This is a genomic window from Bradyrhizobium sp. USDA 3256 (assembly GCF_054058275.1).
On record NZ_JBSSAE010000002.1, the window covers coordinates 6,606,312 to 6,663,982 of the forward strand.

General features: G+C 61.3%; 41 protein-coding genes, 1 tRNA gene and 4 pseudogenes (2 of these 46 cut by a window edge). 17 read left to right on the top strand and 29 right to left on the bottom strand.

What is annotated here, in order from left to right; all coding sequences use genetic code 11:
• The 3 genes from ACVWY5_RS33245 to ACVWY5_RS33255 all read left to right on the top strand — a co-directional run.
• A protein-coding gene (locus tag ACVWY5_RS33245) for a LuxR family transcriptional regulator (RefSeq protein ID WP_028352204.1) crosses the window boundary here: on the top strand, positions 1–477 show its 3' portion. It extends 252 nt beyond the left edge of the window; only the last 477 of its 729 coding nucleotides appear in the window; the start codon falls outside the window, past its left edge; its stop codon occupies positions 475–477.
• 85 nt (positions 478–562) lie between these two features.
• Positions 563–1,195, top strand: a complete 633-nt coding sequence (locus ACVWY5_RS33250) for an acyl-homoserine-lactone synthase (RefSeq protein WP_028352205.1) — start codon at positions 563–565, stop codon at positions 1,193–1,195.
• A 78-nt stretch (positions 1,196–1,273) separates the two neighbouring features.
• Positions 1,274–2,221, top strand: coding sequence for a LysR family transcriptional regulator (locus ACVWY5_RS33255; RefSeq protein WP_051383892.1), 948 nt, complete (start codon positions 1,274–1,276; stop codon positions 2,219–2,221).
• Between the two features lie 72 nt (positions 2,222–2,293).
• Here the strand turns inward: ACVWY5_RS33255 and ACVWY5_RS33260 are convergent, their stop codons facing one another.
• The 12 genes and pseudogenes from ACVWY5_RS33260 to ACVWY5_RS33315 form a co-directional block, all read right to left on the bottom strand.
• On the bottom strand, positions 2,294–2,536 hold the full coding sequence (locus ACVWY5_RS33260) for a DUF2274 domain-containing protein (protein ID WP_080673050.1): 243 nt from the start codon (positions 2,534–2,536) through the stop codon (positions 2,294–2,296).
• A gap of 1 nt (position 2,537) precedes the next feature.
• Positions 2,538–3,749: a TrbI/VirB10 family protein gene (locus tag ACVWY5_RS33265; RefSeq protein ID WP_028352207.1), complete on the bottom strand. Its 1,212-nt coding sequence runs from the start codon at positions 3,747–3,749 to the stop codon at positions 2,538–2,540.
• Complete coding sequence (gene trbG, locus ACVWY5_RS33270) at positions 3,746–4,780, bottom strand: P-type conjugative transfer protein TrbG (RefSeq protein WP_028352208.1); 1,035 nt, start codon at positions 4,778–4,780, stop codon at positions 3,746–3,748. Before trbG ends, ACVWY5_RS33265 begins: the two co-directional genes overlap by 4 nt.
• Positions 4,777–5,460 (bottom strand): conjugal transfer protein TrbF, encoded by a 684-nt coding sequence (gene trbF / locus ACVWY5_RS33275; protein WP_028352209.1) that lies wholly within the window; start codon positions 5,458–5,460, stop codon positions 4,777–4,779. The genes trbG and trbF overlap by 4 nt, the downstream gene beginning before the upstream one ends.
• Positions 5,461–5,557: 97 nt before the next feature.
• Positions 5,558–6,580, bottom strand: a pseudogene (trbL, locus tag ACVWY5_RS33280) (P-type conjugative transfer protein TrbL); the annotation flags it as partial.
• Positions 6,571–7,851, bottom strand: a pseudogene (locus tag ACVWY5_RS33285) (methylase); the annotation flags it as partial. The pseudogenes trbL and ACVWY5_RS33285, both read right to left, overlap by 10 nt.
• Positions 7,852–8,034: 183 nt before the next feature.
• Entirely contained in the window at positions 8,035–10,155 is a 2,121-nt protein-coding gene (locus ACVWY5_RS33290; RefSeq protein ID WP_028352211.1) for a ParB/RepB/Spo0J family partition protein, read from the bottom strand.
• 108 nt (positions 10,156–10,263) lie between these two features.
• The gene (locus ACVWY5_RS33295; RefSeq protein WP_028352212.1) at positions 10,264–11,217 is read right to left on the bottom strand and encodes a zincin-like metallopeptidase domain-containing protein; all 954 of its coding nucleotides are present in this window, start codon (positions 11,215–11,217) and stop codon (positions 10,264–10,266) included.
• A 1,309-nt stretch (positions 11,218–12,526) separates the two neighbouring features.
• On the bottom strand, positions 12,527–12,718 hold the full coding sequence (locus tag ACVWY5_RS33300; protein ID WP_080673056.1) for a hypothetical protein: 192 nt from the start codon (positions 12,716–12,718) through the stop codon (positions 12,527–12,529).
• A gap of 105 nt (positions 12,719–12,823) precedes the next feature.
• Entirely contained in the window at positions 12,824–13,345 is a 522-nt protein-coding gene (locus ACVWY5_RS33305) for a thermonuclease family protein (protein WP_028352213.1), read from the bottom strand.
• A gap of 16 nt (positions 13,346–13,361) precedes the next feature.
• The gene (locus ACVWY5_RS33310; protein ID WP_321176921.1) at positions 13,362–13,502 is read right to left on the bottom strand and encodes a hypothetical protein; all 141 of its coding nucleotides are present in this window, start codon (positions 13,500–13,502) and stop codon (positions 13,362–13,364) included.
• A gap of 396 nt (positions 13,503–13,898) precedes the next feature.
• On the bottom strand, positions 13,899–14,087 hold the full coding sequence (locus ACVWY5_RS33315) for a hypothetical protein (protein ID WP_051383893.1): 189 nt from the start codon (positions 14,085–14,087) through the stop codon (positions 13,899–13,901).
• Positions 14,088–14,240: 153 nt separating this feature from the next.
• Between ACVWY5_RS33315 and ACVWY5_RS33320 the strand changes: the two genes are divergently transcribed.
• Positions 14,241–14,441 (top strand): hypothetical protein, encoded by a 201-nt coding sequence (locus ACVWY5_RS33320; RefSeq protein ID WP_321176922.1) that lies wholly within the window; start codon positions 14,241–14,243, stop codon positions 14,439–14,441.
• Here ACVWY5_RS33320 and ACVWY5_RS33325 read toward each other — a convergent pair.
• Together ACVWY5_RS33325 and ku are read right to left on the bottom strand one after the other, a co-directional pair.
• Entirely contained in the window at positions 14,438–14,647 is a 210-nt protein-coding gene (locus ACVWY5_RS33325; protein WP_283088521.1) for a hypothetical protein, read from the bottom strand. The two genes, ACVWY5_RS33320 and ACVWY5_RS33325, sit on opposite strands and share 4 nt — an antisense overlap.
• Positions 14,648–15,306: 659 nt before the next feature.
• Positions 15,307–16,239, bottom strand: coding sequence for a non-homologous end joining protein Ku (gene ku, locus ACVWY5_RS33330; RefSeq protein WP_028352217.1), 933 nt, complete (start codon positions 16,237–16,239; stop codon positions 15,307–15,309).
• A 143-nt stretch (positions 16,240–16,382) separates the two neighbouring features.
• Here ku and ACVWY5_RS33335 point away from each other — a divergent pair, with 143 nt between their 5' ends.
• From ACVWY5_RS33335 to ACVWY5_RS33345, 3 genes are read left to right on the top strand one after another with little or no spacing between them, the layout of a single operon-like run.
• Positions 16,383–16,778 (top strand): hypothetical protein, encoded by a 396-nt coding sequence (locus tag ACVWY5_RS33335; protein ID WP_028352218.1) that lies wholly within the window; start codon positions 16,383–16,385, stop codon positions 16,776–16,778.
• Positions 16,779–16,823: 45 nt separating this feature from the next.
• Positions 16,824–17,273 carry a hypothetical protein gene (locus ACVWY5_RS33340; RefSeq protein WP_028352219.1) on the top strand — a complete coding sequence of 150 codons (450 nt, stop codon included), beginning with the start codon at positions 16,824–16,826 and terminating at the stop codon, positions 17,271–17,273.
• A 3-nt stretch (positions 17,274–17,276) separates the two neighbouring features.
• Positions 17,277–18,014 carry an SOS response-associated peptidase family protein gene (locus tag ACVWY5_RS33345; protein WP_028352220.1) on the top strand — a complete coding sequence of 246 codons (738 nt, stop codon included), beginning with the start codon at positions 17,277–17,279 and terminating at the stop codon, positions 18,012–18,014.
• Between the two features lie 286 nt (positions 18,015–18,300).
• Here ACVWY5_RS33345 and ACVWY5_RS33350 read toward each other — a convergent pair whose 3' ends face one another.
• The 8 genes and pseudogenes from ACVWY5_RS33350 to ACVWY5_RS33385 all read right to left on the bottom strand — a co-directional run bounded on the left by ACVWY5_RS33350 (position 18,301) and on the right by ACVWY5_RS33385 (position 29,894).
• Positions 18,301–18,600 carry a hypothetical protein gene (locus tag ACVWY5_RS33350; RefSeq protein ID WP_321176923.1) on the bottom strand — a complete coding sequence of 100 codons (300 nt, stop codon included), beginning with the start codon at positions 18,598–18,600 and terminating at the stop codon, positions 18,301–18,303.
• A 153-nt stretch (positions 18,601–18,753) separates the two neighbouring features.
• Complete coding sequence (locus ACVWY5_RS33355) at positions 18,754–19,050, bottom strand: hypothetical protein (RefSeq protein ID WP_028352221.1); 297 nt, start codon at positions 19,048–19,050, stop codon at positions 18,754–18,756.
• A gap of 179 nt (positions 19,051–19,229) precedes the next feature.
• A pseudogene (locus tag ACVWY5_RS33360) lies at positions 19,230–19,598 on the bottom strand (ParB/Srx family N-terminal domain-containing protein); the annotation flags it as partial.
• Between the two features lie 213 nt (positions 19,599–19,811).
• Positions 19,812–20,295: pseudogene (locus ACVWY5_RS33365) on the bottom strand (zincin-like metallopeptidase domain-containing protein); the annotation flags it as partial.
• Positions 20,296–20,327: 32 nt separating this feature from the next.
• Positions 20,328–23,669 (bottom strand): DEAD/DEAH box helicase family protein, encoded by a 3,342-nt coding sequence (locus ACVWY5_RS33370; protein ID WP_028352223.1) that lies wholly within the window; start codon positions 23,667–23,669, stop codon positions 20,328–20,330.
• A 14-nt stretch (positions 23,670–23,683) separates the two neighbouring features.
• Complete coding sequence (locus tag ACVWY5_RS33375; protein WP_028352224.1) at positions 23,684–27,079, bottom strand: UvrD-helicase domain-containing protein; 3,396 nt, start codon at positions 27,077–27,079, stop codon at positions 23,684–23,686.
• Complete coding sequence (locus ACVWY5_RS33380; protein ID WP_028352225.1) at positions 27,079–29,733, bottom strand: PD-(D/E)XK nuclease family protein; 2,655 nt, start codon at positions 29,731–29,733, stop codon at positions 27,079–27,081. Before ACVWY5_RS33380 ends, ACVWY5_RS33375 begins: the two co-directional genes overlap by 1 nt.
• Before the next feature lie 17 nt (positions 29,734–29,750).
• On the bottom strand, positions 29,751–29,894 hold the full coding sequence (locus ACVWY5_RS33385) for a hypothetical protein (protein WP_321176924.1): 144 nt from the start codon (positions 29,892–29,894) through the stop codon (positions 29,751–29,753).
• Between the two features lie 147 nt (positions 29,895–30,041).
• On the opposite strand from ACVWY5_RS33385, the gene ACVWY5_RS33390 reads away from it, so the two are divergent.
• The 10 genes from ACVWY5_RS33390 to ACVWY5_RS33435 all read left to right on the top strand — a co-directional run bounded on the left by ACVWY5_RS33390 (position 30,042) and on the right by ACVWY5_RS33435 (position 51,700).
• Entirely contained in the window at positions 30,042–30,905 is an 864-nt protein-coding gene (locus ACVWY5_RS33390; RefSeq protein ID WP_028352226.1) for a WYL domain-containing protein, read from the top strand.
• Between the two features lie 25 nt (positions 30,906–30,930).
• The gene (locus ACVWY5_RS33395) at positions 30,931–34,434 is read left to right on the top strand and encodes a protein NO VEIN domain-containing protein (protein ID WP_028352227.1); all 3,504 of its coding nucleotides are present in this window, start codon (positions 30,931–30,933) and stop codon (positions 34,432–34,434) included.
• Positions 34,431–35,408: a hypothetical protein gene (locus ACVWY5_RS33400; protein ID WP_321176925.1), complete on the top strand. Its 978-nt coding sequence runs from the start codon at positions 34,431–34,433 to the stop codon at positions 35,406–35,408. Before ACVWY5_RS33395 ends, ACVWY5_RS33400 begins: the two co-directional genes overlap by 4 nt.
• Positions 35,405–35,896, top strand: a complete 492-nt coding sequence (locus ACVWY5_RS33405; RefSeq protein ID WP_028352228.1) for a hypothetical protein — start codon at positions 35,405–35,407, stop codon at positions 35,894–35,896. The genes ACVWY5_RS33400 and ACVWY5_RS33405 overlap by 4 nt, the downstream gene beginning before the upstream one ends.
• The gene (locus ACVWY5_RS33410; protein ID WP_028352229.1) at positions 35,893–40,134 is read left to right on the top strand and encodes a sacsin N-terminal ATP-binding-like domain-containing protein; all 4,242 of its coding nucleotides are present in this window, start codon (positions 35,893–35,895) and stop codon (positions 40,132–40,134) included. The genes ACVWY5_RS33405 and ACVWY5_RS33410 overlap by 4 nt, the downstream gene beginning before the upstream one ends.
• A complete protein-coding gene (locus ACVWY5_RS33415; RefSeq protein ID WP_028352230.1) occupies positions 40,118–42,928 on the top strand; it encodes a DUF1156 domain-containing protein in 2,811 nt (936 codons plus the stop codon). Before ACVWY5_RS33410 ends, ACVWY5_RS33415 begins: the two co-directional genes overlap by 17 nt.
• An 11-nt stretch (positions 42,929–42,939) precedes the next feature.
• Entirely contained in the window at positions 42,940–46,236 is a 3,297-nt protein-coding gene (locus tag ACVWY5_RS33420; protein WP_028352231.1) for a DUF499 domain-containing protein, read from the top strand.
• 81 nt (positions 46,237–46,317) lie between these two features.
• Positions 46,318–47,694: a hypothetical protein gene (locus ACVWY5_RS33425; protein ID WP_028352232.1), complete on the top strand. Its 1,377-nt coding sequence runs from the start codon at positions 46,318–46,320 to the stop codon at positions 47,692–47,694.
• On the top strand, positions 47,691–49,481 hold the full coding sequence (locus tag ACVWY5_RS33430; RefSeq protein WP_080673052.1) for a phospholipase D-like domain-containing protein: 1,791 nt from the start codon (positions 47,691–47,693) through the stop codon (positions 49,479–49,481). The genes ACVWY5_RS33425 and ACVWY5_RS33430 overlap by 4 nt, the downstream gene beginning before the upstream one ends.
• The gene (locus ACVWY5_RS33435) at positions 49,481–51,700 is read left to right on the top strand and encodes an SNF2-related protein (protein ID WP_028352234.1); all 2,220 of its coding nucleotides are present in this window, start codon (positions 49,481–49,483) and stop codon (positions 51,698–51,700) included. Before ACVWY5_RS33430 ends, ACVWY5_RS33435 begins: the two co-directional genes overlap by 1 nt.
• 322 nt (positions 51,701–52,022) lie before the next feature.
• On the opposite strand, the gene ACVWY5_RS33440 is transcribed toward ACVWY5_RS33435, so the two are convergent.
• The 7 genes from ACVWY5_RS33440 to ACVWY5_RS33470 form a co-directional block, all read right to left on the bottom strand.
• A complete protein-coding gene (locus ACVWY5_RS33440) occupies positions 52,023–52,499 on the bottom strand; it encodes a hypothetical protein (protein WP_028352235.1) in 477 nt (158 codons plus the stop codon).
• Between the two features lie 144 nt (positions 52,500–52,643).
• Entirely contained in the window at positions 52,644–54,407 is a 1,764-nt protein-coding gene (locus ACVWY5_RS33445) for a DUF2326 domain-containing protein (RefSeq protein ID WP_028352236.1), read from the bottom strand.
• On the bottom strand, positions 54,404–54,649 hold the full coding sequence (locus ACVWY5_RS33450) for an ABC-three component system middle component 6 (protein ID WP_028352237.1): 246 nt from the start codon (positions 54,647–54,649) through the stop codon (positions 54,404–54,406). Before ACVWY5_RS33450 ends, ACVWY5_RS33445 begins: the two co-directional genes overlap by 4 nt.
• 4 nt (positions 54,650–54,653) lie before the next feature.
• Positions 54,654–55,454: a hypothetical protein gene (locus ACVWY5_RS33455; RefSeq protein WP_051383895.1), complete on the bottom strand. Its 801-nt coding sequence runs from the start codon at positions 55,452–55,454 to the stop codon at positions 54,654–54,656.
• Between the two features lie 662 nt (positions 55,455–56,116).
• On the bottom strand, positions 56,117–56,791 hold the full coding sequence (tenA, locus tag ACVWY5_RS33460; protein WP_028352239.1) for a thiaminase II: 675 nt from the start codon (positions 56,789–56,791) through the stop codon (positions 56,117–56,119).
• A gap of 366 nt (positions 56,792–57,157) precedes the next feature.
• A tRNA-His gene (locus ACVWY5_RS33465) sits at positions 57,158–57,234 on the bottom strand.
• A gap of 189 nt (positions 57,235–57,423) precedes the next feature.
• Positions 57,424–57,671, bottom strand: partial view of a phasin gene (locus ACVWY5_RS33470; RefSeq protein WP_028336028.1) — the 3' portion only. The gene runs 187 nt beyond the window's last position; only the last 248 of its 435 coding nucleotides appear in the window; its start codon lies off the right edge, out of view — the gene reads right to left on this strand; the stop codon is at positions 57,424–57,426.

The window sequence follows — 57,671 nt, forward strand, 5'->3', positions numbered from 1 at the left end:
CCCTTCCGTTGGGGAGTTGATCTACAATCGAGGTTCTCCTCGATGGCTCAGCAGCAGCTTCTTGACGAAGCTGCGCAATGCGGACTCCGCTTTGGATTTACTGTTCCCATCCACGATAGTCACGGTCCCCCCGCCGCGTTGACCTTCGCGACCGACCGCCGACGCGCTTCCTTCGAGGGATGCGTCAATTCTCATGCTCGCGTACTTCAGCTGATGGGAATTCTATTCCATGCACATGCACGACGGACGTTGACACGACCTCGCCGGGTCAATGGGATTGAGTTATCCACCCGCGAGCGGGAATGCCTTGAATGGGCCACCCAAGGGAAGTCCGCGTGGGAAATCGGCCAAATTCTCGGTATCTCTCAGTACACGGCCGCCACTCACCTCAGCAATGCGAAGAAGAAGCTCGGTGTACGCACCGTGGTGCAGGCGGCTATACATTTTGCTGCTGGTAGAAGAGAAAAGCAAAACTAAGGCATTCACCTACTGCAATTGCAGGAGATGCGTTTGATCCTGGACTCCGCTTCAAGGTTAGCGATAGCGCTTCCTGGAGGGATCCGTGATTCAGCTTATAACTCTGGCTTCGTATAGGGAGTTTTCGAGTACGCTCGCAAGCATGTATCAGTTGCGTTATCGCACGTTCAAGATCCGAATGGACTGGGATGTCCGGACGAAAAACGACATGGAAATCGATGAATTCGACGCACTTGAACCAGTGTACCTCGTCCAGCTCTCCGATACGGGACGGGTACGCGGTTCGGTTCGCTTCTTGCCTACCCTCGGTCCAACGATGCTTCGCAACACGTTTCCGATGCTTCTCGGAGATCAACCAGCGCCTTCGAGTCCTCTCGTCTGGGAAAGCAGCAGATTTGCGATCGATCTTTCGATTGGTGATCCAAAGGGCGAGCACGGAATAGCTCGCGCGACTTACGAGCTGTTTGCAGGCATGATCGAATTTGGGCTCTCGAGAGGTCTGTCAGACATCGTTACAGTCACGGATCTGCGGATGGAGCGGATCTTGCGTCGAGCAGGCTGGACCTTGCGACGAATTGGCACTCCCTGCAATATCGGCGATACTACAGCAGTTGCAGGCTATCTCGGCATATCAATCGAAACCCTGTCGGACATCCGTGCGGCAGGCGGCCTGTCTGGACCAGTCCTTTGGACACCGGTCATGCCTGCCGAGACCTGAAGCCCGACATCGGCGCGATTCGCTTGAAACCAGCCGCAGCGGAGCCTTGCGGACTTCCTATTCGCGAAAACATTGCACATGACGGACATCAAACCGCATTTGGTGACGACGCTTGGGATCGACTTGCAACATCTGCGGTTTGCCGTTGCTGCAGATGACTGCCGAAGTTTTCGGAAGGCAGCAGATTTCCTGTTGGTGAAGCATTCGGTCCTAAGCCGCTCAATTGGTCAGTTCGAACATCTAATTGGAGCGCCCCTGTTCGAACGAACTAGCGGCGGCGTACGGCCGACCGTGACCGGTCGCGGCGTCCTAAAGATCGCACGGCTAGCGCTCGATCAGATCGATACGCTTGTTGAGACGGGAAGATCCGCTGGGCGCGGCGAGGTCGGGCGCCTATCGATAGGCTTCTCTACGTCAATGTCGACAGGAAATTTGCGAGCGACCCTTTTGGAATTCAAGCGACGCTTTCCGCAAATCGACTTGATGACCGTCGAACGCCCGCAGGCAGCCCTAGCGAATGCGTTGCAAGTTGGAACGGTTGACATCGTCGTCAGCCCAGGCCGCCTGTTACTGACAGGCGACAAAGCCTCGCCCCTCTGGAGCGAGCGGCTGCTGGTTTCATTGCCGACAGACCATGCCCTAGTGACGCGCGATTCTGTCTTTTGGAGCGATCTCAGGAACGAAACAATCCTCTTGAGCAAGCATGATCTCGGACATGAACTAGAAGATATTCTCGTCTCCAAGTTCTTATCTCCTGACCAGCGACCCAAAGTTTCCCAACACGATGTAGGCCGCGACATTGTGAAAAGTCTCGCCAGCATGGGACTTGGAGTGTGTCTGGTCCTGGAGTCAGAAATTGGCGCGACCTTCACTGGCTTGACTTATCGTGAACTACAAGACGGAACTGGACCAACCCGTGTCGGATTCTATGCGCATTGGGGCGATAGCGAAAATCGAGCGCTGGAGCAGTTCATCAAGCTCCTCGCCGAACGTTACCCGAAGCCCAGTCAGGCACCTGGAAGGTGACCGACGCGTCGAAAGCATCGGTCCGACTATCTCGCTGGCATTGGAAGGCTTTTGCTAATCCTTTGCCGAAAGCTATCGTTCGCTGACGTCTTGTGAAGGAGCGATACGACGCCGTTTTGCAAATCCACGATCGCTGGCCATGAACCGCGCCAACATGGGCGCGATCAATTTACTAGGATCGTTGACCGGTTGGCCTGTTTCTCGCGCCAAGGCTTCCGCGTAGGCGACCAGATCTCGATGTACCGAAGCCGACAATTCAACGTTGATCTTGACCGGTCTTTCGTCTGGCAGAGACCGAATCTTGAGCTTGGTCATGTCACCCCTGGTAAGGCTCGAGAATGAGATCGCGATTCACAATGACGCGGACCGGAAATCCTGGCCGGACAGTCAGCGTTGGCTGAATATTGAGGCTTCGGCGAACCACCTGCTGGCCGGTTTGGTTAAGCGAGTCAGAGGCGCCGTGTCGCAATGCCTGGATGATTGCGCTATCGTTGCTACTGGTATCAGAACCGGCACCCAGCTCGGTCCCGACAGCCAGAAGTGTCGATAGTGCCGCAGCCTTAAACAACTCGTCCCAGTGATTGTCGGCCTGGTCTTCGAGGCCCGCATAACCGGCGCCGTCGGCTCCAGGCTGCCGCTCAAGAATGATGGAACGGCCATTTGGCATAATCAGCCGTGTCCAGACGAGCAGGGCGCGAGACTGGCCGAAGGCGACCTGGCTATCGTAGACGCCGATCAGGCGCGCTCCCTGAGGCACAAGCAAGAAGCGCCCGGTCGGCGTATCAAAAACATTCTCTATTACCTGCGCGGTAATTTGACCTGGCAGGTCCGATCGAATTCCGGTGATCAGGGCTCCTGGAATCACCGCCCCAGCCTGCACAACATATGGCGAAGCCGGTCGAGCGACGCGGTCAGGGCTGACCGTGCGACGATCCACAGACGCGTTGACGAAAGCAAGCTTTCGGTCCTGACCGTTTTGCGCAGATCCATCATCGCCGCTGCTGGTTGCGCTCGGTGGCACGGGGCGCTCGTCTCGAACAGCCGTAGCAACCAACGGACGTACTTCTCGTCCATTGGTCGAAGCGAACAAATGGCTGATGCGGGCTGCCTCGGTCTCTTGCTCCCGGCGCTGCTGGTCCAGATCAGCGCCGATCGCCGGCGGCTGGCCTTGGGCAGCAAGGATCGGTCGACCGAGGTCGCCGGGGAGCGGTGGGCCGAGTTGCGGGACTGGTTGGCGCGGAATGCCCGAATAGTCCTTCGGTAGAGCCGTAATGCCATCGGCGACGTTGTGATGGTCGGTGCTGTAAAGCTCATCGGCAGCCTGGCCGCGAGGACGATTGCTCTGCAGTGACCACAGTACCGCCCCGCCAATGACGAGCAGAGCGACCACGCTCCCCCCAGCCAGGACTTTTCGTGACAACCGTGTCACGGGCGGATGCTCTGCTCTCAAACGGAAACTTCTGGACTGTTCTTTTTGGGTTTCCGGCGGAACTGCTTGTTCGTGATCGCTTGAGCTCCGCGTGTTCATGACGACGGCCTCCCGTCGGTCCTCACAATCCTGACCTTCTGGTGATGCTCACCACCGAGTCGGAGTTCGGCGGCCGCAAAGAGCCGATCGACGATCAACAGGTTGCCGTAGGCACGATAGTTCACGAGTTCGGTCTTGCCGTCTGGACCTATGACAAAGAGGGGTGGCATCTCGCCTTGCACAATGCCTCGCGGGAATTCGATATAGACCTTGCGGCCATCGTCGTAGGCAGCAAGCGGCCGCCAGGGCGGGCTATCCCCTTCGATCGCATAGCGAGAGATCCGCTGGGCCGGGTCCGGAAGAACGGGTCGGAGAGCGATTGAACGCGATCGTTCGCGCACGGTTTCCGGATAGTACCAAGCCACCGATGGCATGTATGGCCGCTCGCGGGAGCGGAGCTCAATCAGGTAAGTACGTCGATCGGTATTGACGACAAGATTGGTCTCAATCGATGCCCGGGTCGGCTTGACCAGGATATGGACCCGTCGCGTGTCGCCGCTCCCGCTCTCGGTATCGCCCACGACCCAGCGTACGGTATCTCCGGCAGCGATGGGGCCTGATCCCGTCAACTGCTCTCCCTCCTCGAGCGCAACATCTGTGATCTGCCCTGGTGCGGCGTAAACCTGATAGAGCGCGCCGGGACTGTAGGCGTAAATCTGCGCTGCATTGAAATACCCCCGCTTGCGCGGTTCGACGCGGGCCGCACTGTTTGCCGTCTCAACCCGGCTCACGGGTTCAGCGTCTTCCTTTCCTCCCGACTTGCCGCCAAGAGCCGGCTTCCAGAGCGGCGGAACGTGAAGCGGCCGCGATCTATCGTCCAAAGGCACTGGAGCCGCCGGCTGCGGAGGGACCTCCGCGTCATATCTGATCTCCGGCGGAACGTAGGTCGCGCACCCACCGAGCGCCGACGAACAAAGTAGAAGGGCGGACAGAAATGCTCGCTTCGCGGTCACGAACTCGGACCAGGTCGAATTGAGCACGCTGTACGGGATAAAGTCCTTCAAATGAACGACAGATGGCGTTTTGGTCACTGACCCAACTCCTTTGACCAGTTGATGGCGCGGACATAGACGCCAAGTGGATTCTTGCGCAGGCGCTCGGCATCGCGCGGCGTCTCGATTACGATCGTGAGAATCGCAGTCCAACGCTCGGTCGAGTTCAACGATCCGTTGTCGTAGGTGCGCTGGGTCCACGCGACCCGAAAGCTTTCTGAAGACGCGCGAATAACGCTCGAGACGTCGACTGAGATTTGGCCCTTTCCCAACTTGGCAAAGGGGTCATTGTTGCGCGCATAATCGTTGAGCGCGGCCGCGCCACGATCAGTCGTAAAATCATAGGCCCGGAGCCAGTTCTGGCGCAGAACGATGCCGTCCGCCGGCAGGCCTCTGACGTCCTCGATAAAGCGCGCCAAATGGTAGGCGATCTGCGCGTCAGTGGGTTGATAGTCGATGTTGGCCGGCGCAACCCTCTGGGCCTGACCGAGATGATCGACTTCGACCACCCAGGGCGTGATCGAGCCCTGGCTCGATTGCCAAACAAGCCCACACGCGAGGCCAGCCGACAACATCAAGCAGCCGAACGCCATCAGGCGCCAGTTCCTGGCTTGCACACGCGCCGATCCGATGCGCTCGTCCCAGACCTGCGCTGCTTTTTGATAAGGCGTAGTCGGCTCGGGCATACGCCCGTAGTGAACTGATGGTCGTTTGAACATCGATGATTGGCCCCTGAGATCAAGTGATCGGATTTCGTGCGGCGTTTGGTTTGACGCGCTGCCCCACGGAGAATGGCGAAAGCGCTATTGGCGACTCTCAGCGCTCTCCTTCGGACAAATCGACGGAGGAGCCGCTGCCACCCTGATCGCCGGAGCGGACCGCATGACCCGCTGCCGACGCTCCATGCCGAATGGTCTGGGCTCGTTTCATGCGGCGCGCCCAGTCGGGCTGCCCTTCAGCGGAAGTGCTCGCGGCCTGCTCGCTTGCTTGTCCGCCGCCGCCAAGCGCAGCCGCTGCGCGACGCAGTGGGCTCATGGCAGCCGAAGCGCCCGCCTCCGCGACGCCAGCCAGGCCGCCGCTTCGATAGGCGGCCGATGCTCCGCTCAAAACGGCACCGCCGCCACGCGCGGCGCCTGCCATCGCTCCGCCAGCGAGACCCGCGCCACCGGCGGCAAGGCCTGCACCTGCTGCAACAATGCCGCCTGCCGCAAGCCCCGTTCCAATCGCTGCACCGGCGCCGAGCTGTGGCCCGCCGGACACCAGGCCGTTTGCAATACCCGGACCGAAGATACCGAGGCCCAACAATGAGAGCGCAGCAAGGACCAGTGTCATCGCGTCTTCGATGGTCGGCTGACCGCGAGCAAAGCCAGAGGTGAACTGCGAGAACAGGGTCGAGCCGATGCCGACGATGACGGCCAGGACCAGGACCTTGATCCCGGAAGATATGACGTTGCCCAAGACCCGCTCAGCCGCGAAGGCCGTCTTGCCGAACAGCCCAAAGGGAATGAGTACGAAGCCAGCCAGCGTCGTGAGCTTGAACTCGATCAGGGTGACGAAGAGCTGGATCGCCAGAATGAAGAAGGCGAGCAGCACCACGACCCACGCAAACAGGAGAACGACGATCTGGACGAAATTCTCGAAGAAGCTGATGTAGCCCATCAGGCTGGAGATCGAGTCGAGCATCGGTCGGCCGGCGTCGAGGCCGACTTGAGCGATCTTTCCCGGCCGCAGGAAATCCGATGCGGATAGGCTTGCGCCGGATGCTTTTAGCCCAAGACCAGCAAAGCTCTCGAAGACGACGCGCGCCAAGGCGTTCCAGTTGCCGATGAGGTGGCCATCGCAGCCGACTGCACGAGCTTCGTCGGATGCGCGTGCGCGCCCGGAATGAGGATTGATTGCAGTCCGTATGCTTCATAAAGCGCATCGGTGAGCCTGGCGCCTCCTGGCGGCAACCAATCGACCGTCTCGTATGAAAGTTCGACGCCTTCTGGCGCTGCGCCTCCCGAAGTGGACGATGGGCGTGGTGCCGAGGCGCCGGTCGATCGTGACGTCGCGTAGCGCCTAGTGAGGCCAATTGCGATCGGGGCGGCAACGGGCAACCTCGGAGGTACATGCTGAGTCACCCAGTCAAGCAAGGTGGCGACATCGCCCGCCACGCCCGGCGAGGCGGCAAAAAGCTTCGGATCTGCGGCAGGCAGTTTGTCGATGACAAGCAGCCTTGTGTCGATCTGAGTTCCGTGTTTCGCGTAAACGGCGCCTTCGATGGCGGCAGAAAAAACAACACGCCCACGCTCCTGAAGGCGAACGAACGCGTCGGTCCACGCCGGATTGTCCGCCGCAAAACTCGCGCCTGTAATGGCGACTAGACGACCGCCGTCGCAAAGACGCGCCAAGGCCGACGCAATGTGCCGGAGCGCCGCGTCCGCCATTCGTCGATCGACATTCGCCAGCGCCGAGAACGGCGGGTTCATCAAGACGACGCTAGGTACGAAATCGGCTTCAAGATGATCATTGATCTCGGCGGCGTCGAACCGGGTGACCTCAACGCAGGCGAACAGGTGATCGAGCAACTCAGCACGGGGTTCGGCCAACTCGTTCAATATCAGGCCGCCGCCGGCGAGCTCGGCGAAAATGGCGAGCAAGCCTGTCCCCGCGGACGGCTCCAGAACGCGGTCGGCGGGTGTAATCGCGGCTGCGGTACATGCGGCCAGCCCCAGCGGGATCGGCGTCGAGAATTGCTGAAGCGCCTGGCTGTCCTCGGAGCGCCGCGTATGGGTCGGCAGACAGCTCGCGATTTTCGTGAGCATCGGCAGCATCGCGGCCGTTGAGCCAGCCTTGGTCCGGATGGCCGGACCGAACTTGCGAAGGAATAGAACGGTGGCCGCCTCGCAGGTGTCATAGGCGGTCTTCCAATTCCAGGCACCGGCCGCGTCCGAGGCGCCAAAGGCAGCCTCCATGGCGCCACGCAGGACCGCGGCATCGATGCGCCGGCCGCGTTCGAGATCGCTCAAGAGCTGTCGCGCAGCCCTGACCGCAGCGGAGGTGATAGTTGCAGCGGCACGCATCGAGAGCGGCGCAGCGGCAGCGCCGCCGGCGAGAGATTCGGTCATGGGATTTCTTTCGGAGAGCAGGAACGGGTCGAACCGCCCGGCGCTCTCCTCAAGACCGCGGCGATTCAAACCCTTCCCGGCCCCACTCTCCCTCTCAACCGTCTCCCAATAAAAATGGGGACCGGCGCTGCACACCGGTCCCCAAGCAAGTGCCGGACGGCTGGAGCCAGCCAGTCGGCGATGCTACTCAGCCGCATCTAGCTGTTGCGGATCCTCGTCGCCGGCGTTCTCCGGATCCTCCTCGTCAGCGAGGAATTCTGGCAGTGGACCCGCTTCACCCGACTGCTCCAATGGCGACACAACGGGGTCGACGAGACGGAGGGGCTCCGGCAACCAGCCCGAGCCATCCAGGAGACGCTCGGCCTCCTTGGCCATGTCGGCCTTCTTCAGATGGTCGATCAGTTGCGCCGACGACTCGCCCTTGGCTTCCCGCACCGCCTCCAGAATGCGAGGTTTGGTGACGCGCCCGAAATAGTTGTCGACCGTCGGTCTCCAGCCAGCCTGCACCATCTCGAGTCTGGCAGCGCGCGCAAGCACGTCGGCCTGGTCAAGACGCGTGCGGACGCCGTGAGCGGAGACACGGCCCTGATTGTAACGATTAGCCGGCTCATAGACGGCGTTGACTGCAAAGGACGCGCAGTGGGCGAACAGCGATGCCTGCGCTTCACCATCGAGAGCCGTCAGCGCATCCCAGAGATCGTTCTCGCTCTTCGGCAACCGTGCCTTCCAGGACTCATGACGCGCCTCGACGGCCTTCGCGGACGCGCTTTCCCTCAGCCCCGGAGCTTGAGCGGGAAAGGTTGGTGTGCGCAGCCCGATCTCAAGGCAGCTCCCGGACGAAGCAAACCGGTAAAAATCCGTCAGCACGAAGCTGTGCAGCACCGCCTGGAACGCGATCGCAGGATTTTCCGCCAATGCATCCCGCAATGCGAGCGTGCGATGCGCCGTTAGTTCGATAATGAGCCGATCCGGCAATGGCCTTGCCAGGTCTTCATCATCGTCCTCCGGTTCGGTCGAAGTGCTGGCGACTGAGATCGCTGTGCGCGTTGCGGAAGCGCCAGCCTCCTGCCCTTCGGTCGACGCCGCATCGGTGCCCTGCTCGACGTCGAAATCAGCCGCAGGCGCCTCATCCTCGGGTCGGACATAGCCCCGATCGACGGAAAGTCGCCCCTCAGAATCGATGCTGACGAAGACGCCGGCTCGGGCGATCTCGGCCGGATCGTAAACCATCGACCGGTCTTCGAACGCAGTCAGCGCGGCCTCGATCTCGCCGAGACGCTGATCGACCTCCTCGGGCAGTTCATCCGCATCCTGATGCTCGGATTCAAGCTTTGCCTGCTCAGCGTTGAGAGCATCGATGGTGGCCTGCTCGTCGGGGGAGAGATCGACAGGCTTACCTTCGATTTCTCGCAGACCATCAATATGACCGTAGGGAAAATCGACGGCGGCCACCGAAATCCATTTCCATCCCTCCGCACCAATTGCTTCCGCCTCGGCCTTGAGCTTTTCCGTGACAAGACGGTCGAGCAGAGCGACGTCTTGAAGCCAGCCGCCATCATCGTGCTCGAACAGGTCGCGGAGAACGCCGCCACCTGCCTGCTGGTAAACATCGAGCCCAATGAACTGCACGCGACGATCTGACGCCCGCACGGTATTTTCGGTCAGCATCCGGCGGATTTGATAGGGTTCATCGTAGCCCGAGCGGCTGACATTCTCCCAGACCTGTTCCTGCCGCGTATGATCCGCCGTGACCGAGAAGGCCATGAGTTGCTCGAGCGTCATGCCGTCTTCGGCATAGACGTCGTGCAGCTTTGGCGACACAGACGCCAGCCGGAGGCGTTGCTTCACCACGGCCGGTGCCACGAAGTGCCGGGCCGCGATCTCCTCCTCGGACATGCCGGAGCCACTAAGAGTTTGGAAGGCTCGGAACTGATCAAGCGGATGAAGACCTACTCGCTCATCGTTCTCGGCAAGCGAATCGTCTTCAGCAATGCCGCCCTCGCGCACGACACATGGAACGGCCTGCGTCTTCGCCATGCGCTTTTGCTTGACGAGAAGTTCCAGCGCGCGATAACGCCGGCCGCCCGCCGGCACCTCGAACATGCCGGTCTCATTGCCTTCCGCGTCCACGACCGCCCGCACGTTGAGACTTTGCAGGAGCGTCCGCTGTGCGATGCTTTCGGCGAGTTGCTCGATCGAGACGCCCGCTTTCACACGCCGGACGTTGGATTGGCTGAGCACCAGCTTGTTGAACGGAATGTCCCGCGAGGGCGATAGGGTTATCTTTTGGACAGCCTTCGTCATGTCGATTCTCCACGACGGGCGGCCGGGAGCCTCTCTCTCGGCCTCCAACCCGTCGCGAAAACCGCATCTCCCCTCTCACTCTCGTTTCCGACGCGACTGGCTAGATCTTCACGCGGCCTCCTGCTCCGCTCTGTCGGTCGTCACGTCAACAACGGACTCCGGCAGAAAGCCAAGCAGATAATCCGCAACCTTGCTGGCTTGTGAGGCAGCTCGCACGATCGCGCGATTGTCCTCGCGCAGCACCTCGAGCCAGGAGCCGATATAGTCGGCATGTCGCACCGTCGGTACGATACCGAGCGACGCGCAACTAAACGCAGCCGATATCTCCGCGATCAACTCTTCAAAAGCATACTTCTTGGTACCGTACCCGCCCGACAAGTCGCGATTGAGACGTGACTGATGGCCGCTGGCATGCGCCAGCTCATGCAAGGCGGTTCGATGCCAGTTGATCGGCTCAAAATAGGCTTGTGGTGGAGGCACCTGCACATAGTCTTCCGCCGGCGCATAGAATGCGCGGTTGCCGCCGATGCGGAAGTTGATGCCGGTCGCCTCGATGAGCTTTGCGACCTGCGGCTCGATCAGGCCTGGTGGCGGAGGCGGCGCCGTCGCTACGATCTCCGAAGGCAGGTCGTGGCATTGATCAGTATTAAAGACCGTGAAGCGCTTGAGGAACGGGATGGCGTGCGCTTCGTCGCCCGTTTCGCGCGCGCGGCGCTTTTCGTCGACCGGTACAAAGCGATCGGCATAGACCACGGTCGTCCCGCGCTCGCCCTTGCGGACATGACCACCGAGCGACAGCGCCTGGCGGAAGGTAAGCCAGCTCTGACCGGTGAATGCATGTTCGGTGGCAGCCCCCCAGAGGATCAGAATATTGATGCCGCTGTATTGACGGCCGGTCGCGGCGCTTTTCGGCATGGCCAAAGACGCCTTCGCGGCGGCGCCCCAAGGCTGCACCCATGGCAGTCGGCCGGCCTCAAGTTCGCCGATGATCTTGTTGGTGATTTCGTCATAGAGGTTTGCCCGGTCCTCACCGGTACGCGCTCGAGGAGAATGTCTGGACATCGCGGGTCTCCGCGACGGGCGCCGCGAGCCTCTCTCGCAGCCTGTGACCCGTCACGGCAAACCCATTCAGCTCTCTTACTCTCAGCCTCTCGCGCGGAAACGACGACGCGTGACCCCCCGCCGCTCGCTCGCAAGTGAGAGAATGTGACAATCTGCGGAGCGGCCCACCTCACGTCCCATTTCTTCATGGGATGTCGCCTTGACCGCTTAGGGCCGCAGGCCCTGATCAGGCGTGCGCCAATGGCGCATCGCCCCGCTGAAATGGCACCCGGAGAGCGTGAGCATAGCGACCCGAAGGGGCACGCGGGTCCGAGTGCAGCGACGAGACCGGTTAAGAGGGCACCCGGGAACGGGGCAGTGATAGCGACGCCGGCATACTTGATGACGGCGAGCCCCTTTCCCGAGTGCCCCCGGCGAGGAGCTCCGCAGTCTCTGCGCGAGGGATCAAAGCCGGAAGGCGTGCGCCGTTGTGGCGTGAAGAAGAAGGGAGTCTTCGAAAGAACGGAGCCTACTGGTTTGGCTCTTACTTGCCCGACTTACCGGTGTCGGAAACGACTGAGACCTCGAAAGAGGAACGGGACCAGAGCATGTCGGGAAACATCTCGAAATCGGGTGCCGCAACCCGGTGGAGAGCACAGAGTAAGGTGTGCATGGTGAAAGCTGTATTGCCTGAATCCCAGTTTCCAGTCGCCAAAGGGCTGGCAGTAGCGAACGCGGCTGACACGCTACGCCACGCGGGGCAGATCGCACCGGCCAGTGTGATTTGCCACCAGTCCGCGTGGGACGACCTCCGTCGGAGGGTCAAGGAAGCGAAAGGGACACCTAAACACGCCGTAACTCCCCACACACGTAACTACGGGATCGCCTGCAGCAGGTTCGTTCGCGAACCTGTATGGCGACGGAGCCGTCGTAGTACCCAAATGCCCGGCGTAATGGCCGGGACAGCCGTCGCGAGGCGGACGATCATGCGTATAAGACTGGGTGACCGGACCGAAAGCGCCTCCGATCGGGGGAAGGACGATGCCGCTAAAAATGGCATTTGCAGTATGCGTAGAAGAGATTCTTCGACGGAGAGGTTCTGCTGATGCAGGCCGTCACCATCCAGAGGAGAATTGAATCGCGAGAACACGCGCATACGGAAAGCCGTGTGCATTGAAAAGTGCCCGCACGGTTTGGGGGGAGGCGTAGGGATATCCTCCACGAGGTATCCCGCGCCTACCCTACCGAGCCGCTACGCGGCTCGGTTCACGCGAGCCCGGTGCGGCGCTAGCCGCGCGCGCCCAATCAAAAAATCAGCGAAGACAGAAACTCAGCGAAGCTGAATCTCCTCCCGCACTTTTGTTTCTGCGTCATAGATCTTGATCTGAAGCCTTGGGAAACGCTTTTTCAGCTCTTCTCCACCTGCCCTGGCGCCGTCCCGGGTGGCAAATTCGGTCTTCAGTCGGCCATCCACTTCGAGTGCGTAACCAGATGATGGAAGTTCACGGGTGGCTGCAATCATGTCGTCCCTATCATGCAGTGAGGCAATCAATGACGATTGATTAGCGTGAGTCGCCCAAACCAGGCCAGCGTAACCTGCAAGCTTCGACTTGCCGTCCTCAACTGATCACGGATGGGAGCTTGCATCATCCGAGCAGGTGGCCGGCTTGCCGTTCGCACGGACACAGGAGCGGTAGAGCCACGGTTCGACATAACTGCCCTTCCAGATCCCTCGACCAGCGCGCTCGGCATTGTGCTGAGCCACGCCATATCTGCCTTTTGAGTATTGGGGCCAATCCAGCGCAAGTCCGTGAAGCACAAGCCATTCACCGAGGTCAGCGCCACCGACCGAGCAGGTCGCGACCGTGCGGCCATATTGATCGAGGCCGACCGGAACACAATTGACAGTCCGGCGAGCAATGAAGGCGTCGAGCTCGTTCGCAGCCTGCGCACCACAACGATATTGTAAACTGTCGTCGCCGCGGCACAGCTGGCTGCTCTCCGGTGCATCGACGCCCCAAAGCCGGATGCGCGTTCCATGGATTTCCAGGGTGTCGCCGTCAATAACGCTGGCCTGCCCCACAAACTGATCGGCCAAAGCCATGCTCGACAGAGGGGCGAGCATCAGTCCCAGGAGGATTCGACGCATGCTAATGACCTTGCAGCTACCGCAAGTCTCGCGGTTTGGATTTCGGCCGGTTCTCGAGCGGCTTTAGGGGCGGGTTCTCGGGCCGGTCGGGATAGTGAAACTCCGTGCCGTGCAGCCAGCGTCCCTGGAAGCGCACCCAGAACAGAATCGCATCCATCTGCCACGTGGACTCATAAACCCTATTGTCAAATCGCGCGAGTATTGGCCCAAAGCCCGCGCATCTCGCCCACGACCCGACGCGCCACTTGAAGGAGTTACCTTCCCGAGCGAGATTTTTGGGAGCCGGTTAGCCTTTTATTCGCGATCTTGCCGGGAGCTGCTCAAGGATGTGCGTTCGCGTCATCTGAGCTGTCAGTTGGGCTATCGCTGGTGCCGAGGGTCTTTTTTGGAGAGAACCAAATTGAGACTGCAACTTCTTCACTACATTGCGAAGCGGCTTCGCATTCAGTTCAACGTGGACTGCATGCCATACGGTTCCGCTTCCAAGAACGTGCGGCATCATTGAGCCATTCTGCACAGTAGCGATTCCAAAACGCCCGTTCGCGTGGGTACATTAGGTTGAAGGTCGCGTTGCTTGGCCCTTCCGTGTTTTCTTCTTTTTGGATTTGATGACATCAGCTTGCGCCCGGTAGGCCCGTGCCAGCGCCTGCAATCCCTCCGCTAAGTCACGGTCGAGAGCGGAGAGTGCTGCGCGGTCTGCCTTGTCAGCCTGCTTGCGGAGCGACTTAATCATTTTGGCCATGGCCGGTCCTAATGAGGCACGTACTCGTAGACGACAAGCGCCCCGAGTCCGATCATGGCAACCAAGACCGCTATTGCGAGAACGGATTGCGGGCGCATGCTGCTTCCCCTCAGTTCCCAATGAGTCGGATATTAGTCCATCGCGGGCACAAACGTGAAGGAAATGTTCTTCTGGGTGCTGATTGGCACTCTCATCATCTTCGCGATCGCGACGATTTTGGCTGACACGGGGTTGGGTGTCCGCTTCGGTCAAGATGAAGATATGCTGTTCGCTATAGAGGTCGGTTCACTTCTCGCGTCAATTGCATCGGCCGCCGGGTTGCTGGTGATGCAAAACCCGCGAGACGCGGACTAGGGCGGCGCCAGCATTTTTTCGATGTAGGCGTTGACGGTTTCGGCGAAGTCGCGCCGATCTCCAATCACGGCATCGCGCTGTTTCAGAACGTCGTCCTGAAGCAGGCGAAGCCCGCTCCTACGGGCGGCTACCGGCGTTGCTTCCAGATATTCGGTAATAGCGCGCTCAGCCAGTGGAATGCCGTTTGCGTCACCCTTGGCGATCAACCGACGAAGAATTCCTAAGCAAGCGTCTAAGTGGGGCATGCCACAAGTATACGCCTCGATTCTTTTCAAATTTCAAACCGAGACCCGATTAGAGCATCCGTTACCTTGGCGGCTCTAGCTCCCGTGAGGCCATCCATTGCGTTATCCGGCAGGCTGCCTCAGCCTGCCGCGCGCGGCGAATAAGTCGGTCGCGCTCAACTCCTGGTGGGGTGCCGCGGGCCTCTTTGCGCAAGCGTTCCGCTTCCACACAGACGGTCTTATCGAGAAGGTCAATTTGCTTGGAAAGATGGAGCCCGGTCATGCGCTCCCCTCGCTGATATGTAGGCGGGAGCGCTATCGGTCTCTCAGCCACCGACGCCTACAGGCAACCTTGGCCGGTGATATTGGAACAATGATCCGACACAGAGAGGGTTGCAAGGAACTTGCGACCCGCAAAACCACGGGTGAGAACGCTTAGGGACCGATCTCGCCATACGCGCCCCCTGCCCACCGACGCGACCGTACGATGCCTCGATTCGCCTACGTCGCAAGCGAGGATTTCCTAAAGGGGGCGAGCAGCGCGGCCGGTCCGTCGTCGGGACCGAGATTCGCCATCCGTCAAGGCCTGCCGCAGACGGCGAAGTAGCGACCGCCGGGCGTCACTCGATGCTTCACAACACCTAAGCCGACCTCCGCTGCGGTTTAGCCGCCGGCTTCTTCGCCGCGACCTCTTTCGCCGGCTTCTTACCTGCGATCGGCATCAGCATTTCCTTCTGCCCGGCCGCCACCTTGCGCGGCTTCTTGCCTGATTTCTTCGGAGCCTCTGTCGAAGCGGCCACGTCTCTTCCAATGCTCTTGCGCAGCGCGTCCATCAGGTCGACGACGTTCTCGCCTCGAGGGCGCGCCTTCGCTGTAATGGGCTTGCCCGCGCGCTTCTGATTGATGAGATCGATGAGGGCGGTTTCGTACTGGTCTTCGAACTTGTCCGGCTCGAAGTGGCCTGACTTCTGATTGACGATGTGCCTGGCCAGATCGAGCATGTCCTTCGTGACCTTGACGTCCTGAATATCGTCGAAATATTCCTCCGCGGAACGGACCTCGTAGGGATAGCGCAGCAGCGTTCCCATCAGCCCCTTGTCGAACGGCTCGAGCGCGATGATGTGCTCGCGATTGGTGAGCACGACACGACCGATCGCGACCATGTTCATCTCGCGGATGGTCTCGCGGATAACGGCGAAAGCATCGTGGCCGACTTTGCCATCGGGACTCAGGTAATAAGGACGGATCAGATAACGTGGATCGATCTCGCGGCGATCGACGAACTCGTCGATCTCGATCGTTCGCGTCGATTCCAGCGCGACGTTGTCGAGCTCGTCCTTGGTCACCTCGATGAAGGTGTCGGTGTCGACCTTGTAGCCCTTGACGATGTCCTCGTTGGCAACCTCCTCCCCGGTATCGGCGTCGACCTTGGCGTACTTGATGCGGTGGCCGGTCTTCCGGTTGAGCTGGTTGAACGAGACTTTTTCGGATTCCGACGTGGCCGGATAGAGCGCTACCGGACAGGTGACGAGGGAAAGACGCAGGAAGCCTTTCCAGTTAGCGCGGGGGGCCATCGCGGGGGAACTCCATACTGGTGCCGGATTCAAGACGAACGGCCCGGCTTGGTTCCGACACCGCGCCGCTCCCAAAAGGATGATTTTTTCAAGATGTGGGTCCGCGCGGACTCGACATTTGTTCTTGTTATGTTCTAATCGGAATGACCGATCGACCCGCGAGCTGGCGCATGCCGACCCCGAAGCAGATGGAAAAACTGGCCGCTGAAGCTGTCCGTAGACCGGGCCCTTCCACGGCGGCTCCAGATGCGCCGCTCCCGGCGGAATATTGGGAATCGGTCCTGAAAGACCCTCGCGCCGAAGAAACCGGAGCCCAGAAGCGGCAGCGACGTCTTTCCGAGATTCAACGCCACGTGCTGCGCATCTCGTGCCGCCGGTGCGAGCGGACGGTGGAAATCCAGACCGCCGATGCAGTCCGATTATATGGCCGCAACGCAGTCTGGAAGGACGTGGCGCAGCGGTTGCTCGACAACACCTGCCAGCAGCGAACCGGCAGGCATGAAGAAGACGGGTGCTGGCCGGCGTTCGAGGCGCCGTAACCGCTCCGGATTGCCGTTCCGATCTCTTAGCGCCTGGATGTCCGGATGGCCCCGAAGTATCACCCCACGCCCCTGTCGGGCGGCGATCGCAAAGCTCTGGCGAAAGAGCTCGGCAAGGCACGCGCGATGGCCAACATGCTGGCTGCTCAATCGGCGGAGATGCGGGCCAAGGGAGAGGCGATGCTCCAACAAGCTGACAAACTGCTTTGCGAAAGCTGGAACGAGCGCATGTGGAGCGACGGCGAACCGATCGATCCTTCGCCCACCATCGACCAAGCCGTGAACGGAGGCTTCCCTTGGCTCGAGATCAGGTGCACGCGCTGCAAAACGCCGAGCGACGTCGACCTTGCGGCGATGAAGCACCCGCCAACCACCTTCGTGCATGATCTCGCCAGCCGGCTGCGCTGCCGCAAATGCGCCAAGGCGGGCCGGCGTCCGTCTGCGACTCTGCTACAATTGGCTTGGCAGCCTCGCCACCCTCGAACCGAAGCCTGATTGATGTGCAATCTCTATTCGATCACGACAAACCAGGCCGCGATCAGCGCACTGTTTCGCGTCGTGAACCGATACGTGGGCAATCTGGCGCCGATGCCCGGCGTGTTTCCGGACTACCAGGCACCGATCGTGCGCAACGGAGCCGATGGCCGCGAGCTCGCCACGGCGCGGTGGGGGATGCCGTCGTCGTCAAAGGCGCTGATGGACGCCACGAAGAAGCGAGCCGAGAAGCTGCAGGCCAAGGGCAAGGCAGTGGATTTCAAGGAATTGCTCAGAATGGAGCCGGACGGCGGCACGACCAATATCCGCAACGTAAACAGCAAGCACTGGACTCGATGGCTGGGGACCGAAAATCGCTGCGTGGTGCCGTTCAACTCCTTCAGCGAGGTCAACAAGGCCGAAGGCGGCGACATCTGGTTCGCGCTCGACGAGACCCGGCCCCTCGCCTGCTTCGCCGGCATCTGGACCAACTGGACGTCCGTCCGGAAGGTCAAAGAGGGCGAGACCACCAATGACCTCTTCGCATTTCTCACGACGGAGCCGAACGCAGAGGTCGGCGCCATCCACCCGAAGGCGATGCCGGCAATCCTGACGACGCCTGACGAGGTCGATACCTGGATGACAGCCTCTCCAGACGAAGCCCTGAAACTGCAGCGGCCGCTTCCGGATGGAACGCTCCGGATCGTCGCCCGCGGTGTGAAGGAAGATCGTGCCGCGTCGGTTGATAGCTTTACGTCATGAACATCGAAGATCTGACGTTCGACTTTGTCGACCGCCCCGCGAGTCTGGAAAGGTCGGCGGCTTCTCGCGCTCGATTGGCGCCGGCCGGCTCCGGGAGGCGCTGACGCGGCGGCTCCACGCCGCGCTCGCGACCGAGATCGCGGGTCGATTCCTAAATTTACAAGTTGAGGAGTCCCTCGCTCGGGCGCAACACGCTGATCAGATCGCCAGCAACACTCCGCGAGCCGGGAATCCGGTCGACGCGCTCACAGCTCTCGAATACAGTTGCACCTGCCGAACGTAACGATCACGGGCCTCCGCAAGCTCTCGATCCGTCTTGAAGTCCACCACGGTCCATCCGGCGAAATCGGGCAGATCCTCTCGAAAAGAACAGGACGGTCGCGGAAGCATCACAGGCCGTTTTCCAGTCCCACGCGCCATCGGCATCGGAGGCACCAAAGGCCGCCTCCACGGCGGCGCGCAGGGTCGTGGCGTCGATCCGCTCACCGCGTTCGAGATAACCGAGGACATCATGGGCAGCCGCGAGGATGGCGGGCGCGCGAGAGATGGACGCGGGCGGAGCGGCCACGGGCGACATGATGTTCATGGGAAGGGCTCCGGGAGAGCGGGACTGGAAGCCCGGACGGCGCACTCTCGACCACCCAGACTCACCTCGTGCCGGCGCCCCTCTCCCTCTCACATCGCTGAGCTTGCTGGCATGAAAACAGTGCCCGGCCGTGAGGCGGGGCGCTGTGAAGGATCAGAGCCAGTGTCCGTCGGCGATTTCACGGGCAATCAAGGCGCGCGCCTTGCGCATTACTTCGTTGCCGCTGGTATCGACATGACAGAAGAACCGGGCTTGCGCACCGTTCTCGGTCCAATCGGCATAGGTGCAATATTCCTGGGCATCGAGCCGGAAAGCGCGCAGATCGCTCGCCCAAAGGGGCTTGGGCTCGACGATGACGGTGATGCCGCCCTTCGTTTCCGCCCAAGGCAGCGACCGCTCCCGCGGAATGTGTTCGCGATCCGCCGCGAAGATCGCCTCGACGTCCATCATGGCGCGCTCCCTTGGGCATCGGGGTGCGCGAAGCCTGCCGCATCGGCGGGGTCTGGCGGCAGATGGACTTCACAGGGGTTCCCATCCTCCTCGTCATCTGTCGTGGTGTCGTCGTCCTCCCCGGCGAGGAATTCCGGCAGGGCCGCGCTGTCGTCGGCTGTCTCGGACATATCCGCGTCGAGCGGCGCGCGCTCGATATTCTCGGCAAGCGAAAACTCGTCGATCAGGATCTCGCCATTCGCCTCCGAGAACACGCATGGCACGCTGGACGTCTTGGTGAAGCGCTTCTGCTTCACGAGAAGCCGGAGCGCGCGGTAGCGGCGCCCGCCGGCAGGCACTTCATACATGCCGGTCTCTTGGCCATCGGCATTGAGCACCGGCCGAACGTGCAGGCTCTGGATGAGGCCGCGGCGCGCGATCGACTCGGCCAGCTCCTCGATGGAAACGCCGACCTTCACGCGCCGGACGTTGGCCTGGCTCAGCACCAGCTTGTAGAAGGGGATGTCGCGCGCTGCCGAGAGGGTGACCTTCTGAACAGCAGTAGCCATCGGGATTTACTCCGCGACGGGCGCCGAGAGCCTCTCTCTCGACCCTAAACCCGTCACGAAGCGAAGCGCCGCCCTCTCACTCTAAGAGGACAGCGCCACAGGACCAGCGAGCCGAAATTGCGCGAAAGCGGAAACACGACTTCCCACACTTACGGCTTTCCGGAAGATCACGCGCCGCAGGTTGGGAGCCGGCCCGACATGACAGTACGCCGATCACGCCGCCTCCCGCTCGTCATCGAGCAAATCGGAATGGTCGGTGTCCGACAGGAAGCCGAGCAGCCAATCGGCCGCCTTGCTCGCCTGAGAGGCGGCGCGCACGATCGCGCGATTGTCCTCCCGCAGCACCTCGAGCCGATGTAGTCGGCATGGCGGACGGTCGGCAGGATGCCGAGTGAGGCGCAACAGAAGGCCGCATTGATTTCCGCGATGAGCTCCTCGAACGCATATTTTCTCGACGCGAACGAGCCGCTGAGGTCTCGGCGAAGGCGCGAAGCGTGTCCCGTCGCGGCCCAAGCTCGTGAAGCGCCGTGCGGTGCCAATTGATCGGCTCGAAATAGGCCTGAGGCGGCGGGACCTGCACATAGTCGAGCGCCGGGACATAGAAGGCGCGGTTGCCGCCGATACGGAAATCGATCCCCGTCGCCCGGATCAGCGCTTCAACCTGAGGCTCGATCAAGCCCGGTTGCGAAGATGGCGCAAGGCCCTACGCCGGTCGCGCGCGTAGTGTGGCTATGCACTGCCAATGACCCGCAATTTCATCGCTCGGGTCTCCAGCAGATATGTCTCGACCCCAGCCAGTAGATGCAGGCCTTCCTCGGTGATCGCCGCCCGCGACAGGCCTGGCTGAATGATGCGGACATCGAACTCGTATCGATAATCCTGCCAGCTCGCTTTCAGCCTCTTGAGGAACGCGGCGTTGCCATGCTCGAAGCGCGAGCTTTGTCCCTTGTCGAGGCGCAGCTTCTCGCGCTTCAGCATATGCGTGAACATGCGGTTGGGACGGTCGCGCCAGCGGGCAGATTTCTGGGCCTGCCCGCAGACCTCGTAAAGATCTTTCAAGCGGGCGCCGGGCGTGGCGGCACTTGAATATTTGCAATGATGGAGCGTGACCTGGACGAGGCCCTCGGTGACGCGGAGCGTTACCACGTCAGCGATCTCGCCGGCTCCATCGTCATCGAAAATCAAATCGTAGGCTTCCCCGTCGGTGAGCAAGGCGTCGATAACGCGCCGCTGGACGGAATCGGCACGCTTCCCGGTCCCTTGGGATTCGGCTCGGATGTCGGTCGTCGACCAATCCCACACCTCGATCCGATCGGCGGGATAGGGTTCGACGGCTTCACCATCCGGCAGCGCATAGAGGTGGCTGTAGATCAGGAGAGAACCATCGCCGAAGTCGATCTGAGGGGAGTCGTCTCCGAAGGACTCGGATAATGCCTTCACCTGGCCGCCGATCTTGATGGTGGCCTTGGGTCCCCCGCGCTGGGGATAGCGGGCACCGCCCTCGCTGAACACGATCTCGAATTCAGCGACGTGAGCATCGCTGCGCACGGCAAAGCGAAGCGGTCCCATTCGTTCATGGTTAAGAAGTTCGATGTCGCATTCCGTGAACAGGACGGGCCGATCGCCGAAACTGATCTCGACGCGATCCTCGATCTGCGTCAGGAGCGATTCCGGCCAGTGGATTGCGACAGGTGGCACCTCAGGCCGCTCGCTGATCTGGCGAGGCCGCATGGCGCTCTTGAACACGCCGTCCGTCGTGATGCCGGGGTCGTTGACCGACCGGCCGATGTCCTCGCACCATTCGACCCAATCGGTCAGGTCGCGGACCGGGGAGATCGACCAGAACTTGCCCTTAGCCGAGCAGCCTCGTGCTGCCAGCATGCCGTCAAGGAACCCAGACGCAAAGACATTGTTCTTGATCCTGGACTGCGATTTGGCGGTGTCGAGACCGTCCGCGACATCGACGCCCATATACATAGAGTAACGGATGCCCCGGCCCTGGCGATGGGTGAGTCCGAGGTTGCGCAGGATCAGGCGCTTGAAGCCGCGCAGGCTGCGGAACACCTCTTCCCCTTCGACGCGGCGCGCGGTCTCACCGCACACGGCCTTGGCGAGGCTGTCATAGGGACCCTTTGCGGAACTGCTGATGTAGAGGACGCCCGTCGCCTGGTCCCAGTACATCATATGCAGGTCCCAGATGACGTTGATCGCATGCTGCGCCGTCGTCCAAGCGGCCTGTTCTTCGGAACGTGTAACGAAGATAGCGACGTGGCGGTGTTGGTTGACCTTCATGCCGAGATAGACGCCGGGATTGTAGAGATCCTCGGCGCGCAACGGCTCCCAAGCATCGCAGGTCGTCCGATAAACGACCGCATTCATCTTCGGCTCAAGTGTCTGTAGCGGAATGTCGCTGAGGTCGCCGACGAACCCCTGGAACATCTCCGCGCGGCGGACCTGCCGTTCGATCCGGGCAGTGCTGAGCGCTTCGACAAGCGCATTCCAATCCGCGTCCTCGGCATAAAGTTTCGCAAGCGAGCGGTCGATGTCGTCGACGCCGGTGTTGGCGATCACCGTGGCGTCCCCGAGTGTGGGATCCTGCCGCGTGAAGCGACCAACGAACTGAATGGTAACCGCGATGCTCTTGTGCGGATCATGGAGGCCCGCAATTTTCAGTTCCGGTAGATCGAAGCCCTCACCCAGCATGTCGACGCAAATGATGATCCGGCTCTCGAAGCGCCGAAGTGCCGCCAAATTTTCGCGCCGCTCACGAGCCGATTGCTGGCTGTGAACGATGACGGGCCGAAACTGCGGATATTCGGCGCTGTAGAGTTGATGAAGCTCCCTGGCGCGCTCGATCGTCGAGCAGCGCGCCATAGCGAGGTGATTAAGGTCCGCTTCGAGATCGGCTTCCAGAACCTCTCCGAGTTTTTCGGCGATGGCCTCGTCGGCGTCGGCCTGGTCCAGACCGAAAACAGCCTCGAAGCGGATCGGCTTGAAATAGCCTTCGTCCTGCGCCTTCTTGAGCGGATAGGTGTAGATGAACTCGCCATCGACCCGCCGGCCATCCTCACGAAACGGCGTGGCAGTGAACTGAACGATCGGCAGCGGCGGGTCGCGATCAACAAAGAGACTGCGAAAGCGCGCCCAGGTCGGCGCGCCGATATGGTGTGCCTCGTCGATAAAAAGGGCCGATGCGCGCGCCGCCATCCGTTCCTGAACTGGCGCCTCGGCGCGGCCGGCGATCTGCATCGTTGTGACCACGACATTCGCGCTGTCGAAGATCTGGTCGACCTCCGCCAGGGTCGTGGGAATATGCGAGAGGCGCAGCACCACAGGGAAAGCAGCGGCCGCGTCGAGGCAATCCTGTTGCTTGAGGACGCCAAAGGTCTCGAACTTGCCGGCAATCTGTTCGCGTAGCGCATCGGTCGGGACGACGACCAGCAGGCGTTCAAACCGCCGATGGGCGTTCAGGGCCAGCATCGTTTCCGTCTTGCCGGTGCCTGTCGGCATGACGATGGTGGCGGGCTCGCTCGACCGCGTAGCGTGAGCAAGCGCGGCGTGAAGCGCGCCGATCTGCGGCCGGCGTAGCCCGCGCACCGCAGCGCGACCGTTCTCGGCAGGACGGCTCTCACGGAGGTGAAATGCATCCTGCCAAGAATCCGAGACCGCGGCGAGCCTTTCGCTGCGAGCAACCACATCGAGCCCGCCGATGTCGGTCGGCACGACATTCATCCATCGGCCTTCGCCCAGTTCGAGGGCCTCGGCGATCTTGCGCGGTTCCGACGCGCCCGGTACAAGTAGGACGAGATCGGCATCGAGCTTCGTGGCCGTCCGGCTGCTGATGATCTTCAGCGTCTCACCGGACGACAGGGTTGCTTCGTAGCCGTTGACGCGCCGGACCGAAAATGACCGGAGACGACACACCTCGCGCAAGGCGGGAACCGTCAGCTGCCGTACCGAGCTTCCAAGCACCTTGCCGTCGATTGCAAGACGCGCGGGCAACAGCAGCGAGACGGCATCATTGAAGAGATCGTCTTGGTCCGAGCCGGGGGCGCGCTTGCGTGATGACATCAGTTGCCCCCGTATCAGGCCGCCATCGCCAGGGCCGTGGGCGCGACGTTGATCACCGCACCTGTGGTCATGAGGACGATCAGCCCACGCTCAGCGCCAGTCATGTCGAGATAGGCTCGGACCTGCGCGCGATAGTGGTCGAGCGTCTGGCGCGCAGGATTCACGTCGCTCTTCCAGTCAACGACAACGGCGGGGCGGCCTTCGGAGGTGACAGTCAGCGCATCCGCGATGCCGGCCGTCGCGGTTTCGTCGCCGTCCACGGCACGAGCGGCGTAGACGGGAAACTCGGCAAGAAGCCCAGGCCGCAAAGCCGCGATCTCCGGCAGCGCGAGGGTGCGAACAACACAGCCCGCCAGTTCCTCGGCTGAGAGTCCCGTCGCGGGGTCGGCAACCGGCGCACGACCCAGCGCGCGGATGAGGTCGGCAGCACGTTCGACAAGTGCCGCTTCCACCGCATCGGTCTCTCCGGTCAGCACCTCTTCCATGAGCTTGTGAAGGACGAGCCCGCGCTCGCGGCCACCCTGCACCGGAGCTGCGGCTTCTAATTCACTCGGCTGGTCATCGGCTGCCCCCGCCCAGATCCCTGCTTCTTCTTCCTGAAACACGGCGCTGCAGGCATTCTCGTCGCGGCTAGGCGCGAGCCAGGCCAGGCGTGTCTGCCGGGCAGCGATCGCTTCAGCTTCGGCGGCGAAGGTCGCGCGGGTCTGCGCGTTGCCCACTCCGGCATCGGCGGGCAGGATGTCGGGAGACAGATGGGAGACGTCCAGAACCGGCAACTCGGCGAGCGACAGATCGATGAGACTGATCCAGGCGGATTTCGCGGGCGTGGCATCAAGCCGGGGCAGAACGAGCAGTTCACGGGCGCGTGTGGCGGCGACATACCAGAGCCGGATGCGCTCGCGATCGAGTTCGTCCTTCTCCGCCTGACGAGCGGCGTCATAACCGTCGGGAGCGGCACCCAGGACCGGACAATAGAAGGTATCGGTCTGTCGGTCGATGACCGCGCTGTCGGGCACCATGACGGTTGTCATGGTGTTGACCGGAATGACGATCGGCCATTCAAGGCCCTTGGCGGCGTGCATCGTGAAGAGCGCGACGGCTTCCTCCTGGGCATCGGGCCGACCTTCGACGGCCCGCGCTTCATCGGTCCATGCCGCAGTCATCGCCTCGGTGAATGCGCGCAGCCCGCGCACGGCGTAGCCGGTCGACAGGCTGAGATAGAGATCCACATTGGCGAGCGCGCGCTCGGCCTGACCGCGATGACGCTCGAGAAGGAGCGGACGGACCCGCATAACGTCGATAGCCTGCGAGAGCAGTTCGTGCGGCGTCGTGCTGTTGCTGCGCCGATTGAGCGACTGCAGCTTCTCGATCACCTCGCGCACGAGCGAATGGCCAATGGCGGCGGAATCGACGCTGAGGTCCAGGCGCGGAATCCGATCGGGCTCCTTCTCGGAACGCGGGAGCGCCCAAACGACATCCAGCAGCTCCTCTTCGGTAAACCCAACCAGAGGACCGCGCAGCAGCGCACCGAGCGCCAGCGTGTCGCGGCGATCGGCAAGGACGCGCGTCAGCGCGATCAGGTCCTGGATTTCCTGCCGACGAAAAAGACCCTTGCCGGCCTGCGTGGCGACCGGGATGCCCCGGCGCTCCAGGGCTTCCTCATAGCGCCAGAGATCCGCGCCGGTCGGCGCCAGCAAGGCAATGTCGCCCGGCTGGCAAAGACGTTCTGCGCCGCTGCGCCGGTCGATGACAGGCTGGCCGCCGATAAGCCGCGCGCACAGCTCGGCAACCGCATCGGCTTCGGCGTCGCGTTGCTGCTCGGCGCTGGCCTTGCCGTTTTCATCCGCGACGGCGACATCGATGGCAGCGACGCACAGACTGTCGCCACGATCATCATGAAACGGGTCGAGGGCGGTGAAACCGGGCTGGCCGTCGGCCGATAGCACAGCCTCGAAGCGCTCGTTGACGAAGGTGAGGATCGAGGCGCAGGAGCGGAAGTTCGTGGAGATCGACAGAAGGCTATCGGCATCCTGGGCGCGAAAGACATCGCGGGCCTGCACATAGGCGCCGACATCGGCGCCGCGGAAGCGATAGATCGCCTGCTTGGGATCCCCGACAAGGAAGAGCGCACCCGGCCGAATCCGGAAGCGGGTCCAGTCGGCATTATCGTCGATCGGATCGCCGCAAAGGCGCCAGAAGATCTCGGTCTGGAGGGGATCGGTGTCCTGGAACTCGTCGACGAGGACATGGGCGAAGCGTTGTCCCAGCGCACGCCGCACATCGTCATGATCGCGCAGCAAATCGCGCGCAGCAAAAATCAGATCATCGAAATCGAGCTGGGCGCTCGCCCGCTTGTGGTCGCGATAGCGCTGAAGGATCGGTCGCGCTTCCTCGATCAGAGCGGCCAGGACCTTGCTGGCGGCAGCTCGCAGAAGCGCATCCCATGTTTCGCAGCAGGCTGCGTAGTGGATCTCGGCCGCGTCGTTCAGCCGATCACCGTCGGCCTTGGAAAGACCTGCTCGCTTTGCCGCAGCCGCCCATTTGCCCTTCTTGCGATAGGACAGGAAGGAGCCTTTCTGGGTGCAAAGGTCCGGGTGGGGACGCGAAGTCAGAAGCCGGACCAGACCAGCGGGCGTCGCGGCATCGGGACCGGCCGCGAGCGCGGTCGCCATCTCGGCCAGCCGCTCGACGATCACGAACGTTTCGGGCTCGGCCGCTGCCGCCCCGCGCATGAAGGCCGCGAAATCCGCCGTCGCTTGGCGGAACGCCGTCAGATGACCGTAAAGCGGGGAGACCGGCGGCGCTGCAAGGGTGCTGCGGCAGCGCAGATTCTCGGCGATTTTGTGAACGAGCGTCACGGTTTCACTGGGGTTATGCAGCACCATCTCGGCGAGGATGCCGCTCTGGTCGCCAGACAGGCGTTCGCGCAGCCAGCCGTCGACGATCTCGATGAAGGTGAGATCGGCCTGATTGCGGTCCGTTACGCTAGCGCCGGGATCAATATCGGCCTCAGCCGGGTAAGGCTTGATCAGGCGCTGGCAGAAACCGTGGATGGTCGAGCAGGTGATTTCATCGATCGCGGCGCTCGCGACGGCGAGATTGTCGCGCTGGACCTGCGACAGACCGTCGGGCAGCGCAACGCGCAATTCGGCCGCGATCTTGCCAGCCGAGAGGTCGGCAACGAATTCTCGGACGCGCGAAAGCAACTCGCTCGCAGCAAGTTCGGTGAAGGTGACGGCCGCGATGGAGCGCGGCGGAACGCCTTCGGCGAGCATGACGGCGATGCGTCCGGCCATGACGGCGGTCTTTCCCGAGCCCGCGCCGGCCTCGACAAGAATCGACCGATCATGGAGGCTGATTGCGTTGCGGCGTGCGCCGTCATCCTTGAGAATCTTGGACGCGCTGCTCATCATTCTGCCTCCCAGACCTGAGCGACTTCGCCCAGCCGCTCTGTCGCGGCCGGGAGCTTGCGTTTGCAATAGGTCGCGCTGGCATTGGCCGGCAGCGCGAAGGCGAGATCATCATAGTCGCCGCCGGTATCCGGGCCTGGCAGCGCTGCGCCTCCGGCGAGGCTGATCCTTGCCGCACGGAGATAGCCCGTGATCTCCGCGAGTACGGCTTCGGGGTCGTCGAGCTGGAGATCGACCGGCTCACGGGGATAGAGCAGTGAGGCGCTGATCGCGACGTCATCGCCCAGGAGCGCCTTCACCGCGAACGCGTAGAGACAGCGCTGGAGCTCGCGGCCGCCATTCAACCGGATGTCGCCTTTCGGCGGACGGCCGGTCTTATAGTCGCGGACGAGTGCGCGCGTGCTGTCGCCTGAGATGTCGAGCCGGTCGATATAGCCGGCGATATCGAATCCGGCGTCGGGAATCGTGACAGGCGCGCCGGGGTCCCACGGCGTCTCCGCTTCGGATTTCGGTTCCGAGCCGCCGAAGGGCACCTCGCCATAGGAGCGGGCGCCGGACAGAAGATCATCGCCGTAGGATAGAGCGCGGCCCGCCATCAGACGGGCGTCGTCCAGGGTACGGCCCCAGATGACGGCCGGCGGGACCGGACGCTCGCTTTCCCAATCGGCGGCGACAGATTGCGCGGCCCGCTGCACCGCCGCTTCGATCGCCGCCGCACCGGCGGACGCTAGTCCGCCCGCGGCTTCGAGGTCACGCAAGGCACGGTCGAGAACCATGTGGACCAGATCGCCGACGCCGAGCGCGTCGAGTACGAGGGGTTCGGCGCTGCTCTGCGGCTCGCGCCATCCGAACGCATAGACCCAGACAAAGCTGATCGGGTTGCGCAGCAGACGACGGAGCGAACTGGCCGACTGAGTACGGCTGAGGATCGCGAGAACGAGCGGATGATCCGCCCGAACGAGCCCGTCATGGGTGGTGATCTCGCTGCGTCGCCAGTCGAGCCAGCAGCTTTGCGCGCTGACCGCTTGCGGGTCGGCGGCAAACTCCTGAGGCCGGGCCATAAGGCGGTCGGTTTCGCTGAACGCATGAGCCGGAACGGCGTTACGCCGGAGATAGGTTTCCTCGCCATGGCCAGCGATCAGCGGGCTTCGCCCCAGAAGGCGGCCGTCGCTGTCGCGCCGGCCGCGCGAGAGGACGACTTCGTCCGCGGTCGTAGCGAGGATCGTCTCAAAGTCCCGGCGGTCGGCGAGGCTGACCGGCAGCGGATCGAGTTCGGCGGTGGGAATGATGTGGTCCGGGATCAGCCGGTCTTCGGCAATGCCGCGCGGCCAACGCGAGGAGTTGAGGCCGAGCAGTCGCACAAAGCGGCGGGGTGAGGCCGCGAGCGCACTGGCCGGCATCCAGGCCACGGACACGCATGCTTCCAGCCCGTCGTCCTGCTTTAGGATTTCGAGCGCGGTGTCGATCGCGGCGGCAGGGCCGGCGAGCAGCGCTTTGCGCCAGATCGCGAGCGCCCGCCCCTTGAGGAACGCCTCGCCGATCTCCGTCGCGGCGTCCGGTCCTTTCGCGAGCATATCGACCGCCGCGCGCAGTGCCGGAGCGTGATCCACGCCGTCGGGCCAATCCTCGGGCTTCAGCCGGGCGAGCAAACGGTTCCAGGCCCCCGATGTCGAGAGAGGCGCGTCGGCCGGCAGGATGCGAAGCCAGCCTTCGGGCAGGGTTTCGAAAGGGCCAGAGTCCCGGCACAGTGCAGCGAGGCGCCGCAGACGCGACTGCGACAGACCGCGAACGACGATGTCGGCCAGCGCCGCGGCTGCCTGTCCCTCGCGTGTGGCGACAGCCCTAACGCCGTGGACGAAGTGCAGGTCGACATTGGCATCGGCGCGCAAGGCCATGAAATGATCGTCATAGTCTGCGGGCGACGCGGTCGCGATGGCGATCTCCGATGGCGCCGAGCCCGAGGCGAGCAGCGACCGCACCCAGCGCATCGCCTCGATGGCCTCATGATACGCGGTCGCCGCGCTGATGGAGCTGATCGCCGGTACTTCAGCGGCGCTACGCACGATCCTGACGGCGGTATTGTCGAGCCAGACAGGGCTGGTCCGCGCACCTGCTATCCATCGCACCGGGATATGGGTGGCGAGGTTCTTCAGCAGGGATCGCCAGCAGGGCGACAACTCGGTCAGGCCGACAATTTCCATCGCTCCCAGCACCCCGGGGGCGTGGCCGATACGGCTGGTCGCGGCGGCGACGATGTCGACCGGACGCATCATGCCGGCGGGAAGCTGGTCGAGGACGGCGGCCTCCAATCGGGCAATGGAGTCGAGACGCGGATGCTCCGTCGCCCGGGCAGCGAGGTCGATGTCGGCGCGCCAGGCCTTGTGAAGAGTATCAGCGGCCGCGTCGACCATGCCGGGGAGCACCTTGATGCTGTCCAGCTCGCCCATCGGCGTCGTGGGCAGGACCGCCTGAATCGCCGCGCGCAGGCTCTCGTCGTCGATCGGCCGGGCAAAGCCTCCGGCGAGCCGCACGGCGGCCTGCTCGAACGACATGACTTGGAGACCATGACGACCGCCGCGCGCCGCCGCGAGGCGGGCCTCTCGCATTGCGAGGCGACCATGCACAACCAGAGTGGATCGGCTCGCCGCGCCCATCGCCGTCCCCTCCCGGGTTACTTCTTGTTCGGACGCTGGCTCAGCGCCGACGCTTCCGCCCTCTTCGCGGCTTTGCTGCTCTTGGGGTTCCGCAAGACAGTCGAGGCGGCGCTCGCCGCCTTCTTGCTGGTCACCTCACGGCTCGGACTGCGCTTGGACATTGGCCCCTCATTAAATTTGTGCTCGCCACCGTTGACGAGCGAGTCTAATAGGAATAATAATTATACGGACTTGAAATATGGTCAATAGCGTTTCTATACGCATTATACATCAATCCGTATAGTTTATTCGCGGGAAAGAGGTCACGAGTGCGCTGGGGTGTCGAGCAACGGCTTGAATTTATTGAGTTTCGCCTGTTCTGGGAGGGCTCGATCAATCGCGCCGACATCGTGGAATTCTTCGGCGTGTCGGTTCCGCAAGCGTCAAAGGACCTGACGCTCTATCAGGAGCGGGCGCCCGGTAACATGGAGTACGACACGCGCGGCAAGCGCTATGTCGCCGCCGAAAAGTTCGTGCTGCGCTTTCTCGACCCTGACCCCTACGTCTATCTCGCGCAGCTCCGCTCAGTGGCCGAAGGCACCGTTCCCTCACATGATTCCTGGATCGCCGCGCTTCCCAGAGCCGATGTCGCCCTGACCCCCAAGCGGGACATCGATATCAAGGTCCTGCGCAAGATCCTGGACGCCACGCGCGAAGGCGTCTCCGTGGAGATTTTCTACCAGTCGATGAACAAGGTGCGCCCAGATCCGATCTGGCGCGGGATTACCCCACACGCCTTTGGCTATGACGGTTTCCGGTGGCATGTCCGGGCCTATTGCCACCTTGAGCACAAGTTCAAGGATTTCCTGCTTCCGCGCATTTTGGAGGTCGGCGCCAAAGGCGGTCCCGGGGCGACGGGCGAGCAGGACTGGCTCTGGAACAACTATTTCGACGTCGTCATCGGCCCACACCCCGATCTGACCGAGAGCCAGAAGAAGGTCGTCGCCAAGGACTACGGGCTCGACCACGGCAATGGCATCCTCTCGGTTCGTTATGCGATGTTGTTCTATGTTCTCAAACGACTCGGCCTGCTTGGCGATGCAGCAAAGCAAAGCGCTCGTACGCAGCATATCGTTACGATAAACCGCAAGGAAACTGAGGCCGCGCTAGAGAAGGCGGAGCTTCAGCTATGAAGGCATCTGGGGAAAGCGCTGGCTGATGGGGGCAAGACTCGAAGATGTGAAGAACGGCGCATCGGTTCGCGGCATTGCGTCCGCGCAGCCGGTACATGTCGTTTCGGTCGATTGGATTGGCGACCAGGCGATCAACGTCGTCTACCGCGACCACAATGGAATAGTGGCGGAGGCGGTTCTCTACCGTGACGACGAGCACCGCCTCGAGGTCGAGCAGAGCGGCCGCCCCTGGTCGTTCGACGCCGATGGCGAGCTTTTGCGCCTGGTGACGGAAGCCAATCGCATCAAGTTGGCGCACTACTTCGACCCTTACCTTGCGATCCACACAAGCCTGGTCGATCCGCTGCCGCACCAGATCTCGGCAGTCTATGGCGAGATGCTACCGCGCCAGCCGCTGCGCTTTCTGCTCGCGGACGACCCCGGCGCCGGCAAAACGATCATGGCCGGCCTGCTCATCAAGGAGTTGATCGCGCGCAGCGACCTTGAACGCTGCCTCGTCGTCGCGCCGGGCAGCCTCGTCGAACAGTGGCAGGACGAACTCGGCCAGAAGTTCAATCTGGAATTCGACATCCTCACCCGCGACATGATCGAGACGTCGCGGTCGGGCAACCCGTTCAGCGATCGAGATCGGCTGATCGTCCGGCTCGACGTACTGGCGCGCAACGAGGAGCTTCAGGAGAAGCTCATGAGCGCTCGCGAATGGGACCTGATCATCTGCGACGAAGCGCATCGTATGTCAGCCACCTATTTCGGCGGCGAGGTCAAATATACGCGTCGCTATCAGGTGGGGCAGAAGCTCGGCCAAGTCTGCCGGCATCTCCTGCTCATGTCGGCGACGCCGCACAATGGCAAGGAAGAGGACTTCCAGCTCTTCATGGCGCTGCTCGACGGCGACCGTTTCGAGGGTCGATTCCGCGACGGCGTTCACTATGCCGACACCGAGGACATGATGCGGCGGCTAACGAAGGAGGAGTTGCTCAAGTTCGATGGGCGGCCGCTTTTCCCCCCACGCCGCGCCCGAACCGTCAAATACCAGCTCTCGGAGGGCGAGGCCGCCCTCTACACCGCTGTCACTGAATATGTGCGCACGGAGATGAACCGCGTGCAGCGGTTTGCCGAGGGAGACAACAAAAAACGCAACAATGTCGGCTTCGCGTTGCAAATCCTCCAGCGGCGCCTCGCCTCGTCGCCGGCTGCGATCTACCAGTCGCTGAAGCGCCGCCGCGAGCGGCTGGAGGCGGAGCTCGGCGAAGCGCGGCTCGCGGCGAAGGGGCGCCGCGCCGGAGTCGCCGAGCCTGCGGTCAATCCCGACATGCTGGGCAATATCGAGGAATATGATCAGGAGGAAATCGACGAGCTTGAAGATCTGATTTCGACCGGCGCGACGACGGCGGAGACAGTCGAGCAGCTCGCGCTGGAAGTCGAGACGCTGAAGGACCTGGAATCCAAAGCCTTGGGCGTGCTGCGTTCCGGCGTGGATACGAAGTGGACTCAGCTCAACCGCATTCTCGACGACGATCTCATGATCGACGCGGCCGGTAATCGCCGCAAGCTGATCATCTTCACCGAGCCCAAGGACACGCTCCATTATCTGCTCGACAAGGTGCGTGCGCGCCTCGGCAATCCCGAGGCGGTCGATGTGATCCATGGCGGTGTGTCGCGCGAAGAGCGCCGCAAGGTGATCGAGCGGTTCATGCAGGACAAGGACCTGCTGGTGCTGATCGCCAACGACGCAGCCGGCGAAGGCGTAAACCTTCAGCGCGGGCATCTGATGGTCAACTACGACCTGCCGTGGAATCCGAACAAGATCGAGCAGCGGTTCGGGCGCATCCACCGCATCGGGCAAACCGAGGTTTGCCATCTCTGGAATCTCGTAGCGGCCGACACGCGCGAAGGCGAGGTCTATGCCCGTCTTCTCGAAAAGCTGGAAGCCGCACGAGAGGCGCTGGGCGGTCGCGTCTATGACGTGCTGGGCGAGTTGTTCGAGGGCACCTCGCTCAAGGACCTGCTTTTCCAGGCGATCCAATATGGTGAGCGGGAGGATGTGAAAGCGTACCTCTTCCGCCAGGTCGACGGCGCAGTCGATCAGTCCCATCTCCTGGAACTGCTTCGCCGTCGGGCGCTGACCAACGACACCATGCCTGCGGCCGAGGTCGAGGAGCTACGGCTGGAGATGGAGCGGGCCGAAGCGCAGCGGCTCCAGCCCCATCATATCCAGAGTTTTTTCGTCGAGGCGTTCCAGCATCTCGGCGGCCGCCTCAAGCGCTGCGAGGAAGGGCGCTGGGAGATCACCCATGTTCCGGCACGTATCCGCGAGCGCGATCGCCAGATCGGAACGGGCGCGCCCATCCAGAAGCAATATGAACGAATCTGCTTCGAGAAGAGCCACATCAATCGGCAGCCGGTCGCCGCCTTCATCTGCCCCGGTCACCCGTTGCTCCAGGCCGTGATCAGCCTCATCCGCGAGCAATATGAGCAGATCATGCGCCAGGGCGCGATTCTGGTCGACGAGACCGATCCGGGCGATGCGATCTCCGCGATCTTCCTGCTGGAGCATACGGTCCAGGACGGCCGCACGACGAGCGCAGGCAAGCCGCATGTGATCTCGCAGCGGCTGCAGTTCGCCGCGATCAACAAAACGGGCCAGGCGGCCAACGCAGGTATTGCACCTCACCTCAACCTCCGTCCGGCTACGGCCGAAGAAGCAGCTGCCGTGCGCGACCTGCTCGACGAGGAATGGCTGACCAGCGAGCTGGAGAAGACGGCCATCCGCTTTGCCACGGTGGAGCTGGCCCAGGGGCATGTCGCGGAGGTCAAGGCCCGCCGCCTGCCCGAGATCGAGAAGGTCGAGCAGGAGGTGCGCGCGCGGCTCAAGAAGGAAATCAATTACTGGGACTCGCGAGCCTTCGAGCTGAAGGAAGAGGAAAAGGCGGGCAAGAAGACACGGCTCAACTGGCAGAACGCGCAGCGTCGCGCCGAGGAGCTGGCGGAACGCCAGAAGCGCCGGATGGATCAGCTCCAGCAAGAGCGGTTCATCTCCTCGCAGCCGCCGCGCGTCCGGGGCGGCATGGTGGTCATCCCGCGCGGCCTTCTGGACGCGCGCAAGGCGCCCAGCGTTCCGAACCATTTCGCGGAGGATCCGGCGGCCCGCAAGAAAATCGAGCTTGCCGCGATGCAAGCGGTCATGGCGGCGGAACGCGCGCTGGGTCACGCTCCGGTCGACGTCTCCGCCCAGAAGATCGGCTACGACATCGCCTCGCACGATCCGAAGTCGGGGCATCTGCGCTTCATCGAAGTCAAGGGCCGCATCGACGGCGCGGACTCGGTGATGATCACGCGGCAGGAAATCATCACGTCCCTGCACGAGCCAGAGAAATTCATCCTGGCAGTCGTCTCCGTAGCTGGCGGCTTCGCCCACGAGCCGCGCTATGTGCGCGGTCCGCTCGTCGAACGCGAGCCGTCCTTCCTTGAAACGGCTATCCAGTTCGACCTGCCGCGCTTGCTTGAACGCGCGGAGGCACCGCGATGAGAGCCACCAAGGGGCTAATCATCGCTGATCCCTGGATTGGCTATATTCTTGGCGGCACGAAAGACTGGGAGATGCGGTCGTCGTCGTCGTCGCATCGCGGCTGGTTCGGGCTCATCCGAAAGGGGACTGGAGCGGTCCATGGTGTGGCACGGTTGATCGACGTTGGCGGACCGCTTTCGGTTGGCCAGATGATCACATCCGTCGAACGCCATCGCATTCCCGAGCGCATGATCCGTTCGGGCGAGGTCGCCAAATGGAACATTCCGTGGAAGTTGGCCGATATTCGGCAACTGATGCGCCCGGTTCCCTACCGGCATAAAAACGGCGCCGTGACCTGGGTCGAGCTGGACGATGCGGCGATCGAGGGCATTGCCAGCCAGCTCGCGGCAGGCGTCACTGCGACCAACCCAGTACCGCCGATGCGCTCGCGCGGTGTCGCCGGATACGACGGGATCGGCCGAACCGATACGGCGCAAGTCGATGTCTCCCGCCGCGGTCGAAAGCTCTATCCCGATGGCGATTGGGGTGACGGCATTCCGAACAGCGCTGCGCGTGCGGCGTGCAGCTCGCTGGCGGTCATCGACGCCGCACCGCCGACGCCCGCAGTAATCGCCACGACTTTCGGGACGGCCGCTAGGCGGATGATCGGCGAGGTGGCGATCACCGAGGGAAATATCGCCAACAATCATATCTACCTGCGCTCCTTGTTCGATCTCTTTCCGGCCGATGCGGTTGGAGGTTCGAACAAGACGATGCGCGCGAAGCGTGACCTGACGATCGACTGGGGTGGCCCCGAGCCGGTCGAGACTGATCTCGACGGCCAGAAGAAATTCTTCCGCGCTCGTGGCTGGATCGCGGCCTTCTACCAACTGCACGGTGCTCGAGCGGGAGACTTCGTTATGATCGAGGAGACGGCGCCCTATTGCTATCGGGTCGACCTCAGGAGGCACGGCTCGCAAGGGAGGGCAGCGTGACGGACATCCAAGACTTCGCCATTCTCGCCCCCGTACCGCTCGAGCACCTTCAATCGGGGGCTGCAATCGCCAGCAACATCGGCTTCGTCGCCTTTGGCTCACGCAAGTGGGAGCTGTTCCGCAAGGTCGACGAATTGCGCGGCGGCGCGCGCGTTCCGGTCCTGATCTATCCCTCGCATGAGGACGTGCCGGCAAAAGACAGCTTTATCGTGTCCTGGGTGGGCTGGTATGTCGGCTGCGAGGAAAGCGGGAACGGCAAGCATTCGAAAGGCATGGCGCATCGCCCACCGACAACGGGTCAATATTCGTTGGACAACCAAGGACATTGGGCGGTGTTCTGGCACGTTCGCGATCTGCACGAGTTGCCTGTCGTGCAACGGCTGCCGATCTCCGCCATCCAGACGGTCAAGGGTGGTTGGCGCAAGAGCGCCCCGCCGCGCGGACCTGAACTGGTCGCCACGCCGTCGACGCTGGAGTTGCCTCTGTGACTGCGGAGCACCAGCTAGGGACCACCATTGCCGCTCCTCCAAGCTATTTCCGGCCGATCCAGGAACGTGCCTCCAAACGCTGGGACCAGCTCGAGGCGGACCCGGAGCTTGCGGGTCCATGGCACCAGTTATTCAAGCAGGTGCAGAGCCCACGCCATATCCTCTCCGAGCTTCTCCAGAACGCCGACGACGCCGGAGCCAGCGAAGCGCGCGTGTCGATCGAGAATGATCGTTTCGTGTTCGAGCACAATGGCGAGGACTTCATCGAGGCTCACTTCGCGTCGATCTGCCGCTTCGGCTATTCCAACAAGCGCGCGCTTCACACGATCGGGTTTCGAGGGATCGGGTTCAAGAGCACGTTCAGTCTGGGCGATCGGGTCGAGCTCTTCACGCCGACCCTGGCTATCGCCTTCGAGCGCGCGAGGTTCACCCAGCCGCATTGGATCGATAGTCGTTACCTGACGTCTGGCACCACGCGTATCGAAGTGGCGCTCGCTAACCCGCTGCTGCGCCGCGAGGTGGAGAAAAACCTCGATGAATGGCTGAAGAGCCCGGTATCGCTGCTCTTCTTCAAGAGGATTCGCCGTCTTCGGATCGGGGATAGCGAGGTGCATTGGCAAAGCCTCGGAGCCGGCCCCATCGCCGAAAGCGAATGGATGGCCTTGGACGAAAAGGCAGACAATCCCTTCCTGCTGGTGCGGTCGGCCGAGGAGGCCTTTCCGAACGACGCGCTCGATGAGATCCGCAAAGAGCGCATGCTGGGCGCCGAAGACAGCGGTGACTTTCCGCCCTGCCGGGTTGAAATTGTGCTGGGTGCGAAGGGCAGACTCTATGTCGTGCTACCGACCGGGGTCGAAACGGGACTTCCCTTCGCCTGCAACGCGCCATTCATCCAAGATCCGGCACGACTCAAGATCAAGGACGCGGAGACCTCACCGACAAATCGCTGGCTTCTCAACCGTGTCGGCGAGCTCGCCGCGAGCGCGATGTCGGAGTGGCTCGAACAGACCAAGACTGGCGTGCGGGATCGGGCGGACGCCTATGGTCTGCTGCCCGACGTTGACCGCGAGGCAACCACGCTCGAAGGGGCTTGCGGCGCGATCGTCGAGCTGGCATTTGCCGACGCGATCGAAGATCGACCGATCCTGTTGACCGAGAATGGCGAACTGGTCGCCACTGAAGGCGCGATCGCCGTTCCACAGCCGATATTCGACATCTGGCCGGCGGACCAAGCCATGGCATTGCTCGACGCCAAATCACGGCCGGCGCTGTGCCAGCATGTATCGTCCAAAGATCGGACCAAGCTCGTCCGCTGGGGCTTGGTCGAAGAGTTTTCGAAAGCCGACCTACTCGAGCGGCTGCGCAGCAACCATCTCCCTCGGCCGTCGACTTGGCGGCACCTGCTGAACCTCTGGTCCTACATCGCTCCAGAGGTCACGGGTTGGCAATGCAATGACGCCGACCGCCTGCGGATTGTGCCTGTCCAGGGCAAAGAAGTGCTCTATGCGGCGTCCGAGATCGTGCGGCTCGGCGAGAAGAAGCTCCTCCAGTCGGAGGAGGATTGGGAGTTCCTCGCCAGCCATCTGATCGTGTTGAATCAGAATTGGACCCGTTTCCTCGCCGAGCAGCGCCGCGACAAGGCCGAGGGTAGCGGCCGGAGCGACCCGGTCCAGGCCGCCTTCGCGGTGCTGGAGGAAATCGGGCTCGACGAAACGAGCGACGTCAATGCCGTGATCGAGCGGGTTGCCGCCGATTATTTCGGTTCCGGCGAGCTAAAGTTGGCCGAGTGCGTCCAGCTTGGCCAGATTGCGGCCAAGCTCGGCGTTACCGTCGGCGAATCCTTCCGATATGTCTGTGTCGATCGGAAGCTTCGGCCGATCGTGAAGGGTGTCTTGTTCGACGAGAACGGCGCGCTGGAGGAGCTGCTGCCGGAGACCGTTCAGCAGACACAGCTACTGCACGCCGACTATGTAGCAAACTTCAAGTCCTGCTCGCGGGAGGATTGGCTCCGTTGGGTATCTTCCGGGCGCTCGGGACTTCAGACGTTCGCACCGTTCGTCCAGAAGAGAAACAGCATCTACGGGCGCCAGCGCGTCACAGCGGAGGCGCAATCTCGCGGACAGCGCCAAGAGCTTTACTATTTTTACGTCACTGACAGCTTCGTCATCGATGATTGGGACTTCCATGCCGACTATTGGAGGCATTGGGAGGCGCTGTCGAAAACCGATCCTGGCATCTGGGCCAAGGTCGCGGGTAAAATTCTGGAACAGCGCGACGCCTATTGGTCGCGCACCGCGAGCGCTCGCCTGTCGCAGGTGGCGACCACCGGATCGACGCGATCGGTCACTTCAGAACCGCTGCTGGCGGATTGGCTGCTGAAGCTAAGGGCGAAGCCTTGCCTTCCGGACACGCGCAACATGGTCCAGTTGCCGGCGGATCTGGTCCGTAGGACGCCCGAAACGGAAGCTCTGATTGACGTGGAGCCCTTCGTCCACGCACTGCTTGACCGGGAAACGACGCGCCCATTGCTCGACCTGCTCGGCGTCCGCAACACACCAAGCGGGCCAGGACGCCTGCTCGACCGGCTGCGCGCCCTGGCGAAATCGGACAAGGCTCCGGCGCATGAGGTCGAGAAATGGTATCGCCGCCTGGACCAAATGCTTGACGGATGCTCGACCGCCGATGCCCAGAACATCAGGAACGCCTTCAAGGCCGAGAAACTGATCCTCGCCCAGGACGGGACGTGGGTGACGTCCGGCGGCGCCTTCTTGGCCGGGGACGAGGAGGACGTTCCCGGCGCGGCGATCATCCGGGCCTCGGTGCTCGATCTCAGCTTGTGGCGGCGTATCGGTGTTGCCGATCGGCCGTCCGCGGACTTGGCATTGCAATGGCTCGGCACGCTGGTATCCAGGAAGGCGCTGTCGGCTGATGATGCCCGCCGCGTTCGCACGCTGCTGGTCCGATACCCGACCCGCATCTGGGATGAGTGCGGCCATTGGATAAACCTGGTGGGCGAATGGGTACCGGTCGATACTCTCTGCCATGCGCTGAGCATGCAGAGCCTGTTCACCTACGGGCACCTCCATGATTGGGTGAAACGTAAGACAGCGGATTTCCGTCAGCTCTCAGCCGATACGGTCCACGGCGCGCCGTTCTCGTCATTGGCGGTGCTCTCGAACCTCGTCGAAGAGCGGTTCAACCAGCCGTCGTTGCTCGCGGGTTTGGAAGACCGGCGCGCATGGCTGACGGCGTTCGGAGTCCAGCTCGGGCGGATCGAGCTTGCCGATCCTGCCGAGACCGAGCGCGTGCGGGAGCTCGCGGAAGCGATCGCGGCGACGAGTTGGGTCCAGGCACCCAAACTGGAGGTCATTCCCTATCTCGACGGTGTGCCCGCCGGCACAGCTCGGCTTGCGGACATCCTGTGGCTCGACCGTAAGCTGTTCGCCAGTCCGTTGTCGAAGGCCAAGCTCGCCAAACGGGTGCCGGAGGAGATCGGCAGGAGCCTGAGCACGGATATTCGGGCCGCGCTGGCCTACGCGTTCGAGCGATCGCCAGAGGACATCAAGAACTATCTTGAAGAGAACTTCACGCTCGGTCCTGAGCAGCAAGCGGCTGCGCCGATTGTCGAGACGCAGCCCGTCCCCACGCCGGTCGATGACGACGTAGCCGACAAGCCCTCTGAGGATGTACGCGAGGAGACTGCGCCGGTCGGCCATGCTCCCACGGCGGACGAACCAGACGTATTCGAGGATGATGAGCCCGCAGCCTCGCTGGAGCCGGAGCACCCACAGGAAGAGCGCGAAGGGGGCTTGTTGGAACCGGAGGTCCCCAGCCGACCGCGCCCGCCAGCGAAGCCGACACGACCGAGCGTGATGGCGCGTTTCGCGCTCGCTCAGGGCTACAAGGCCGACGGGGACGATCGCTTCTTCCATGCGGACGGAAGCTGGATCGGCCGCGCCAATGGAGCGAGGTTTCCATGGGAGCGTCGCTCGGCGGGCGGCGAGGTTCTGCGCCATTACTCTCCGAAGGAACACTGCCTGGAGCGCGAGCCGCTCCAGATCGAGGCCGACGTCTGGGGCCTGCTCGAGCAGAAGCCCGACGTCTACTCGTTCGTTCTCGTTAACCCCGAGGGTGAGCCCGTCGAGATGACGGGCGCCCGCCTGCGCGCGCTACGCGACGGCGGCGAGATCACCATTCACCCCGCAACGTATAGGCTGGTTTATGACTTCGACGAATAACATCAAGAAGAAGCTCATCGAGGTCGCGATCCCTCTCGAAGCAATCAACGCGGCCTCGGCGCGCGAGAAATCGATCCGGCACGGGCATCCTTCCACGTTGCATCTGTGGTGGGCGCGACGCCCGCTCGCAGCGTGCCGTGCAGTGCTGTTCGCTCAGCTCGTGGATGATCCATCGAGCGACCTCAAGACGTTTCCTACGCACGAGGCGCAAGAGGCCGAGCGCAAGCGCCTGTTCGGGATCATCGAAGAGTTGGTGCAGTGGGAGAATTCAACCAACGAGGAGGTGCTGGAGCGCGCTCGAGCCGAGATCCGCAAGAGCTGCGGCGGAGAACTGCCGCCCATCTACGACCCCTTTTCGGGCGGCGGCTCGATCCCGCTTGAAGCGCAACGTCTCGGCTTGCCCGCCTACGGATCGGACCTGAATCCGGTCGCAGTGATGATCGGCAAAGCGATGATCGAGATCCCGCCGAAATTCAAGGACAAAGAACCGATCCATTTAGGCGTGAAGGAGCGGCAGTTCTACCGCAATGCCGAGGGACTCGCCGAGGACGTCAAATATTACGGCGAGTGGATTCGCAAGAAGGCGTGGGAGCGCATTGGGCACCTTTATCCGCAGGTAGACCTTCCAAAGGAATATGGGAACGGAAAAGCGACTGTAATCGCCTGGATTTGGGCGCGGACAGTACCAAGCCCGGACCCGGCTTTCGCGGGCGTGCAGGTACCGATCGCATCGAGTTTCTTACTGAGTTCAAAGGCCGGAAAAGAAGCCTGGGTTGAGCCGCTCGTAGACAAAAAGGCTAAGAAAATCGAATATCACGTTCGATACGGAGGGACAAAAGATCAGCTTGAAAGGGCCAATGAGGGCACAAAAGCCGGTCGTGGAGCGAACTTCCGATGCCTGTTGTCAGATACTGCGATAACTATCGAGCACGTTCGAGGTTTCGCTAATTCCCACGGACTCGGATCTGTCTTGATTGGCATTGTGGCAGAAGGAAAGCGCGGGCGAGTATACTTGTCACCAAATGAGGCACAAACCGAGGTCGCGGATTGCGTTGAACCTAAATGGAAACCGAACCTCCAGATTTCTGAGGACCGAAGGGCGTTCACTCCTCCTGACTATGGGATGAAATCGTTTGGCGATTTGTTTACTAAGCGCCAACTCACTGCACTGAACGTTTTCTCGGAACTCCTTCAAGAGGTGCGGGCAGATATTGAACGTGACGCGCTATCCGCAACGTTTCCACGAGATAATCTGCCGCTACATGAGGGAGGCGCTGGTGCCCGCGCCTATGCCGAGGCTGTAAGCGTTTATCTAGCATTCGCCCTTGATCGAGCAGCAGATGCATGGAGCAGCCAAGTCAGCTGGCGGCATTCGGCGGAAGCGTCGCGCAGTACATTTGCTCGGCAAGCACTCGCAATCGTGTGGGACTACGTTGAGCTTAATCCATTTAGCAACAGTAACGGAAATTGGTCCGACGCGGCAATTACTTGGATTGAAAGATCTCTATCAGCATTTTGTGGCGCTAACGCCGCCGGCCAGATATCACAGCAGGATGCTCAGACGGCCACGCTGCCTAGAAATTCCGTTATATCTACAGACCCACCGTATTACGACAATATCGGCTATGCCGATCTCTCGGATTTCTTTTATTGCTGGATGAAGCCGTCGCTGCAAACAGTGTTCCCTTCGTTGTTTGGTTTAGTTGCAACACCCAAAGCAGAAGAACTGATCGCTGCACCTTATCGGCACGGCGGCAGAGACAGAGCCGAACGTTTCTTCCTTGGTGGAATGAGCGATGCTGTGGCAAACATGGCGAAGCAAAGCTCGCCCGATTACCCGGCTGCAATCTATTATGCGTTCAAGCAGAGTGAAGTTGAAAGTGAGGGGTTAGCCTCAACCGGTTGGGCGACTTTCTTAAGTGCAGTGATACGGGCTGGCTATGCTGTCATCGGCACTTGGCCACTTCGCACAGAAAAGCCGGGCCGCATCAGAGCGATTGGAGCTAACGCTCTTGCCAATTCGGTCGTTCTCGTTTGTCGGAGGAAAGAAGCCACAGCAGAGATCATCACTCGAGCGGAGTTTGTGCGCGCGTTGAGGCGCGAACTCCCTCCGGCCATCGCAGAGCTTCAAGCTGCAAATATTGCGCCAGCCGACATGCCACAATCGGCGATCGGCCCAGGCATGGGGGTGTTCTCGCGCTACAAGGCCGTCCTCGAATCTGACGACAGTCCGATGAGTGTGAAAACCGCGCTTCAACTCATCAACAAGGAGCTCGACGAGTATCTGGGCGGCATCCAGGGTGAGTTCGATGCCGACACTCGCTTTGCGATCACCTGGTTCGAGCAGAATGGACTGAAAGCCGGCGACTACGGTACGGCCAACAGCATCGCGACCGCTCGCGGTATCTCGGTCGATAGCGTGAAGCATGCAGGGATCGTAGAAAGTGCGGCTGGTAAGGTCCGTATTCTGACGCGCGACGAGCTTGACGATGATTGGGAGCCCGACAGCGACGGCCACCTAACGGTGTGGGAGTGCCTCCAGCACCTTGTTCGGCAGCATGAGAAGGACGGCATCTCTCACGATACGGCCGTCCTGTTGAGGAAGATCGATGCAAAGGCCGAGGCCGTGAAGGATCTCGCTTACTGCCTCTACGACATCAGTGCCAACAAGCGGAAGGATGCGAAGGAGGCCACGGCCTACAACGCATTGATCGCCGATTGGACTGAGCTGACGCGGCAGGCAGCGGCGATTCATGACATCGGCGGCGATCGGCAGATCCGGCTTGATATTTAAGGGGACGGAACGTGGCCAAAAGTACACGCCAGTATGTTTTTGAGGGGATGGAGTTGCTTCCAACAGCGCTCATCCCATTCGTTGAAAAGAGGCTCGAAAGCTCCCTCAAGGGGCCTTGGCAGATCCAAGTTCTGGAGAAACTGCCGAGCCTCCGCCCAAACAGCAACGGTGAAGTCGGCTGGGATCAGGCTGCACTGTTCAACGCGATGGATCGTTTCTGGAGCGAGGCGTTCAAGGCGGTTCTAGGCCGTGCCGAGCGGTCGTTGGTCAATGAGCTGGGCGACGTCCGCAACAAGCTCTCGCACAATGAAACCTTCACCTATGACGATGCCGAACGCGCGCTCGATTCCATGCGCCGGCTCATGGAGGCGATCAGCGCAGGTGAAACGGCCGAGCAGCTCGGCAAGATGCGCGACACCATCCTGCGCACGAAGTTCACCGAGCTGGCGCGCAACGAGGAGCGGCGGAAAACCCAGCGCCTGGAAATTTCGGTCGAGACCGTGGCGGGCCTGCTTCCGTGGCGCGAGGTAGTCGAGCCACACCAAGATGTCGCCACGGGCGAGTTCCAACAAGCCGAGTTTGCGGCCGACCTCGCCAAGGTGCATTCAGGCAGCGCGCCGGCGGAATATCGCGAACCACGACAGTTTTTCAGCCGCACGTATCTGACCGAAGGGTTGAGCGCGCTTCTGATCGGGGCTGCCAAGCGTCTCTCCGGCGCTGGCGGCGATCCGGTAGTCGAATTGCAAACCAATTTCGGCGGCGGCAAGACGCACTCGATGCTGGCGCTCTATCACATGGCAGGAGGAACGCCGGTTCAGGATTTGTCTGGGCTGGATCAGTTGCTCGACAAACATGGGCTGAGCGTGCCGAAAGGCATCAAACGCGCAGTGCTGGTTGGCACGTCTAGGGGACCGCAGGACATTATCAATGTTGAAGGCGGCCGGAAGATCCGCACCACCTGGGGTGAATTGGCCTGGCAGCTCGGCGGCGCCGACGCCTTCGATATGGTGGCTGAAAACGACGCCAACGGCATTGCGCCGGGCTCGAACCTGCTTGAAGCACTCTTCAAAAAATATGCGCCGTGCCTGATCCTGATCGACGAATGGGTCGCCTACCTGCGGCAGATCTACAAGGTCGACGGGCTGCCGTCCGGTTCGTTCGACGCGAACCTGTCCTTCGTTCAGTCACTGACCGAGGCAGTCAAGGCCAGCCCGGGCACTCTGCTGGTCGCTTCCTTGCCGGCATCGCAGATCGAGGTGGGCGGTGAAGGCGGTCAGGAGGCGCTGGCCCGCCTCAAGCAGACCTTCAGCCGCGTGGAATCGTCATGGCGGCCGGCAAGCCAGGAAGAAAGCTATGAGATCGTCCGGCGACGGCTGTTCAAGGAAATCCCCGGCGACAAGTTCCATCATCGTGACAACACGCTGAAGCAGTTCGCCAAGCTGTATCGAGAGAACGCCAACGATTTCCCGCAAGGCTGCGCGGATGAGGATTACCGACGCAAGCTGGAGAAGGCGTATCCGATCCATCCCGAGCTTTTCGATCAGCTCTATACCAGTTGGGGCTCGCTCGAAAAATTCCAACGCACGCGCGGCGTGCTACGCCTGATGGCACAGGCCATTCACGAACTTTGGATGAACGGCGACCCGTCGGTCATGATCATGCCGGGCAGCGTGGCTGTGAGTTCGGCCCGCGTGGAGCCGGAATTGCTTCATTACCTCGACGTGACCTGGCAATCGATCATCGCTGGCGATGTCGATGGCACGGCGTCCACACCGTATAAGGTCGATCAGTCGGCGCCCAACCTCAACCGCTACTCGGCGACCAGGCGCGTCGCACGCGCAATCTTCATGGGGACGGCACCCACGCATCAGCAACAGAATACCGGCCTCGACGATAAGCAGATCAATCTCGGCGTCGTGCAGCCCGGTGAGCGTCCGGCGATCTTCGGCGATGCGCTACGACGGCTGACCAACCAGGCCAAGTTCATGCACGCCGATCTTGGCCGATATTGGTACTCGATGTCGGCGAGCCTCAACCGCATTGCGGCGGATAAGGCAGCGCAAGTCGAGGCGGCGCTGGTCGATGTAACGATCGACGCGGAACTCGGCAAATATGTGAATGGCCTCGCGGACCGCGGGCATTTCGACGCTGTGCAGGTTGCCCCCGCATCATCGGCCGAGGTACCCGATGAAGCTGGCGGTGTGCGTGCCGTGGTGTTGAGCGTAAAGCATCCGCATAACGGACGCGAGAGCTCGGATGCGCTAGTCGAGGCGAAAGACATCCTCACGCAAAGAGGCAGCACGCCTCGCGTCTATCGCAACATGCTAGTGTTCATCGCTGCGGAAACCCGCCAGCTTGATCATCTGAAAGATGCCGTGCGCGGATTCCTGGCTTGGGGTGAGATCGTCCGCGACAAAGAGCGCCTGGAGCTTCGACCGAGCGATCAGAAGCTCGCTGAGGCCAAACTGGCCGAGGCGAAGGAGACGATGAGGACTCGCCTGAAGGAAGCGTGGTGCTATCTGCACTATCCGGCGCAAGAGAGCGCTCAAGCCGATTGGGAGTGGGTATCGGGTAAGATCCCGGCACAGGACGGACTGCTGGCGCGGGCCAGCAAGAAGCTGGTGGCTGAAGAAGGTTTGCTCGTCGAGCTGGGGCCGGCACGCCTCGATCGCGATCTCCAAAAATATATCTGGAACGATAGGCCCCACCTGTCGCTGAAGGATCTGCGGGAATATCTCAACCGCTACATCTATCTGCCTCGCCTGAAGGGCCAGGATGTCCTGGTGAAGGCCGTGCAGTCGGCCGTGAGCGGCATGCTACCAGGTCCCTTCGCCTATGCCGAGCGATGGGATGAGAAATCGGACACCTATCTGGGGCTGGCGATCGAGCGGGCGGCAAACGCCGTAATAGTGATCGACAGCGACAGTGTCATCGTAAAGCAGGATGTGGCCGAGGCGCACCGTCCGGCACCGACGCAACCTGGACCGGCCGGCACACCAGCAGGACCTCGCGACGGAACACCGGAACCCGGTGGTCAGCCTACGGACAGCACGCCCTCTGCGCCTCCAGCGGAAAGGAAGCCGACCCGGTTCACCGGCACTGTGATGATCTCGCCGGAACGGCCGGCGAGAGACATCCATCAAATTATCGAGGCCATTGTTGAGCAGTTGACGACGCTGCCGGGCAGCGAAGTGAAGCTCAAGCTCGAGATCGAGGCGGAGGTGCCTAGTGGTCTAGAGCGCGCGAAAGTGCGGACTCTGGTCGAGAACGCCAACACGCTAGGTTTCATCGAGAAGTCGATCGAGTGACACTCGTTCCGTTGCTGCATGAGCATTGATACAGCCTAGCCATGGAAATTTGATCGTTCGACGTTTCTGGCACAAGTTATTATGAACGAGCAGAGTGTTTGGTATTTCACCGCACCTTGGGACCCGGTACTGATTCGGCGCGGAGATGCGCTCGGCTTCCGTGCGGGCGCCGACTACTTCGCCGACCTGCTTGCGCCCGGCCTCAGCAACAGCACGACCGACGCGCGGTGGATCTCGATCCTGTCATGGTGCCTGAAATGGTCGCACAGAGCCTGGCAGAATGCCGGCGGCAGCGACTTGTCTCGGCGCGACGAACAACGCGCCCGTTATGCGTGGCTTCGGCCTCTAGAACTGCTCTGGGTAGCCCGTGCTCTGGAGTCTGGGCAAAAAACCGGGCAGCTTCGCGGGCGGCTAAGCATCGAGCGCTGGCGCAAAGCCGGTCGCGCATCCTCGAACTTCGCGATGAGCCCTGACCAGTTTAGGCGCTATCGACAAGTCGGCATGTATGGCGCCTATCGCGTCGTACTGCGCGTTCCGGGACTAACGACGGGCGATGGGTGGACGCCTGCCGAGACCTCGCTGAAGCTTGCACGCCTTGTCAACGATCGTCTCCCCAGCAGGGTGCGTCTCAACGAGGAGGATTTCGGGAACGGAACGCAATGGGGCTATTGGAGCAAGGAGAAGCAGGTAGAGTACTGGATAAGGCATGGCTGGGCCGAATGGTCCCAGTCCTCAAATCGTGGCTTACTGCCTTTGCCCGACGAGGCCATTCGCAAGCGACTTGCGGAGGAGGAGGAGCGCTCTCTGCTTGAATCGGCGCTGTTCGGCGACGGCTCGGTACGGCGAGTAACTGCCGAGGTGTTGGCGAACGCCAAGTGCGCAAAGCATGTCGACCTGTGTGATGCGCTCTCCAACTCGAGCACGCTCGCAAAAAGGCTGGTTTCGGTCTCGCTAGCACCGCTGCCAGCCTTTTCAAGTTTCGCCGACGAAGCCATGCATGCTATGCGCGTCCTTTGGACGGAGATCAATCATGACGGCGAGAAACAAGCCCCGACTGTCGAGAAGCTCGCTCGCTCGACCGAGCTCAAGGTCGGTCTAGAACAGCTTCGAGCTGCAGGTAACGCGTGGCTTAGCGCACCCGGGCGAAGCGCCTTCCCACACGAACACATCGTTACCCAGCTCGCCGAGGCGATGGGCAAAGCCACGACGCCCTCCGACCAAGTACGGATGCTTTCGGCCCACCACCACGAATACGGTGGCGGGCGACGCTGGTTTCGTGAGGAGTCTGGCAAATTGGTGCCACTTGTCGCGAACACGGGTATCGCCGCTAGCGATTATCGATTTCGGCTGCGCTCTCTCTGCCTTTTGGCAGCCCAGTGTGGCGTCGCGAGGATGGACAACGCGCTCAATGCCATGGCCCGGGAGCCTGAAGACGATGAAGAGAAAGACTACGCATGAGCGCACCCGGCTGGAGTGAAGTTCTTCCCACGCCACCAGCTGGAGGCAGCCTTCTAGAGGCATGGCTTACCACATTTGATCAACCCGAGGCCGGCCTCTTGGTGGAGCATCTGCTGCCATCACTGCTCGGGGTGAACCACTCGCTCTCCCACGAGCTCCAGGAGCGTATGCTCTTCTTCGGGGAACTCGGCACAGCGCTCGAGCGCCTCCACGGTCGGCTCACCCTCATCTCCTCGCCACCGCAAGCCGCGCGCGAGGTCCCGCAATACCCGTGGCTGTGGCGTTACGTGAGCCACTTCACAGTCGGCGCCGAGTCTCGCGCGGTGCAGCACGCTAAGCTTTGGGCGTTCCACTGGAAGGTCGGTAATACAGAGCAGCTCGACCTGTACGTATCGTCAACGAACCTCACGGCTTCGGCGTTCAAGGCACAGATGCAGGCGGCTTGGAAGGCGTCATTGCAACCAAATAGACCCGTCACAATGAAGGCGCGGCGATCATGGGGTGAACTCGTTCCCTTCCTGGAGGCGCTAGGTACATCGGCGGGAGCCAACGCGAGGAAGCGCATTGATCGCCTTATCCAACTGCTCGCCAAAGCGGAGTGTCCTAACGGCGTTTCATTCGTTGCTAGCACGCCTGGAGGTAGCAGACGAGGGACACAGGCGCTTAAGGAGCTGGCCCCGTCGGCAATTCACATCCTCACTCCGACGGTGGGAGATTGGAGCAAAAATACGCTCACAGCGTGGAGCAAGGATATCGGCATCAATCCCGAAAAAATCCATCTGAAATGGCTCGATGCAGATCATCCCTGGGCAACAGGAGGTGGCTGGACGCTGACCGAGCAAGCGAGAAACGTCTTACGAGAGAAGGGCGTTCGATTGGATAGGTTGCCGCCTGATGCTCAATTCTCCGAGAAGCGGGTAGATGGCGACCCGCGATGGAGTCACGCCAAGCTCTACCTGCTTAGCGTCCATCGTAAGAGGAAAAGACATCTGCTGGTGACTTCCGCTAACTGGAGTCCGTCGGCATGGGGAGCCGGCAAAGATGAGCATCCCCGCAACTTCGAGCTTGGCGTTCTGTTCGAGACAGACTGGAAAATGCTCGAAGACATAACTGGTACGCTCGCGACGCCCTTCTGTGCCGCGCGGCCACACGTTGGCAGCGCCAAGCTCCAGTGGGCTGAAGCCACATGGGACGGCAAGCGTATCGAGCTTCGTGCGCGCTGTTCCGACTCCTCCACACCTCTTCGTGCGATCGTCAGTTTCAGCGGCGGGGCAACGGAGGACGTCTCGCTCGTCAGCGGCGCAGCCGCGCTTCCATGGAAAGACCCAAACAACACGCCGCTCACAGTGCAGTTCACCCAGAACATCGAGACGCTTGAGGTGAACGTCGTCGACCTCAGACCACCCGCAGAGTTCGCCAGGACGCCGCTGGTGGAAGTCGATCCTTCGCTCGCGGCTGCGCTACGCGACGCGTTTCTGCTTCAGCGTTACGGTGGTCCGGCCGTTGATGTCGATTCGATCCCCGGCCTCGGGCCTCCGCGGACGCCGCCGGGCATGTTTGCTCCCGTCGCCAACTACTCCGTGCAGGCTTGGCTCGACGGGCGCGCCGGGTTCGCCGTCGTCGACCAGTGGCGTGCAGCGTTCAGCGATGCGAGGCAAGATCCGGTGCTCCTCGATCGTGTGCGCTTGGACGGGCAAGACCTGCACGCGCTCTACCAGCGTCGCGAAGGCCCCGCGGCCGGCCTGATCGCTGAGGAACTTGGCTGGCGCCTCAAGGAGGAGGCGTGATGGACGATTTTCAGATCGATGCGCGGAGGTGGCGCTTTCTCGAAACTCCCGACCGGTACATCGAAGGTGAGACAGGTGGACTCGAACTGGAGCCGCTCACAAGACAGTTTAAGACGGCAAGGGAGATCCTCAACCGGCTCGCGGCCGGTCGAGGCGTGCTTCTGGCCGATGATGTCGGGCTTGGCAAAACGACAGTCGGCGCACTGGTCGCGTGGATTGTTGCCTCTCAGGACAAGAGGGTCCGCATCTACGCGCCAAACGAAGTCCTACGTCGGCGCTGGGCCGAGGAGCTCACACGTCATGTTCCGTTGCTGAAGCGGCTGGGCGGCACCTACGACGGCATCAGGAGTAACCACATTCGGCAGGGCGAGGTTGAACGGCTGCGTGATGGATCAATTCAGGTCGCAACCCATCACGCCCTGGTCAAGAGTCACGGCAACAACGAGCAGAGGACCGCGTGCGACCTGATGATTATCGATGAGGCCCACCGCGCAAAGGGCGATGGCAGCGCGTTTAACGACGCCCTCCGCAACCTTGGCGATCGCGCGAAACGAAAGCTGATCCTCACTGCGACGCCGTTCAGCATCCGACTAGCCGAATTAGAGCAACTGCTTCAGTTCGTTGGCGCCTCTGAACTTGGAGCCGTGAGTCAATACGCAAAGGATTTAAAGCAGCTCTACTCGCTCGGCGACGGTCACGACGTCGCAGCGGAGGCTGGGCGCCTGGAGTCCGCGGCCAGGGTCGCGATCGAAGCGCTGCAGCCCTATCTCATTCGTCACGGGATCGACGACCTTTCGCCAGCCGAGCGCAAATACTTCGGCAACGTCGAGAAAGAGCGTTGGGACATCGCAACGCCGCCGGCCTCGCCAGAGGACATAGAGCTCCTGCTGCGAATGGATCGCCTCCTCCAGCTAGCACCGGAGCGCAAGGGAGAACGCCGCAACGATCCGCGATTCCATATTGGGTGGCGACATGTCGACACCGAGCTTGATCGCGCGGCGAAGCGGAGCAACCTGAACGACGATCCCGTTTTTGCCCAACACATCAAGAAGGCAAAGCGATCGTTGAGCGTCAGGGATAAGACGCCCCACCCGAAGATTGCGGCGGTTACCCAGGCGATCTATCCGTTGTTAGGCTCGGGCGAGAAGGTGCTCATATTCTGCCACCATCGCGCCGCCGCCGGCGAGTTACTGACTGAGCTTGAGAAACTTCCAAAAGCCGATAAACCGGCCGGAGGTCCAGGCGAGGCGGTGTGGCGAGAGGCTTGGGAGTCGTTGCTTACGGCTGAAAACATCTGGCCGGAAGAAGAGAAGCGTCCGCACGGATATGACGAGCTGATGAAGCCAATCATTGATTGGCTCTGCACGACGGGTGTGCGGAGGCAAATAGCCGGTTGGTTGGACAAACCCGCAGTGCGTGCTGAGGCGCTCGCCAACCAGCTTTCAAAGGCGAAGCCCCGAAATGCTGCCCGTGGCGTACCGACGATTGTCGAGGCGGCGACGACCCTCGTGAACGTCCTCCTTGATGAACAGTCGACGTCGACCCGCGCCGTGCTCAAGAGCATCGCAAAAGGAACGCGCAGCTTCGGCGGACAGGTCTCGCACTTCCCTGGGCGGCTAGACGAGGGTCTTCGGGTCATGGGCTCGTGGGACCACGATAGTGAACGAAAGCCACCCAAGACGCTCTACACGGGCAAGCCGGATATCGTGCTCGCACTTTTTAATAGCCCTTTTGGGCCGGACGTACTGGTCACCACTGATCGGTTGAGCGAAGGCGTCGATCTGCACCGCTTCTGCCGGCACGTGATCCATTACGAACTCGACCCGAGCCCCGTGCGGACAATCCAACGCAACGGCCGCGTCCGTCGCGTGGGTTCATGGGCCGCGCTCACCGGCCTCCCCATCTGCTACGCATACCCGACCTTCGGCGGCACACGCGACGAGAAGGCAGTGGGCATTATGCGGCAGCGTATCCAGGCATTTGGATTGCTGCTTGGTGGTGTACCACCCCTCGATGACGAGCTAAGTGACAGTGGAGAGAGTTTCGCTGGGAAGGTTCTCGGCCGCGCACGCAAAAATCTCGAAAAACTCAATCGAGCCCTCGGCGTGGCCGGCGGACAGCAGGCGGTCGACGGCGACGACGGCTTCGGCCGCCGCGGCGGGCAACGACGTCTCGAGCCATCCGACCTGCGCGGCGACCGCCCTGACGGCGAAGGTTGAATCCGGGTCAGGCTTGGCCGCCAGCTTCGGCGCCGTCAGCGCGCGGTCGTGCCCCTCCACCCTCAGCAGGCGGGCCGCGCGCCAGCGGAGCTCGGACGAGCGCTCGGCGACGTCTTCGCGGGGCGAACAGAACGCTATTTTGGTCGAAGTTATTGTGCTGTTTGGTGCCGTGGAATTCTCACGAGCGGTTGGGAATCCGAGCCGGAATTTCGCTAATTCGTTGAGAAGATATGGTTTTCCCTCGAATGACGACCTTCCCAGCCGCGAGCGACGTTCTGCTATCGCTCGCTACCGAGCTCATCCGCCCGCGGCTTTGGAGCCTCTATAATTCTCCCTCAAGGGTGTGAGCATCGCGAAGGACGTCAAGATCGGCGATGATGTCACGGCACTCACGAGTGACAGCCCGTACCTGGTCGATACTGAATACATTGGCTCCATGTTCGCCCCGATCAAACTGGTCTATGTAATCAAGATCCTTCTTTATGATGCCCACCCTGTAGGGCTGCCGTGGTTTGCTTTTAAACTGACCGTCCCATGTCTCTCCGTGAACAAGGAAGTTTCTTTTCGGCAGCAACTCATCGAGCTTCTTGTAGACCCGCTGGAGTCGAGCCTTCTTGGCGTCCGGCACGCCTGAAAGATCGCACCATTCCTTGAATGCCTTGATCTTTGGCCCGAATGGGCCCGAAAGGTCCGCAAAGATAGCTTCGATACCTGGCTCGCTGACATAGTCGGCAAACAGGATCATCTTGAATTCCAGCTCGCCACACGCGGTGAGAAACTCGCCGAGCGCTCCGTTCATATGGGCAATCGGCCTTAAGGCAAGCCCTCGCTTCCTTCGCTGCCTTCTGCGCCTCTGCGCCCTTCGCGATTTCTTGGACATGTTTGCCTGGGCCAAACTCCTGTCGGTGAACGGCGCTGCCGTCACCCTTATTTGTCGTCACTACTAGGTTGCATTCTTCTCCCGTGGCGGCAGTTGTTTTCCAAGCAGCCGTCCCTCGGGACCCTCATCATGCAACCTCAACCTGACATGGGGCTCTAAGGAGAATTCTCCCAAGTGATCTTTTGGCAACGATCCAACGTTCAGGCAGCATATGTACTGGAAGCCATACTTTGCCGAATTGTCAGCCGCCAGCTTCAACGCCTTGGCGTATTGCCTTGGATCGACGTCCGCGAAGAGACTACTGTCATGGATCAACACTGGGAAGCCTTTCCCGTGCTTTGCCCAGACGCTCGCGATCGTAAGATCGAAGCAAAACACCACCATCTGATCGACGCCATCGCTTCCCTGCCGATCGATCGTAAATGAGAAGGAGTAGCCATTCTGACCAACATCGACCCCAAGGCGACCCGGCCGGCCATATAGATCCTGGGTATATTCGGCAAAAAGAGCTCTCACCTCGTCCACTTGCTGGCGACGGTCCTCAAGGTCTTGCTTCAACAAGGTCCTGTCGCGAGCAATTGTCGCGGTCAGTTCGTCGGACCGTCGATCAACCTGCTTGCGATCTTCGATTTGTGAAAGCAGTACCTGATGACGGGCATTCAGCTCGGTGTAGTTCCGTTGGAGCGCAATCAATGTCTCGATCGCACCGCTGGATCTTAGGACATTAAGAACCCGCTGTTTCTCTGACGAAAGCGCATCTATTTTGGCATCTCTGGCGCGGATGGCCTGAGCCAGCCGGTTTATCTCAGTTTTCAAGAACTCTTTACGGTTTCGATAGACCTGCTCGTGAAACGATGCGACCTCATCTAGCTTGCGCAGGGTATCGTCCTTGAAGATGGCGCCCGCCTCCTGGAGAATGGCGATCGGCCGCGTCGAATCCGCTTCGGGGACTTCCGATGTGCTCTCCTGATAGAAGTCGCGCAACCGGCTATCTGAAAAGTTCTCGTTTATCGCTTCGTGCAGCTCACGATCTACTCCACCCAGCTGCTTTTCGAGATCGCGATAGTCTTCTCTCAGGTTAAACGAATCGAGTTCCTTCTTCTTGGCATTCAGCTGGGTTTCTAGAGCTACACGCTCAGCCTCAAGCTCACCGATTGACCTCTCCGCACCCGATTCCTCAGCAGCCTTCCTCACTTTTGATGCATCGTTGAGATGGCTGCGGGTGGCAATTTGCCCGTGGATAGATTCCTGCAATCCCCAGTTCAGTCCCAGGAGGAAACTGATGTCGAGGCGCTTGCTTGGGCCCGATTGGCCCTGGAACGCCAACTGCGGGTCAGTAAACGCAGCCTTGCCCAATCGGATGAGGTACAGAACTATATCTCTGAAGGATGGCTGCCGCACGGTGACGCCTTGCGCAGGCGGGTAAAACCGGCTGGTGAGCACCCGCTTCCAGTCGTCAGTAGTTATGCGAACAAACCCGGCGTCGACCTTGTCACCTTCGATGGGCAGCCTGCCGATCATCCAGGAACTTACAGCTACATGCTTTGACGATGACGTGATCCGCTTCACGGTCACCGTCTCGTCACCAATGCACATGTCCAGCCCGAACGTGACATTAGCGAGGTCGGGATGGTTAAGCACCTTGTCCCGGCCGATGTCCATGCCGAGACAGAAGTGCACGATTCTGATCAGGGTCGTTTTGCCGAGGCCGTTCGTGCTCTCAGTTTCTTTCGAGTCCTCGGCGGTATCAGCCAAGACGACGTTAAAGCCCTTTTCAAAGCTGGCTTCCCTAAATGTCGGCAGGTCGGACCAAACGCGCAGGATCATGCCGGTTTTCCGATGCCGCGCAGTTGAACGAGAATGCCGTTGCGAATGTCAATGAGATTGACCGCAAAGAGGAGGGTTAGAGCCTCTGCATAGCGATCAAATGTCCTTACCTGCGGATGCATCCTCACACGATCCCATAACGTCGACACAGTGTCATTCGATTTGAACTTGCTGAGCAGAATCGAGGCGACACCAAGCACCGAGGCGTCGAGCGGCACATACTTGGTGGGCAGGAATGTCATTGGCTCACTTCTCGAATACGTCGCAGATAACGAAGAGATGGGTCAGTATCGAAAGGCCGGCAGCCTCACGCCCCTTGTCACCGCCTCCTCCGGCCCATTCGTACATAGCGACGAAGAGATCGTCACCATCCAGGCCTTCTGCTCTCAGCGCTTTATACTTGGCTACAAATCCGCTTCTTAGGCGATCCGGGAATTCGCTGTCCAGCTGGGATGACGCGAGGAGAACGCGCTCGACCTCCCTGGATTTGGCTGCGCCCAAAGTCAGCAACATCGTCGACGTCGCCCCCAGCCTGTTCTTCTCAATCTTCTCTGCCGGAGGAATCGTCTGGTAGTCGCCATTCGCAACGGCAGAGGGCGCCAACAATGCCTTTGCGGCAATCTCCAGCTCTGCAAAGCCAATGTCAGTGAGCTTTTCCGACAGCTTTTCACGATAGGGGCGCTCGTGTTGCTCCTTCCATTGTTTCAGCAGTGAGGCGGGATAGGTTTCATGTTGGCCGTCAATGATTACGTGATGAGTTGGACAGAACAGTATGAGATTGTCTGCCTCGCGCAGCCGCCTTTCTGTCATCTCAGCGTTGCCACGGGGCCCCTTCCCGCTGTGCGCGTAGATGTGACATATCTGGCCCACTACCAGATCAGGCGAGTTCAAAGTGGCAGCTTGGATGATCGGCTGCGAGCAGTCTGGATGCGCGCACTTATTCCCGCACAATGCGAAAAGCAGTTTGAGGGTTTTATCCGAGTAGGATCGTGCCTTGCCTCCCTTCTTCGCAGATATCGTTGGCTGAGGCTCGTCGAATGAGCTCACTATGCGAAATCCTGTATTGGTTGTTTACAATACCGCTAACTACCACAAGCAGAAGCGGCCGCCGAGGGGATGAGAACAATTGCGCGCCATCTTCTCGTGGACGCGTGGAAGGCAGCAATTCTATTGTCACGCCTCTCATTTTGATTGAATGATCAAAATAGTTATACCGCAACTTGCCGAACGATTGGTCAGTTCGCCAGACGCTGCCCTTGCGCCTTTTGACCCGTAATACGACGCGTACTCCCTTAGCTGCGGTGCCGGACTGTGGATACCAAGAGCTCCGTCTGAGCCGAGAACAAGATCGCGACATCTGGTGTATTCGGCCTGCCCCAGTTCCGTCGTGTGGGCAGCCAGATTTCTATAGTCGAATGTAACGACATTGAGGAAGCTGGTGAGTCCGTTCTCGTCGAGCACCCAGTGTGAGCCAGACCAGTTCGAAACCATCTTCAAGAAGCCGTGCAGAAGGACACTCTGTTGACGGCGCTGCTTGCTGTTCGCCAAGGTTCTCAGGAAATGGACGATCGCTCCAAGCTCTGGCGGACGTCGCGTGGGATCGGCAGAGAACGCGGCAACTCGTCCGCAGTCCTTTCCGGCTCGGTCCACCGCGAGATCGGATCCGGCAAGCTGTCCTGCCAGCGGTCGCAGGAGGAGTCGGACAGCCTCTATTCAACACGCTGGCCAGCGCGCCAGCCCATCTCCCAGAAGTCTGCCTCGAGTCGGGTGGCTTCCTTGAAGATCGCGATCAGCTCTGTCTCGCGGGCCGGCGTGGCGTAGCGATCGGCGAGATGCTCGAGGTGCGCTCGCGCTTTCGCCGCGACCTCCTGGTACGGCACGCCGGCGTACTCGGCGATCCAAACGCGATAGGAGTTCGTCGCAGCGTCCGCATCGGGTCGCGAGGCGAGCCGCGTTGCGATCTCCGCGTACCCGATCACGCAGGGGGCAAGCGCCACCTTGAGTGCCAGCAAATCGCCGCGCATTCCTGTGTCGAGCACGTAGCGTGTATAGGCCAGCATCTCGACCGCCGGAGGGGTTTGTTCAAGGTCGCTCAGGGATAGACCCCAACCACCACAGAGCTTCACATGCAGGTTCATCTCAACATCAAGGATGGCCGAAAGGCCGGCCGCTGCTTCACGCATGTCGGCAAGTTTGGGCGACTTGTAGACTGAGAGCGCGTAAGCGCGAGCAAACTCGATGAGGAACAGGTAGTCCTGAACGAGGTAGTGACGAAACGCCGTTTCGGGGAGCGAGCCGTCTGCCAATCCGTTCGTGAAGGGATGCTCGGTATAGGCCCGCCACTCAGCGGATGCTTCTGTCTTTAGACGCTCGAAGAAACTCACGATCTTTTTCGCCTGGCTTGCTTTTCCATGAACGTCTTTGGCTCGCTACCGATTGCGCCTTGCGAACTGGGTGAACGCCGACCTTGAGGGGCCGCCGCGATCAGTCGGTACGACGGCGTAGGGAATTGGCTTGCCGTCGGTCGCCGGGACTGACTTGCGTTCCCACGTTATCACACCGCTAAGCGCAAGGACTCGGGGGCAATTTCATTAGGTTGAGTGACGTCGCAAACAGGACTCGAACCCGTGGTCCGTCACTACGAATGACTGCTTTTTAGAACCTGACTGCGTTTCCGCCGCCGTGGTAGCTACAGGGTAGCTAACGGTCGTCGGCTTCGCGCGTAGACTAGAATAAGCTATTGATTTTGCTGGTACAGTTGGGTGGGCTCGAACCACCGACCTCCTGTTCCACAGACAGGCGCTCTAACCAACTGAGCTACAACTGCATCCTGACGCGCGGCCCGCTCAAGCGGGGCGGCGATTTCGGGCGGAAACTAGGTGCAACGCCGCGCTTTGGCAAGGCCGTAACGCGCCGATTTCCGCTGTTATGTCGGGCCGCTTGACGGGCCCCGGCCAGCAAAAAGGCCCGGACCGCTTCGGCCCGGGCCCTTCGCTGGTCTCCCAAACGGCAGCGATCAGGCGGCCGGCTTGTAGAACTTCGAGGCGCTGGCCTTGATCGGCTCGGCGGTCTCGCTGGCGACCTTCTGGCCGAGCTCGGCCAGTTCCTTGGCCTGCGCGGTGTAGGTCTCGAACTGCTTGCGGGCGTGCGACGTCCACAGCTCGACCGCTTCGGTCGGCGACTTCACGCTGAACAGCTCCTGGGCGAAGTCGAGCGAGGAGGTGGTGTTGGCCTTGAAGAACTCGATCAGCTTGGCCGAATACT

What these genes read in the sequence shown, in the direction of transcription:
- ACVWY5_RS33255 (WP_051383892.1), top strand. Translation starts at nt 1,274, where the DNA reads ATGACGGACATCAAACCGCATTTGGTGACGACGCTTGGGATCGACTTG.
- ACVWY5_RS33260 (WP_080673050.1), bottom strand. Translation starts at nt 2,536, where the DNA reads ATGACCAAGCTCAAGATTCGGTCTCTGCCAGACGAAAGACCGGTCAAG.
- ACVWY5_RS33265 (WP_028352207.1), bottom strand. Translation starts at nt 3,749, where the DNA reads ATGAACACGCGGAGCTCAAGCGATCACGAACAAGCAGTTCCGCCGGAA.
- trbF (WP_028352209.1), bottom strand. Translation starts at nt 5,460, where the DNA reads ATGTTCAAACGACCATCAGTTCACTACGGGCGTATGCCCGAGCCGACT.
- ACVWY5_RS33290 (WP_028352211.1), bottom strand. Translation starts at nt 10,155, where the DNA reads ATGACGAAGGCTGTCCAAAAGATAACCCTATCGCCCTCGCGGGACATT.
- ACVWY5_RS33295 (WP_028352212.1), bottom strand. Translation starts at nt 11,217, where the DNA reads ATGTCCAGACATTCTCCTCGAGCGCGTACCGGTGAGGACCGGGCAAAC.
- ACVWY5_RS33300 (WP_080673056.1), bottom strand. Translation starts at nt 12,718, where the DNA reads ATGATTGCAGCCACCCGTGAACTTCCATCATCTGGTTACGCACTCGAA.
- ACVWY5_RS33305 (WP_028352213.1), bottom strand. Translation starts at nt 13,345, where the DNA reads ATGCGTCGAATCCTCCTGGGACTGATGCTCGCCCCTCTGTCGAGCATG.
- ACVWY5_RS33310 (WP_321176921.1), bottom strand. Translation starts at nt 13,502, where the DNA reads ATGGATGCGATTCTGTTCTGGGTGCGCTTCCAGGGACGCTGGCTGCAC.
- ACVWY5_RS33315 (WP_051383893.1), bottom strand. Translation starts at nt 14,087, where the DNA reads ATGGCCAAAATGATTAAGTCGCTCCGCAAGCAGGCTGACAAGGCAGAC.
- ku (WP_028352217.1), bottom strand. Translation starts at nt 16,239, where the DNA reads ATGGCCCCCCGCGCTAACTGGAAAGGCTTCCTGCGTCTTTCCCTCGTC.
- ACVWY5_RS33335 (WP_028352218.1), top strand. Translation starts at nt 16,383, where the DNA reads ATGACCGATCGACCCGCGAGCTGGCGCATGCCGACCCCGAAGCAGATG.
- ACVWY5_RS33340 (WP_028352219.1), top strand. Translation starts at nt 16,824, where the DNA reads ATGGCCCCGAAGTATCACCCCACGCCCCTGTCGGGCGGCGATCGCAAA.
- ACVWY5_RS33345 (WP_028352220.1), top strand. Translation starts at nt 17,277, where the DNA reads ATGTGCAATCTCTATTCGATCACGACAAACCAGGCCGCGATCAGCGCA.
- ACVWY5_RS33350 (WP_321176923.1), bottom strand. Translation starts at nt 18,600, where the DNA reads ATGAACATCATGTCGCCCGTGGCCGCTCCGCCCGCGTCCATCTCTCGC.
- ACVWY5_RS33355 (WP_028352221.1), bottom strand. Translation starts at nt 19,050, where the DNA reads ATGATGGACGTCGAGGCGATCTTCGCGGCGGATCGCGAACACATTCCG.
- ACVWY5_RS33370 (WP_028352223.1), bottom strand. Translation starts at nt 23,669, where the DNA reads ATGTCATCACGCAAGCGCGCCCCCGGCTCGGACCAAGACGATCTCTTC.
- ACVWY5_RS33375 (WP_028352224.1), bottom strand. Translation starts at nt 27,079, where the DNA reads ATGAGCAGCGCGTCCAAGATTCTCAAGGATGACGGCGCACGCCGCAAC.
- ACVWY5_RS33380 (WP_028352225.1), bottom strand. Translation starts at nt 29,733, where the DNA reads ATGGGCGCGGCGAGCCGATCCACTCTGGTTGTGCATGGTCGCCTCGCA.
- ACVWY5_RS33385 (WP_321176924.1), bottom strand. Translation starts at nt 29,894, where the DNA reads ATGTCCAAGCGCAGTCCGAGCCGTGAGGTGACCAGCAAGAAGGCGGCG.
- ACVWY5_RS33395 (WP_028352227.1), top strand. Translation starts at nt 30,931, where the DNA reads ATGGGGGCAAGACTCGAAGATGTGAAGAACGGCGCATCGGTTCGCGGC.
- ACVWY5_RS33400 (WP_321176925.1), top strand. Translation starts at nt 34,431, where the DNA reads ATGAGAGCCACCAAGGGGCTAATCATCGCTGATCCCTGGATTGGCTAT.
- ACVWY5_RS33415 (WP_028352230.1), top strand. Translation starts at nt 40,118, where the DNA reads ATGACTTCGACGAATAACATCAAGAAGAAGCTCATCGAGGTCGCGATC.
- ACVWY5_RS33425 (WP_028352232.1), top strand. Translation starts at nt 46,318, where the DNA reads ATGAACGAGCAGAGTGTTTGGTATTTCACCGCACCTTGGGACCCGGTA.
- ACVWY5_RS33430 (WP_080673052.1), top strand. Translation starts at nt 47,691, where the DNA reads ATGAGCGCACCCGGCTGGAGTGAAGTTCTTCCCACGCCACCAGCTGGA.
- ACVWY5_RS33435 (WP_028352234.1), top strand. Translation starts at nt 49,481, where the DNA reads ATGGACGATTTTCAGATCGATGCGCGGAGGTGGCGCTTTCTCGAAACT.
- ACVWY5_RS33440 (WP_028352235.1), bottom strand. Translation starts at nt 52,499, where the DNA reads ATGAACGGAGCGCTCGGCGAGTTTCTCACCGCGTGTGGCGAGCTGGAA.
- ACVWY5_RS33445 (WP_028352236.1), bottom strand. Translation starts at nt 54,407, where the DNA reads ATGATCCTGCGCGTTTGGTCCGACCTGCCGACATTTAGGGAAGCCAGC.
- ACVWY5_RS33450 (WP_028352237.1), bottom strand. Translation starts at nt 54,649, where the DNA reads ATGACATTCCTGCCCACCAAGTATGTGCCGCTCGACGCCTCGGTGCTT.